Origin of the sequence: Leclercia sp. LTM14 (genome assembly GCF_023736175.1) — a bacterium.
Taxonomy (GTDB): Bacteria; Pseudomonadota; Gammaproteobacteria; order Enterobacterales; family Enterobacteriaceae; genus Enterobacter; species Enterobacter barmai.
In genome coordinates this window covers 1-56788 of record NZ_JAIKTT010000011.1, presented here as the reverse complement: position 1 = coordinate 56788, position 56788 = coordinate 1, and the positions used below count along the sequence as shown (strand labels likewise).

The following is a 56788-nucleotide window of genomic DNA, read 5'->3' as shown; positions in this document are numbered from 1 at the left end:
GCAGCGACAGCCCGGCTACGGCCATCGCCAGCAGGTAGAGACGGTCCATCCACTTTAGATAAAGTTCGGACATAGAGACTCCGGCTTACTGAACGTCAGCGATCGCTTTCATCAGATCCTGATGCTTCTCGCCATACTGGGCGCGCACCGGCTCTGTCGCTTTGATAAAGACGGCCTTGTCGATGTCATGGAACTGCACGCCGCCGGCCTTCATTTTTTCCAGCGCCTGGGCGTTGTATTCCTGCCACAGTTTGCGTTGCTCCATCTGGGCTTCACGGGCCAGAGTCTTAATCTTCTCCTGCTCGTCGGCGCTCAGCTTGTCCCACTTCACTTTGGAGTAGAGCAGCATTTCCGGGGTGATAAAGTGGCCGCTGAGGGTGTAGTTTTTGGCAACCGGCATGTAGTTGTGGGCGATAAAGGTCGGTGGGTTATTCTCTGCGCCGTCGATAACGCCGGTCTGCATGCCGCTGTACACTTCACTGACCCCCATCGCGACCGAGTTGGCGCCCATATCTTTCAGCGTGGCCAGCGCCACCGGGCTACCCTGAACGCGGATCTTCATCCCTTTCAGATCTTCAGGTTTCACCACCGGGTTCTTGGTGATCAGGTTACGGGTGCCGGAGTCCATCCAGCCGAGGAAGACGAGACGGGATTTCGGGTTATTCGTGAGCTTCTCGCCGATGGATTTGCCGATATCGCCGTCGATCACTTTGTGCATATGGTCTTCATCGCGGAAAACGTAGGGCAGGGTAAAGACTTCGATATCCGGCAGAATCGCCGCAACCGGCGCCATAGAGACGCGGATCATGTCGATGGCGCCCATCTGCGCCTGCTCGATCATCTGCTTTTCATCACCCAGCACGCCGCCCGGGAAGACTTTGATATCCAGCTTGCCGTCGGTTTGTTGTTTGAGTTTTTCACCCATATGCTGTACCGCCACCACGTTGGGGTAGCCTTCGGGATGCACATCAGCGGCTTTAATGGTTTGCGCAGAGACGGAGGCAGCAAAAGCTGACAGGCACAGAGCAGCCAGCAACGGCTTGAGGGTCGTTTTCATTGAGTCAACTCCAGGGTAGTGAGGGTGAGTATCGGAACGTTGTTTTAATTATTAACGCTTCAAAACTAGCCTACTGCCTGGAAAACGTGGGTGAAGCACTTCACAAAAAGCGCTAAAAAATGAATGGTGGTTTAAATTTGTGGCGGCGGTCATGCCGGGTGGCGGCTGCGCCTTACCCGGCCTACGCGTAGGCCCGTGCAAGCGAAGCGCCGCCGGGCAAAATGGCATTAGCCTTTGCGGATAAGATACCGATACGGCAGCGACGCGGTCTCCTGCGCCAGCAGCTCATGTTCCATAAAGGTACAGAAGCCGGGAATATCGCGGGTGGTAGCCGGATCGTCGGCAATAATTAACAGCGTTTCGCCGGTTTGCATCGTGCGCACGGTTTTGCGCACCATCATGACGGGTTCCGGGCAGCGCAGGCCCTGTGCATCAAGGGTGTGGTCCGGGTGGGTAAACAGATCGGTCATCGTCGTCTCGTCCAGATAAAAACGGCAGTAGTTTACGCCCCGGACAGGGCAATGCAAACCAGGTTAACGATTGCGTAAAAATTAGCCGTTGCAAAGCATAGTGAAAGCAGTATGATGCGGCGGTTTTATTGGGTTCCCTCACCCCAAATTTTTAATCAAAAAGGTCACAATATGACGCAGTTCTCTCAATCGCAGCGCGTAAAAGCGTTGTTCTGGCTTTCGCTTTTTCATCTGCTGGTGATCACCTCCAGTAACTACCTTGTGCAGCTCCCGATCTCCATTTTTGGTTTTCATACCACCTGGGGCGCGTTCAGTTTCCCGTTTATCTTCCTCGCGACCGACCTCACCGTCCGTATCTTTGGCGCACCGCTGGCCCGACGCATTATTTTTGCCGTCATGCTGCCGGCGCTGTTTGTCTCGTACGTGATCTCCTCGCTGTTCTACATGGGAAGCTGGCAGGGCTTCGGGGCGCTGGCGCACTTCAACCTGTTTGTCGCCCGTATCGCCGCCGCCAGCTTTATGGCCTACGCGCTGGGGCAGATCCTCGACGTGCATGTGTTTAACCGCCTGCGCCAGAACCATCGCTGGTGGATGGCACCGACCGCCTCCACGCTGTTTGGCAACGTCAGCGATACGCTGGCCTTCTTCTTTATTGCTTTCTGGCGCAGCCCGGATGCCTTTATGGCCGAACACTGGATGGAAATCGCGCTGGTGGATTACGCCTTTAAGGTGCTTATCAGCCTGGTCTTCTTCCTGCCGATGTACGGCGTGCTGCTGAATATGTTGCTGAAAAGATTCGCGGATAAATCTGAAATCTCAGCATTGCGGGCAGGTTAAGGGTTCCCCTGAACAGTTGTGTTAAGATGAGCAGATGCGCCGTTATGGCCGTTTATCGAAAGGAAGAATTCAATGCGCAATCTGGTTAAATATGTCGGGATTGGCCTGCTGGTGATGGGGCTTGCTGCTTGTGACAACAGCGACACCAAAACGCCTGCTCAGGGTGCGTCTGCTGAAAGCAATGCTACGGGTCAGCCGGTCAGCCTGATGGATGGCAAACTTAGCTTCTCGCTGCCTGCGGATATGACCGATCAGAGCGGCAAGCTGGGCACCCAGTCGAATAACATGCACGTCTACTCCGATGCCACCGGGCAAAAAGCGGTGATTGTGATTGTCGGCGACGACACCAGCGAAGACCTGGGCGTGCTGGCGAAACGTCTGGAAGATCAGCAGCGCAGCCGCGACCCGCAGCTGCAGGTGGTCACCAACAAAACCATCGAGCTGAAAGGCCACAACCTGCAGCAGCTGGACAGCATCATCTCTGCCAAAGGCCAGACCGCCTACTCTTCCGTGGTGCTGGGAAAAGTGGACAACAAGCTGCTGACCCTGCAGATCACGCTGCCTGCTGACGATCAGCAGAAAGCGCAGACCGCCGCAGAGAACATCATCAATACCCTCGTGATTCAGTAAGTTATCACGATGCAATGGCCTCCTCCGGAGGCCATTTTTTTAGCCGCCACGTCAGCAGTAACGCCACCGCCACCAGCCCCGCCGCTGCCAGATAGATAACCGGCACGCCGGCCCACGCCATTACCAGCCCGGCCAGCGGCCCGGTGATCCCCAGCGACATATCCATAAACACCGTATAGGTCGCCAGCGCCGCGCCCTGATTCTGCTGCGGCACGGCCTTTACTGCCACCACGCCCAGCGCCGGGAAGACCAGCGAGAAACCCGCCCCGGCGAGGAACACCCCGATCCGCGCCACCCACGGCTCCCCGGCGATGCCGGTCAGCAGCAGGCCGATAATCTCGACGCCAAAGCAGATCATCGCCACATTCAGCCCGCCCAGCCGGTTGATGCCGTTCGGGAACAGCAGACGCGTACCGACGAAGGCGCAGCTAAACAGCGTCAGCGCAAAGGCCGCCCCGTCCCAGCCTTTATCGGCGTAGAACAGCGTAATGAAGGTGGCGATCACCCCAAAGCCCGCCGAGCCGAGGGCCAGCGCCATGCCGTAGGGCCAGACGCGCCCCAGCACCGCGCGAAACGGCATCGGCTTGCCCTTGCTGGCTTTGACTTTCGGGCGCGGCAGGGCGAACAAAATCGCCAGCAGCGCCACCAGCATGATGGTCAGCGCCAGCCCGTTCAGGCCGGTGTAGCGATAGCAAAGTACGCCCAGTGGGGCCCCCATCGCCATCGCCCCGTAGGTGACAATCCCGTTCCAGGAGATCACCCGCCCGATGTGCGAGGCTCCCACCACGCCCACGCCCCACAGGGTGGAGCCGGTGCCGGCAAGGCTCTGCCCGACGCCTAAAATCACCCGACCAAAACAGAGCAGCGCGAGGCTGACCACCGGCCAGCCGCTGGTGAGTCCGGCGAGAAAATAGCTCACCCCGCTCAGGAAGCAGCCGCACAGCCCCAGCACCACAATGCTTTTTGGCCCGAACAGGTCGGCATAGCGCCCGGCATAGGGGCGGCTTAGCAGGGTCGCGAAGTATTGCAGGCTGATTACCAGGCCCGCCCAGAAGGCGCTAAAGCCCATGATGTCATGCACATAGCCCGGCAGGACGGCCAGCGGCAGGCCGATGGTCAGGTAGCTGGCAAAGTTGAAAATAACGACGGAAACAATACGCAGGTTGAGGCGTAATCCACTCAGTGCCGGTTCGGCGGCAGGTTCGGGCATCAGGTTCACCAGAATTTTTACAACAGTGTTTCACTATTACCATGCCAGGGGCAGAAATGCAGCAGCGACTTTAAGAATAACAGCGTCAGCCGAAGCGCCGCGCGCGCACTACACTTATGAGCATCTTATAAGAGGAAAACCATGATCATCACACCACCCGATAAAACGGGTCTTCCGCCCACTGATAAAGCGGGTCTCCATATTTTGATGAAGCTGGCCTGTCTGGTCATTATCCTGGCAGGCATTCACGCCGCAGCAGATATTCTCGTACAGCTCTTGCTGGCGCTCTTTTTCGCCATCGTCCTTAACCCTCTCGTCACCTGGTTTTTGCGCCGGGGGGTGAGCCGCCCTGTCGCCATCACCATTGTGGTGCTGGTGATGCTGATTGGCCTGACGGCGCTGTTTGGGGTGCTGGCGGCCTCGCTCAATGAATTTGCCGCCATGCTGCCGAAATACAACAAAGAGCTGACGCGCAAGATTGTCGATCTGCAGCAGATGTTCCCGTTCCTCAACCTGCATATCTCCCCGGAGCGCATGCTGAGACGGATGGACTCGGAAAAGGTGATGACCTTTGCCACGGCGCTGATGACCCAGCTGTCCGGGGCGATGGCCAGCATCCTGCTGCTGGTGATGACCGTGGTGTTTATGCTGTTTGAAGTGCGCCACGTGCCGTACAAAATGCGTTTCGCCCTCAATAATCCGCAGATCCATATCGCCGGTTTACACCGCGCGCTGAAGGGCGTTTCCCACTATCTGGCGCTGAAAACGCTGTTAAGCCTGTGGACCGGGGCCATCGTCTGGCTGGGGCTGGCGCTGCTGGGGGTACAGTTTGCCCTGATGTGGGGCGTGCTGGCCTTCCTGCTTAACTATGTTCCCAACATCGGGGCGGTGATTTCCGCCGTGCCGCCGATGATTCAGGCGTTTCTGTTTAACGGTTTTTACGAATGCATGATGGTGGGCGCGCTGTTCCTGGTGGTCCACATGGTACTGGGCAATATCGTCGAGCCGCGCATGATGGGCCACCGGCTGGGGATGTCCACTCTGGTAGTATTTCTGTCGTTATTGATCTGGGGCTGGTTACTCGGCCCGGTAGGAATGTTACTGTCCGTGCCGCTCACCAGCGTCTGTAAGATCTGGATGGAGACCACCAAGGGCGGGAGCAAACTGGCGATCCTGCTCGGGCCAGGCAGACCGAAAAGCAGGCTACCGGGATAACATTCATGTACGAAAAAGACAGCCTCAGCGCGCTTGAGGCTATCACTGAAGCGCAACGTATCGCCTTTGCCCCGATGCTGTTCCAGACCGCGCTCTGCTTGCGTAATTCCGGGGTACTCGCCTGGCTGGACCAACAGGGCCAGCGCGGCGCGACGCTTGAGGAGATCGTGGCCAACAGCACCCTCGGCGACTATGGCGTCGGGGTTCTGCTGGATATGGGGTTAAGCGGGCGGATAGTGACCCACAGCGACGGCCGCTACTATCTGGCGAAAATCGGCCACTATCTGCTGCACGACAGCATGACCCGCGTAAACATGGATTTCACCCAGGACGTTTGCTACCAGGGGCTGTTTCACCTTGCCGACTCCCTGAAAGCGGAGAGACCGGCGGGGCTTGCGGTCTTTGGCGACTGGCCGACCATTTATCCGGCGCTCTCTGCCCTGCCCGACCAGGCGCGGCGGAGCTGGTTTGCGTTCGATCACTTCTATTCCGACGGCGCATTCGACGCCGCGTTGCCCCTTATATTCGCAAGCAAGCCGACAAAATTGTACGATGTCGGCGGCAATACGGGTAAATGGGCGCTACGCTGCTGTAGATACGATGAAAATGTCGCCGTTACGCTGCTCGATCTGCCGCAGCAAATTGCACTGGCCCAGGAAAATATCGCAAAAGCAGGATTATCTCATCGTATTGGGTTCCATCCTGTCGATATGCTTAGCGACGCTGCTCTGCCGGATGACGCTGATGTCTGGTGGATGAGCCAGTTTCTGGACTGCTTCTCTCCCGATCGGATTGTGACCCTGCTGAGCAACGTGGCGAAGGTGATGAAGCCGGGTGCCCGCCTGTGCATTCTGGAACTGTTCTGGGATGTGCAGCGATTCGAAGCGGCCGCCTTCAGCCTGAACGCCACCTCGCTCTATTTCACCTGTATGGCGAACGGCAACAGCCGTTTTTACAGCGCAGAGAAATTTTATCACTATCTGGAACAAGCAGGATTCCGGGTAGAAGAGCGGCATGACAATCTCGGGGTGGGCCACACCCTGTTGATTTGCCAGAAAAATGACTAATAACGCCGCCTGATCCTGGCGGCGCTACCGGATGACGGGTTTTCGCGGACGCGCGCAGATGAAATTTGCACTTAACATTCTCGACTGGCAAGCCAGAGCGCCAGGCCTTTGTGATGCCAGTCAGTGGCAGGCATGGTCACAGGGTCTGCACGCCATCGATCCTGCTGCGCCGCAGGCCAAACTGTCCGAACTGCCGATGATGACCGCCCGCCGCCTGAGTTCAGGCAGCAAGCTGGCGGTGGAGTGCGGGATGGCGATGGTGCGAAAGCACGCTATCGACGCCGTGGTCTACACCAGCCGTCATGGCGAGCTGGAGCGTAACTATCGTCTCCTGCACGCCCTGGCGACCGGGCAGGATGTCTCCCCCACCGACTTCGCCATGTCAGTGCACAACTCCGCGGTGGGCAATCTCACCATTGCCGCGCATCAGCCGATTGTCTCCTCGTCGCTCTCCGCCGGAATGGACACCTTCCAGCAGGGGCTGTGCGAGGTGCTGAGCCTGCTGCATGCCGGGTATAAGCGAGTGCTGATGGTGGATTTCGACGGTGCCCTGCCCGACTTTTACCGCCCTTCGCTTCCAGAGCAAATGCCCGCCTGGCCCTATGCCCTGGCGCTGGTTATCGAGGCCGGTAACGACCTGAGCTGCGAAACCCGCCCTGCCCGCTGCGACGAAGAGCTCCCCCTGCCGCAGAGCCTGCTGTTCCTGCGCCACTACCTGGGTGACGATGCGCAGTTTGCGGTGCCCGGCGAGCGCCTGCGGTGGCAGTGGACGCGGGCATGAACGCCGTCCGGGCGGCGCTGAGCCGCGGCTGGCGGCTGGTGATGACCGGTCTGTGCTTCGTGCTGTTTGGCGTGGGCGGGCTGCTGCTGTCCCTGGTGTGGTTCAACCTGCTGAACCTGGTCCAGCGGGATCGCGCCCGTCGTCGTCGCCTCGCCCGACGCAGCATTGCCGCCAGCTTCCGGACGTTTTTAACCGTGGCGCGCGCGCTCGGCGTGCTGGATTACCGCTTCGACAATCTCGACGTGCTGCGCCAGGAGCGCGGCTGTCTGGTGGTGGCGAACCATCCGACGCTGATCGACTACGTGCTTATCGCCTCGGTGATGCCGGAAACCGACTGCCTGGTGAAAGGCGCCCTGCTGCGCAACCCCTTTCTCAGCGGGGCGATCCGGGCGTCGGATTACCTGATCAACAGCGAGGCCGACACGCTCTTAAGCGCCTGTCAGCAGCGGCTGAGCCAGGGCGACACCCTGCTGATCTTCCCGGAAGGGACGCGCACGCAGGCGGGAAAAGCCATTACCCTGCAGCGCGGCGCGGCGAACATTGCGGTGCGGTGCGCCAGCGACCTGCGGCTGGTACTGATCCACTGCAGCGAGCATCTGCTCGATAAACAGAGCCGGTGGTATGACATACCGCCGAACAAACCCTTTTTCACGGTCGATGTCCGTGAACGGGTGAATATTAATGATTTTTACGATGCAGCAGTTCAGGAGCCCGCTCTGGCGGCCAGACAGCTCAACCGGCACCTGCAGCATCGCTTAACAGCCGGTCTTCAATCTTTGTCAGGAATTAATGATGCAAGCGCTCTACCTGGAAATTAAAAATCTTATTATTACGACCCTGAATCTGGACGAATTGACCGCAGAGGATATCGATACGGATGCCCCGTTGTTTGGCGATGGGTTGGGGCTCGACTCGATCGATGCCCTTGAGCTGGGTCTGGCGGTAAAAAACCAGTACGGCGTGGTGTTATCTGCCGAAAGCGAAGAGATGCGTCAGCACTTCTATTCCGTTGCCACCCTGGCCTCTTTCATTACTGCCCAACGCGCCTGAGATTGAACTGAACATGACGACTGAACAAAAATCCGTTTATCAGGAAGTGACCTCCCTGCTGATCACCCTGTTTGAAGTTGCGCCCGATGACATCACCCCTGAGGCGCGCCTGTACGAAGATCTTGAGCTGGACAGCATCGACGCCGTCGACATGGTGGTGCACCTGCAGAAGCGCACCGGTGCCCGCATCAAACCGGAAACCTTCAAGTCGGTGCGTACCGTGCAGGACGTGGTGGATGCGGTAGAAAAACTGCTGCGCGAAGCCTGATACCTCATGCGTGGCGGCAAGTCATTTCCGGCGATCCCGCTGCTGACGGGGCTGATGCTGCTCGGCTGGCCCTTTCTGGTGGGCTTTGGGCTGACGCACAACAACCTGCACTGGCTGTTACCGCTGATGGCCATCCTGCTGCTGTGCCGTTTTTACCAGGCGCGGCGCAACGCCGGGCCGCTGCGCTATGTCATCCAGAGCGTGGCGCTGGTGGGCATCGCCCTGTGCGCGGCCAGCTACCTGCTGAAGGCGCACCACTGGCTGCTGCTCTATCCGGTGGTGGTGAACCTCGCGATGCTGGCGGTGTTTGGCGGCTCGCTGTGGACGGCGATGCCGCTGGTCGAGCGGCTGGCGCGCCTGCGTGAACCCAACTTACCCCCTGCCGGGGTGCGCTATACCCGCGTTGTGACCCGGGTATGGTGCGGCTTTTTCATCTTTAACGGCAGCGTGGCGCTGTTCACCGTATTGCACGGGGATATGCGGCTCTGGACGCTGTGGAACGGCATGATCGCCTACATCCTGATGGGAACCTTAATGGCATGCGAGTGGCTGGTACGTCAGCGGATCAAAAAAGATGCATAACCCTCTGCCTTTGAACCAGTGGCTGAACGCCCCCCGCCCGGACGACACCCCTGTCGCCTGGTCCGGCGAGCGTCGCTGGACGCTGGGGGAGCTGCGCTACGACGTCCACGCCCTGATGGCTCGTTTACAGCAGCAGGAAGGCGAGCGCTGGGCGCTCTGCTTTGACGACAGCTATCTGTTTATCGTCGCCCTGCTGGCGACCCTGCACGCGGGCAAAACCCCGGTGCTGCCCGGCCACAGCCGCGAATCGCAGCTCGACGAACAAAAGGCGCTGTTCAGCGGCGTGCTGAGCGACAGAACGCTTAACGTCAGTGGTCCCCTGCTGGTGGTCAGCTCTGCCTGTCGCCGTGCCACCACCTTCACGCCGCTGCCGCTTATTGATGACGCCCGCGTTATCGAACTGTTCACCTCTGGCTCGACCGGGGTGCCCGAGCGGATCGGCAAAACCATCGCCCAGCTTGACCAGGAAGCCCGCCTGCTGGCGGCCCGCTTCGGGGAGCGAATTCAGGGCTGCTCTGTTGTCTCCTCGGTGGTGCCGCAGCATCTTTACGGCCTGACGTTTCGTATCGTGCTGCCGATGGCGCTGGGGCTGGTACTACACACAGGGATGCTCGCCTACGCCGAGCAGCTGGCGGCGCTGGAGGGCGATAAGCGCTACCTGTTCATCAGCAGTCCGGCGTTTCTGAAGCGGCTTGATCCACAGCTTGCTCCGCCGCCGGTCGCGGTGCTGGTTTCGGCCGGGGGCGTGCTGGAATGGGCAGCAGCCTGCGAAACCCAGCGCTGGCTGGGGCTGTGGCCGGATGAAATTTACGGCAGCAGCGAAACCGGGGTTCTCGCCTGGCGCTATCGTCAGGCGGAGGCGGATCTCTGGCAGCCTTTTCCGGGTGTCATATTTACCCGCGATAATGACGCCCTGCGCATCACCTCCCCGCTGATTGATGCGGACGGCGTGCTGCTCGACGACAGGTTGCAGTTTGCCGATAATGGCCAGTTCAGCATTGTCGGCCGCCGGGGCCGGGTGGTGAAAATCGAAGAGAAGCGCATTTCGCTCAATGAGATCGAGCAGCGTCTGCTGGCGCTGGACGGCATCCGCGAGGCGGCGGCGCTGCCGGTGACCCGCGGCGGACGACAGGGGATTGGCGTGCTGCTGGTCCTGAGCGACGCCGCTCGCCAGCGCAGCAGTAAAGCACAGATCCTCGCCTGGCGACGCGCCCTGCGGCCGTGGCTTGAGCCGGTCGCCATCCCCCGCTACTGGCGCATTGTTGATGAGATGCCGGTGAACAGTATGAACAAGCGTGTCTATGCGCAGTTACAGGAGTTATTTCATGAAGATCCATGAAATCGGGCGCCATCAGGCACAACCTCAGCATCTTGAGATCGTCCTGCACCTCGACCCGGCGCTGTTCTGGTTCCAGGGCCATTTTGCCGTGCAGCCGCTGCTGCCGGGCGTGGCCCAGCTCGACTGGGTGATGCACTACGCCACCACCCTGCTGGCTCCGGAGTACCGTTTTCACAGCATTCAGAACGTGAAGTTCCAGGCACCGCTGCTGCCTGACGCCACCGTGACGCTGCTCCTCGACTGGAACGCGGAGCGCCAGATGCTCACCTTCAGCTATCAGCGCCATGACGGCGACGCGCGCCACACGGCCAGCAGCGGGAAGATTCGCCTGTGCCGTTAACCTTCCGCCCCTGCATCCTGATCCCCTGCTACAACCACGGGGCGACAATGGCGAGCGTGCTGGCCTGCCTGGCGCCCTATCAGCTGCCGGTGATTGTGGTGGATGACGGCAGCGACCTCAGCACCCGTCAGGAACTGGACAGGCTGGCCGCCGAAGATCCGCAGATGACGCTGGTGCGACTGACGCACAACAGCGGCAAAGGCGCGGCGGTGATCCGCGGCCTGAAGGTCTGCGCCGGGGCCGGTTTTACCCATGCGGTGCAGGTGGATGCCGACGGACAGCACGCGCTGGAGGATATTCCCCGGCTGCTGGCGCTGGCCGAACGCCACCCGACGGCGCTGATCTCCGGCCAGCCAATCTTTGATGACTCGATCCCCCGCTCGCGCCTGTATGGCCGCTGGGTCACCCACGTCTGGGTGTGGATCGAAACCCTGTCATTGCAGCTTAAGGACAGCATGTGCGGCTTTCGGGTCTACCCGGTGGCCCCCACGCTACAGCTGGTAAACAGCGTGCCCCTTGGCAAGCGGATGGATTTTGACACCGAAGTGATGGTCCGCCTCTACTGGCAGGGCAATACCAGCTACTTCCTGCCCACCCGGGTGACCTACCCCGAGAATGGCGTCTCCCATTTCGATGCCCTGCACGACAACCTGCGTATCTCGTGGATGCACACCCGGCTGTTCTGCGGCATGCTGCCGCGCATCCCTTCTCTGCTGTTCCGCCGCCGCACTCAGCACTGGGCGAAGCAGCAGGAGGTGAAAGGGCTGTACGGCATGCGCCTGATGCTGCGGGTCTGGCAGCTGCTGGGCCGCCGGGCCTTTACCCTTCTGCTGTGGCCGGTGATTGCCGTCTACTGGCTTACCGCCCGTCCGGCGCGCGAGGCCTCGCAGCAGTGGATCGCCCGGGTGAGCGAGACGCTGGCCCAGCGCCAGCAGCCAAAGCCCGCACGCCTGAACAGCTTTTTCCACTTCATGCGCTTTGGCAATGCGATGCTGGACAAAGTCGCCAGCTGGCAGGGCGAACTCAAACTGGACCGGGACATACTTTTTGCGCCGGGCGCCCGGGAAAAGCTCGATTTGACCGTGCCGCAGGGCAAGCTGCTGCTGGCCTCCCATCTCGGGGATGTCGAGGCGTGCCGCGCCCTGGCCCAGATCAAAGGGGGCAAAACCGTCAATGCGCTGGTGTTCAGCGATAACGCCCAGCGTTTCAAACAGATCATGCAGGAGATGGCCCCCCAGGCCGGACTGAACCTGATCCCGGTGACCGACATCGGCCCGGAAACCGCCATCCTGCTGAAAGAGAAGATCGATCGCGGGGAGTGGGTAACGATCGTCGGGGATCGGATCGCCGTCGATCCGCAGCGCGGCGGCAACTGGCGCGTGGTGTGGAGCGAATTCATGGGCCAGCCCGCGCCGTTCCCCGAGGGGCCGTTTATCCTCGCCTCGCTGATGCGCTGCCCGGTGGTGCTGATCTTCGCCCTGCGCCAGCAGCAGAAGCTGCATATCCACTGCGAAGACTTTGCCGATCCGCTGCTGTTACCGCGCGGCGAGCGCCAGCAGGCGCTACAGCAGACCGTCGACCGCTATGCTAAGCGGCTGGAGCACTATGCCCTGCAGGCCCCGCTCGACTGGTTTAATTTTTTCGATTTCTGGCGTCTGCCGGATGCCAAAGAGAAGGAGTAAAGGGTGCTGACCGATCCCCGCTTTACCACTGAAGTAGAGCTGACCATACCGTTTCACGACGTCGATATGATGGGCGTGGTGTGGCACGGCAACTATTTCCGCTATTTTGAGGTCGCCCGCGAGGCCCTGCTCAACCAGTTCGATTATGGCTATCGCCAGATGAAAGCGTCCGGCTATCTCTGGCCGGTGGTGGATACCCGGGTGAAATACCGCGATGTCCTGACCTTTGAGCAACGTATTCGCGTCCGGGCCCATATCGACGAGTTCGAGAACCGCCTGCGCATTGTCTATCAGATTTTTGACGCCGCCAGTGGCAAGCGAACCACCACCGGCTACACCATTCAGGTGGCGGTGGAGGAGAAGAGCCGCGAGCTCTGCTTTGTCAGCCCGGCCGTGCTGTTCGAGCGCATGGGAGTGACGCCATGAAGTGGTTACCCCTGCTTGCCCTGCTGGTCAGCCCGTGGGTCAGCGCCGTGACGCTGGATGAGCTGCAGCAACGCTTTACCGAACAGCCGGTGGTCCGCGCCCACTTTGAGCAGACCCGCACCATCAAGGACCTGCCCCAGCCGCTGCGCTCCAGCGGCGAGCTGCTGATCGCCCGGGATAACGGCCTGCTGTGGGATCAAAAAGCGCCCTTTCCGATGACGCTGCTGCTGGACGATAAACGGATGGTGCAGACCATCAATGGACAGCCGCCGCAGACCATCACCGCCGACAATAACCCGCAGATGTTCCAGTTCAACCACCTGCTGCGCGCCCTGTTCCAGGCCGATCGCAAGGTGCTGGAGGAGAACTTCCGCATCGACTTTAAAGACGCTGGCAACGGTCGCTGGTCGCTAGTGCTGACCCCCACCACCACGCCGCTGGACAAGATTTTCGCCTCGATGGATCTGGGTGGCGCGACCTACCTCGAGTCCATTGTGCTGAACGACAAGCAGGGCGACCGCACCGATATCACCCTATCCCGCCACCAGCTCACGCCCGCCAGCCTGACCGATGCCGAACGCCAACGCTTTGCCGCACCGTAATTCCCGTCGCCCGGCGCTGGCGTGGGCGCTGATCTGCCTGGCGCTGCTGGGGGTGCTGCTCACGCTGTTGCCCGGGGCGCGGCTCAACAGCAGCGTGCTGGCGATGCTGCCCAAACAGAGCCTCGGGGCGATCCCCCCGGCCCTGAACGACGGCTTTATCGAACGCCTCGACAGGCAGCTGGTGTGGCTGGTCAGCCCCGGCAAACGGCCCGACCCGCAGGTGGCCCAGCAGTGGCTGAGCCTGTTGCAGCAGTCAGGTTCCCTGCGCGAGGTGAAAGGGCCGATGGACGCCGCCGGGCAGAAGGCCTGGGGCGAGTTCTTCTGGCAGCACCGTAACGGCCTGATCGACCCCGCCACCCGCGCGCGGCTGCAAAACGGCGGCGAAGCGCAGGCCCAGTGGATTTTGTCCCAGCTGTATTCGGCTTTCTCCGGGGTGAGCGGCAAAGAGCTGCAAAACGACCCGCTGATGCTGATGCGCGGCTCGCAGCTTTCGCTTTCACAAAACAGCCAGAAGCTGCGGCTGATGGACGGCTGGCTGGTGACCAAAGACGAGGCCGGAAATTACTGGTATCTGCTGCACGGCGAGCTGGCCGGTTCGTCGTTCGATATGCAGCAAACCCACCAGCTGGTGACCACTCTCCACGACCTCGAAGGCCAGCTCAAAACGCACTACCCGCAGGCGCAGCTGCTGTCGCGCGGGACGGCGTTTTACAGCGACTACGCCAGCCAGCAGGCGAAACGGGACATCTCCACGCTCGGCGTAGCCACTATCCTCGGGGTGATCCTGCTGATTGTGGCGGTGTTCCGCTCCCTGCGCCCGCTCCTGCTGTGCCTGCTCTCCATCGCGATTGGCGCGCTGGCGGGGACGGTGGCGACCCTGCTGCTCTCTGGCGAGCTGCATCTGATGACCCTGGTGATGAGCATGAGCATCATCGGCATCTCGGCGGATTACACCCTTTATTACCTGACCGAGCGGATGGTTCACGGAGATCAACATTCACCCTGGCAGAGCCTGGTAAAGGTGCGCAACGCCCTGCTGCTGGCGCTGCTTACCACCGTGGCGGCCTATCTCATTATGATGCTGGCGCCGTTCCCGGGCATTCGCCAGATGGCGGTGTTTGCCGCCGCGGGGCTGAGTGCCTCATGCCTGACGGCGATCTTCTGGCATCCGTGGCTCTGTCGCGGCTTACCGGTGCGCCCGGTGCCGCTGGAAACCCCGATGCGGCGCTGGCTGGCGGCATGGCGCGACCGACGTCTGTCGGTAGGGTTGCCGGTGGCGCTTACGCTTGTCGCGGTAGCAGGGATCGCTACGCTGCACATCGATGATGATATCGCCCAGCTTCAGGCCCTGCCGCAGGATATCCTCGCCCAGGAGAAAGCCATCACGGCGCTTACCGGCCAGGGCGTCGATCAAAAATGGTTCGTGGTGCATGGCGACTCGGCCCAGCAGACGCTGGAGCGGCTGGAGGCCTTTACCCCGGCGCTGGCCCGGGCGCAGCAGGCGGGTGAGCTTAAATCCTGGCGCAGCCTGCCGCTGAACTCGCGGGCGCAGCAGGCGCGCGATCTGGCCCTGCTGCGTCAGGCGGCCCCGGCGGTCATCAAGGTACTGCAAAGCGCCGGGCTGACCGCCGTATCGCCAGATCTGCGCCCGATGCCGGTGGACGTCAAAACCTGGCTTGCCAGCCCCGCCAGTGAAGGCTGGCGTCTGCTGTGGCTCACCCTGCCCAACGGCGAAAGCGGCGTGCTGGTGCCGGTGGATGGGGTGAAAAACAGCCCGGCGCTGGGCAAGCTGGCAGAGCAGCATCCGGGGGTGGTGTGGGTGGATCGCAAGGCGAGTTTCGACAGCCTGTTTGCCCTCTACCGCAACGTGCTGACCGGCCTGCTGGCCGTCGCGCTGGGAGTGATTGCCTGTGGCGCGATGCTGCGACTCGGCTGGCGCAAGGGGCTAATCACCCTGGTGCCCTCCCTGCTGTCGCTGGGCTGCGGCCTGGCCGCGCTGGCGCTAACGGGCCATCCGGTTAACCTGTTTTCGCTTCTGGCGCTGGTGCTGGTCCTCGGCATCGGCATCAACTACACGCTATTCTTCAACAACCCGCGCGGCACGCCGTTGACCTCGATGCTGGCCATCACCCTGGCGATGATGACCACCCTGTTGACCCTCGGCATGCTGGTCTTCAGCGCCACGCAGGCCATCAGCAGTTTCGGGATCGTGCTGGTCAGCGGGATTTTCACCGCCTTTCTGCTGGCCCCGCTGGCGATGCCAGACAAAAAAGAGAGAACATGATGATCACCCCTTTTTACCGCGCCGCCCTCCTGATCGGCGCGCTGCTGCTGGCCGGTTGCAGCCATAATTCGCAAGAGCGTGACGATACCCGCCCGCAGGCCTGGCTCCAGCCGGGCACCCGGGTCACGCTGCCGCCGCCGGGCATTACCCCGGCGCTAAGCTCCCAGCAGCTGCTGACCGCCAGCGTTAATGGCAAAACCCAGTCGCTGCTGGTGATGCTGAATGCCGACGCGCAGAAGGTCACGCTGGCCGGGCTGTCGTCGGTGGGTATCCGTCTGTTCCTCGCCACCTATAATGAAACGGGCATCCATACTGAACAGTCGATTGTTGCGCCAGAACTGCCTCCGGCCAGCCAGGTGCTTGCGGACGTGATGCTGAGCCACTGGCCGGTCAGCGCCTGGCTGCCGCAGTTGCCACAAGGCTGGACGTTAAAGGATCAAGGCGACCGGCGTGAGCTGCGCAATGCCGACGGCAGGCTGGTGACGGAGATTGTCTACCTGCAGCGCAAAGGCAAGCGCGAGCCGATCAGCATCGAACAGCATGTGTTCCATTACCACATCACCATTCAATATCTGGATGACTGAGATGATCTACATTTCTGCCGTTGGCCTGATCAACGCCCTGGGCAACTCTCCCGACGAGATTGCCGCTAACCTGACGCGCGGCGTCGCCCCCGGCATGCGCCCGCGCAGCGGCTGGCTGCAGGGGCAGGATGCGGTGCTGGGGGGCGTCGACGGCGAGCTGTCCGCGATCCCGGACAGCTTTGCCACCCATCGCTCGCGTAACAATCAGCTGCTGCTGGCGGCGCTGGCGCAGATCCAGCCTGCCGTTGACGAGGCCATTGCCCGCTACGGTCGCGACCGGGTGGCGGTGGTGATGGGCACCAGCACCTCCGGGCTCGACGAGGGCGACGCGCACGTGCGCATGTCGCACAGCGGCGAAGAGAGTAGCCACTGGCGGTACGCGCAGCAGGAGCTGGGCGATCCGTCGCGCTTTCTGGCGAACTGGCTCGGTCTGGACGGCCCGGCCTTTACCCTGTCCACCGCCTGCTCCTCCAGCGCGCGGGCCATCATCAGCGGGCGTCGGCTGATTGACGCCGGGCTGGTGGATGTCGCTATCGTTGGCGGCGCAGATACGCTGAGCAGGATGCCGGTGAATGGTTTTAACAGCCTCGAATCGCTCTCCACCACGCTGTGCGAGCCCTTTGGCCTTGAGCGCCGGGGGATCACCATTGGCGAAGCGGCGGCCCTGATGCTGCTCACCCGGGAGCCGCAGCCCGTGGCGCTGCTGGGCAGCGGCGAGTCGAGCGATGCGTACCATATCTCTGCCCCGCATCCCCAGGGCGAAGGGGCCATCAGCGCCATCCGCCAGGCGCTGAACGAAGCCGGGCTGAAGCCGGATGACGTGGGCTATATCAATCTGCACGGCACGGCAACGCCGCTCAATGACCAGATTGAATCTCAGGTGATCCACGACCTGTTTGGCGAGGCGGTGCCCTGCAGTTCCACCAAGCATTTAACCGGGCATACCCTGGGGGCGGCGGGGATCACCGAGGCGGCGCTAAGCTGGCTCATCCTGACCCGCGATCTCCCCCTGCCCGCCCAGGATTTCAGCCGCTATGCGCCGGACCCGACCCTCGCCGCGTGCGGCGTACTGCATCAGCCCACCGCGCTGAAAAAAGGGGTGATTTTGTCTAATTCGTTCGCCTTTGGCGGCAATAACGCCAGCATCCTGCTGGGGAGAGTGTGATGAGTTATTTAGCCCCGGCAGCGTACCTGCCCCACGATGCCCCCATGCTGCTGCTGGAGTCGGTGGAGAGCGTCACCGCTGAATCCGCCGTCTGCCGCGTTACCGTCAGCCCGCAGGGGGTACTGGCGCCGTTTTTAAATACCGCAGGCGATCTGCCCGGCTGGTACGCCCTTGAGCTGATGGCCCAGACGGTGGGCATCTGGTCTGGCTGGCACCGTGAGCAGAAGGGCCTGCAGAGCAGCACGCTGGGCATGGTGCTGGGGGCGCGGGAACTGGTCTGCGCCGCCGGGCTTTTTCCGGCCAGCAGCGCGTTAACCGTCACCGCCACCCTGCTGATGGAGGATGAGCGCTTCAGCAGCTTCGAGTGCGCCATCACCCTTGATGATTCCACCCTGGCCACCGGGCGGGTGAACACCTTCCAGCCCAGCCAGCAGGAGTTAGCTTCACTGTTTAAGACGGGAGTGAGTCAATGAGTCGTTCCGTTCTGGTTACCGGCGCCAGCAAAGGCATTGGCCGGGCTATCGCCCTGAAACTTGCCGCGGACGGGTTTACCCTCGGCGTGCACTACCACCGCGACGCTGAAGGCGCAGAGGCCACCCTTGAAGCTATCAAGCAGGCTGGCGGCAGCGGGCGTCTGCTGGCGTTTGACGTGGGCAACCGGGCGCAGTGTCGCGAGGTGCTGGAGCAGGATATGGCGGCCAACGGCCCCTGGTATGGCGTGGTGAGCAACGCCGGGATCGCCCGGGACGGTGCTTTCCCGGCGCTCAGCGAAGATGACTGGGACAGCGTGATCCACACCAACCTCGACAGCTTTTACAACGTCATTCACCCCTGCATGATGCCGATGATTGGCGCGCGTCAGGGCGGGCGGATCATCACCCTGTCGTCGGTGTCCGGGGTGATGGGCAATCGCGGCCAGGTGAACTACAGCGCGGCAAAAGCGGGCATTATCGGGGCCACCAAAGCCCTGGCGGTTGAGCTGGCGAAGCGAAAAATCACCGTAAACTGCATCGCGCCCGGTCTGATTGATACCGGGATGATCGAGATGGAAGAGGCCGCGCTGAAAGAGGCGATGGCCAGCATCCCCATGAAACGGATGGGTCAGGCGGACGAGGTGGCCGGCCTTGCCAGCTACCTGATGTCGGATATCGCGGGCTATGTGACCCGCCAGGTTATCTCCATTAACGGGGGAATGTTATGACGCGTCGGGTGGTGATCACGGGCATGGGCGGCGTCACCGCCTTCGGGGAGTCGTGGGGGTCGGTGGCGGCCCGCTTACGGGAGTATAAAAACGCGGTACGCAGGATGCCGGAGTGGACGATCTATGAGGGTCTGCACACCCTGCTGGCCGCACCGATCGATGATTTTACCCTGCCGGAGCACTACACCCGCAAGCGCATCCGCGCCATGGGCCGCGTCTCTTTGCTGTCGACCCGCGCCACCGAACTGGCCCTGGAGCAGGCGGGGCTGATTGACGATCCGATCCTCACCCAGGGTGAAACCGGCATTGCCTACGGTTCGTCCACCGGCAGCACCGGCCCGGTCAGCGAATTTGCCACCATGCTCACCGAGAAGCACACCAACAACATCACCGGCACCACCTACGTGCAGATGATGCCGCACACCACGGCGGTGAATACCGGCCTGTTCTTCGGCCTGCGCGGGCGGGTGATCCCCACCTCCAGCGCCTGTACCTCCGGTAGCCAGGCGATTGGCTATGCGTGGGAGGCCATCCGCCACGGCTATCAGACGGTGATGGTGGCAGGCGGGGCCGAAGAGCTCTGCCCGTCGGAAGCGGCGGTATTCGATACCCTGTTCGCCACCAGCCAGCGTAACGATGCCCCGCAATCCACGCCGTCGCCCTTCGATATCCAGCGCGACGGGCTGGTGATTGGCGAGGGGGCGGGCACCCTGATCCTGGAGGAGCTGGAGCATGCGAAGGCGCGTGGTGCCACCATCTACGGCGAGATAGTGGGCTTCGCCACCAACTGCGACGCGGCGCATATCACCCAGCCGCAGCGGGAAACCATGCAGATCTGCATGGAGAAGTCGCTGACGTCAGCCGGGCTAAGCCCGCAGGATATCGGCTATATTTCGGCGCACGGCACCGCCACCGACCGGGGGGATATCGCCGAAAGCCAGGCCACCGCCGCGGTGTTTGGCAACAGCGTGCCGATCTCGTCATTAAAGAGCTATTTCGGCCATACCCTGGGGGCCTGCGGCGCGCTGGAGGCGTGGATGAGTCTGCAGATGATGCGCGAGGGCTGGTTCGCGCCCACCGTCAATTTAAGACAACCGGATGAGCAATGCGGCGCGTTAGATTATATTATGGGGGAAGTCCGTCACCTTGACTGCGAATACCTTCAAAGCAATAACTTCGCGTTCGGCGGCATTAATACCTCCATCATCATTAAACGCTGGGCGTGACTATGTACCAGTTCCTTCTGGGAAAGATTTCTACCCTCAGCGCTGACCCTCTGGCGTCAGCGCTTTCTGAGCAGGCGCCGAAGGCGCGCGCCGCATCCCCTGGCTGGCCGGGCGGACGCTGCTCGCCCGGGCCTTATCCCCCGCCCCGGTACCGGAAATTGTCTTTGGTGAACAGGGCAAACCGGCGTTTGTCGATGCCAGGCCATACTGGTTCAACCTGAGCCACAGCGGGGATGATATTGCCCTGCTGCTAAGCGACGAGGGCGAAGTGGGCTGCGATATCGAAGTGATCCGCCCGCGGGATAACTGGCAGGCGCTGGCCAATGCCGTCTTTAGCGTCGCCGAACATGACGAGCTGGAGCGGGAGTTGCCTGAGGCAAAACTGTCGGCCTTCTGGCGCATCTGGACGCGCAAAGAGGCTATCGTCAAACAGCGCGGCGGCAGCGCCTGGCAGATTGTCAGTATCGACAGCACCTTTCCTTCAGCGCTCAGCGTCAGCCATTTTCAGTACGGCGAACTGAGTCTCGCGGTCTGTACCCCGACCCCCTTCACCCTGCATAACGACGCGCTGCGGGTTCTGTAACCTGCTTATTTCAAATTATTCGGAAAGTCTGCCGGCAGCTCGCTGGCAGCACAGTCAATGACAGCATCGTTATTGGCACCGCAGTCGCGCACAAAAGTAATGGTGGCGAACTCATCAATGACCTCGGTTGGGTAGGCCGGGCCCGCCTCGCGATAAGAGACCATCAGCGGAATATGATCGTTCTGGAAGCAGACGGTTTTTTCCGGGTTATTCATCACCCAGCGCGGGAAGAAGATAGTGCCGTGGAACAGCCTGTCGCCGAGGTTCACAATCAGGCTCACATCGGTACCGGTCGGTTCAGTCCACGAAATTTTATAAATACTCTCGCCCACGCGAACGATATAAGCCTGCTGATCTTTTACCCAACGGTTTGCCACGATCCCGCTGTGGATACGGTAGTCGAGGGTCTGCTCGTTTTTGACATAAATCTCGTAGTTCCAGCCGTTGTCGTAGGTGTAGACCAGATGTTTGCCGACGAAACCGCTCAAATCATGTTTATCAAAATGGCTCATAGTTTTTCTCCTCTATTTCAATGAGCCCATCTTACGCCTGCAAAAAATGGATGAATAACGCTATGATTTAATCAAATTCATTCAAAAATCAGATGAGTTATGCACAAAACTACCCTTGAGCAGTGGTCACTGCTTGAACGCGTCGTTGAGTTGGGCAGCTTTGCCCGCGCCGCAGAGGAGACGCATCGCAGCCAGTCCTCCGTCAGTTATAACCTGGCGTTGTTACAGGAGCGGCTGGGCGTGTCGCTGCTGGTTCAGGTGGGGCGTAAGGCGGTGCTGACCCCGGAAGGGGAGCTGCTGTTAAATCAGGTTAAACCGCTGCTGAACGCTTTTACCCTGCTGGAGACTCGCGCCGCGACGCTGCGCAACGGGATGCGTACCCGACTGGATGTGGTGGTGGACAGCATTTTCCCTCGCCGTCATCTGTTTGCCATTCTGCGCCAGTTTCAACAGCGCTATCCGCAAACCGAGGTGCATCTGACTGAAATACTTGAGAACACCGGTGAGGCGCTGAACCAGAGCGAAGCCGACGTGATGGTGCTAACCCGCCGCCAGGATGTGACCGGGCGCGGCGAATGGCTGATGAATATCGATTTTGTCGCCGTGGCGCATCGGGAGCATCCACTGTTTGAACACGGCACGCCGCTCACTGATGAAATGCTACGCCCCTGGCCACTCATCCAGATCGCCGGGCAGGATTACGCCGCGCCTCCCGGCGGCGAAGCCTGGACCTTCTCCACCATTGATGCCGCTATCGATGCGGTGATGTATCAGGTGGGGTATGGCTGGCTACCGGAAGAGCGAATTCAGCAGCAGCTGGAAAGCGGTGTGCTGAAAACAGTGCCCCTGACCCATGGCACGCGCCGTGCGACACCGCTGCATCTGATTGTAAAACGCACGCTCGCCCCGCTCGACGAACAGGTTGAAACCTTACTGCACCTCTTCAGACAGCCGTCGTAGAGGTGAACTGCTACGCTTAACGGTCTGAACTTCAAATATGACAAGGAGCAGACCGTGAAAATCGATCTTACGGGGAAAGTGGCGTTAGTGACCGCCTCCACCGGCGGCATTGGCTTCGCCATCGCCAGAGGGCTGGCGGAAAGTGGCGCAGAGGTGATTGTTAACGGACGCAGCATCGACTCGGTCAACCGGGGCATCCAGCAGCTACAACAGCAGATCCCCGGCGTTCAGGTGCGGGCGGCGATTGCCGATCTCAGTACGGCTGAGGGGGTGGACGCGCTGCTGAAGGTGGCTTCGGGGGTTGATATCCTCGTCAATAATGCCGGGATCTACGGACCCCAGGATTTCTACGCCACCGACGATGAGACCTGGAATAACTACTGGCAAACCAACGTGATGTCCGGCGTGCGCCTCTCACGCGCCCTGCTGCCCGGCATGGTGCAAAAAGGCTGGGGCCGGGTGGTGTTTATCTCCTCAGAGTCGGCCTGCAATATTCCCGCAGACATGATCCACTACGGCGTGACCAAAACCGCGCAGCTGTCGCTGGCGCGCGGGCTGGCAAAATTTGTCGCCGGCAGCGGCGTCACCGTCAACAGTGTCCTGCCTGGCCCGACGATGTCGGACGGCTTTGCGGAGATGATGAAAGAAGAGATAGAGAAAACCGGCAAGTCGCTGGAGACGCTGGCGAAAGAGTTCGTGATGGCCAACCGCCCAAGCTCGGTGATCCAGCGGGCCGCCACGGTGGACGAAGTGGCGAACATGGTGGTTTACGTCTGTTCCCAGCAGGCATCCGCCACCTCCGGCGCGGCGCTGCGCGTGGATGGCGGCGTGGTGGACGACATCATCTAGCCCGCCAGAGGCCGCCCGTCCGCTGGCGGGTGGCATCTGCCGCTAAAGCAGGTAAACTGAGGGCAGAATGTCTCTTTACGCTAAGACCCTGTTATGACCAATATGATTGCCGATGAGGCCGTGGCGAAATCCCGCGTCCTCTCCGTGTTCGACTTTGATGGTACGCTGACCCATCACGACAGCTTTATTCCGTTTTTACGCTTTGCGTTCGGTAAACGCTATTTTGCCGGTCGCCTGGTGCGGATGGCCCTGCCTACCATTCACTGCGTGCGCCGCAAGCTGACCCGCGACGAGCTGAAAGAGGTGCTGATCAAAACCTTCCTGACCGGCGTGGATGAGCACTGGCTGCGCGAGCAGGCCGAGCGGTTCTGCGAAAAGTACTGGGACAGACTGATGCGCCCGCAGGGCGTGCTGGCGGTCGCGGCGGAGGTGAACTCCGGTGCGGAAGTGACGATCTGTTCCGCTTCCCCGGCGCTGGTGCTGCAGCCGTGGGCCGACAAGCTCGGCATTAAACTGATTGGCACCCAGCTGGAAGTGAAAAACGGCAAGCTGACCGGGCGGATCACCGGCCATAACTGCCGCTGTGCGCAGAAGGTGGCGCGGCTTGAGCACGTCTACGGCAGCCTGACCAACTATCACGTGCGCGCCTGGGGCGACACCCGTGGCGATCACGAGCTGCTGGCAGCGGCGCAGGATCCGCACTGGCGTCATTTCCATCCGCCGCGCGCGCGTCGTAATTCACCTATCAAGCCGTAAACCATGCCGGGTGGCGGCTTCGCCTTACCCGGCCTACAACTGCATATCCCGTCGTAGGCCCGGCAAGCGCAGCGCCGCCGGGCAAAACCACCCTCCGTAGGCCCGGCAAGCGCAGCGCCGCCGGGCAAAAAACTCAGGCTTCCCGTTTCCCCGGGAACAGCAGGCTCGCCACGATCCCCGCTGCCAGTACGCCCAACACCACCAGCAGACTCGCCGTGGCACCGATGCCGTAGCCGTGATGCCAGAAGTGATCCGTCGCGTTCAGGCCGAGCTTAAAGGCCACGAAGAACAGCAGCGCGATCACCGCTTTCTCCAGATGCACCAGATACTGCTTCAGCGCTTCCAGCACGAAATAGAGGGTACGCAGGCCGAGGATGGCGAACATCATGGCGCTGTAGATAATCAGCGGCTCGCGGCTGACGGCGATGATCGCCGGTACGGAGTCAAAGGCGAACATCACGTCTGAAAGCTCAACCACCGCCACACAAAGCAGCAGCGGCGTGGCGTAGCGCTTCGCCTTCTTCACCCGTCCAACCATCACGTCCTGGTTCTCGGGTTTTTCCAGCTCGGCGTCCACCTCTTTCTGGCTCAGCAGGAAGGCATTACCGGTGATTTTTGGCCAGATCGGATAGAAGCGTTTTACCGCGCGATAGGCCAGATGCTGGGAGTAATCCTCGATCTCGTCCTGCTCTTCGCCGCGCTTGAGCATCATCACCGCCGTCCAGGCCACAATCAGGGCAAAGACCACTTCGACGTAAGGCCCGAGACTCAGCAGGCTGGTACCGATGGCAACGAAAATACCGCGGAAGACGATAGCGCCGATCACCCCCCAGTAAAGCACCCGGTGACGATACTGATCCGGCACGCCAAACCAGGCGAAGATCGCCATCATCACGAACAGGTTATCAACGGAGAGCACCTCTTCCAGCGCATAACCGGTGAGGAACAGGCTCGCCACTTCGGCACCGTGATGAACGTAGAGGAACCCGGCGAACGCCATCGCCATCATCACCCAGAACAGGGACCACAACGAGGCACTTTTTAGTGAAATTGGTTTGTCATGGCGATGCATGAAGAGGTCGATAAACATCGCCCCGACAGCCATCACCACAAAAACAACAACGGTTTCCGTCGGGAAACGAGATGAGCAGATGACATAGACAACCCTTTTTGAAGACAAAATACACACCATGCAGACTGGCGAGGCCAGTGAAGAAAAAGGGGGACCGTTTACCGGCTTCTCCCTTAAAACGCATAACCCTGCGTGAGGGAGTGTACTTTACCTCACAATGCGGAGGTTCTGCCATCGGCGCTTTACTGGCTCATGCCGCGCAGCCGCTGCAGGACGGCCACCAGCACCGCCACCGACCAGCCAACCATCAGCGCGCCAGTCAGTCCTTCTATCCCGCCGATCAGCCGCCAGTGCTCCGGCAAGGTGACGTCGCCGTACCCCACCGTAGCGTAGCTGACCAGCGAGAAATAGAGGCTGGTATTCCAGTCAGAAAACGCCTCCACATAGCGATAAAAGGCGGCAAACAGGCCGGCTTCAAGCAGATGGGCGAATAGCGCGGTCATGATGATGGCGATATTGCGAAACACAATGCGGATAACCGATTCCACATTCAGGTTGATGACTTTCAGGACAAAAAACATCCATATGGAATGAATGATTACCGTCAGGTTAATCAGGATAATGATGCTGACAAGCTGCATATCACACTCTCTGCTGGCAACGAAATACGCCCTGTTCAGCAGAACAGGGCGCAGGATAAAGGCACGTTTGAGATGCAGTGTAGCGGATGTGGATGAAACAAAAGGGGCAATAGTTGCGCCGGGGGACTACTTCTCCGCCAGCGCTTCTGCGCAGGCCCAGGCGCTGGCCCACGCCCACTGGAAGTTATAGCCGCCCAGCCAGCCTGTCACGTCCATCACTTCGCCGATAAAGTAGAGTCCCGGCACGTTGCGCGCTTCCATGGTGCGCGAGGAGAGCTCGTTGGTGTCCACCCCGCCCAGCGTCACTTCCGCGGTGCGGTAGCCTTCGGTGCCGTTCGGCTGTACGCGCCAGGCGGTTAAGGTGTCGACCAGCGCCTGCTGCTCGCGGGTGTTGAGCTGCTTCAGGGATACGTCAGGGATCTGCCCCAGCAGTTGCAGACACTCCACCAGCCGCTTCGGCAGCTGCATCGCCAGGGTGTTTTTGAGGCTCTGATTAGGGTGTGCCGCGCGCTGCTCGTCGAGGAAACTCTCCAGATCGCAATCCGGTACTAAATTGATGGTGACGAACTCGCCCGGCTGCCAGTAGCTGGAGATTTGCAGCACCGCCGGACCAGAGAGGCCGCGATGGGTGAACAGCAGATTCTCACGGAACACCGTCCCGTCTTCGGCAGTGATAACCGAAGGTACAGAGACCCCGGACAGCGTCTGCAGCTGTTCCAGCAGCGGTTTGTGCAGGGTGAAGGGCACCAGCCCGGCGCGGGTGGGCAAAACCTTCAGGCCAAACTGTTCGGCAATTTTATAGCCAAACGGCGTCGCACCCAGTCCCGGCATCGAGAGCCCGCCGCTGGCGATCACCAGCTTTTCGGCGCTCACGGTTTCACCGTTCAGTTGCAGGGTATATCCCGCATCGTCTCGCGCCACTTCCAGCACTTCGCTGCGCAGTCGTAGGGTAACCTCGCCTTTTTCACACTCCGCCACCAGCATATCGACGATTTGTTGCGCAGAATCGTCGCAAAAAGTTGCCCCAGCGTTTTCTCATGCCAGGCGATGCCGTGTTTCCCTACGAGGTCAATGAAGTCCCACTGGGTATAACGTGCCAGCGCAGATTTGCAAAAATGACGGTTCTGGCTCAGATAAGCCGCAGGCTCGATATAAAGGTTAGTAAAGTTGCAGCGCCCGCCGCCCGACATCAGGATTTTTCGGCCTGGTTTTTTGCCGTTATCGAGCAGCAGAACCCGGCGCCCTGCCTGTCCGGCCATCGCCGCACAGAATAAACCTGCCGCACCGGCGCCAATAATGATGGCATCATACTTTTCCACGTCTCGATCCTCCTGTTTTGGGGGCGCGAATTGTAAAGTTTCCTCAAGAAACGCACCAGCGCAAAGATCTGCAATTTCATTCATTTAATTGAAATCTAAAAAATAATTCTTTTACTGCTACGCTTATGTCAGTAGGCAAATCAAAAAAAAGCTATATTTCACTTTGCCCGTTGCGCATTTGTCCTGGATAATGCGCCGCGTTCATGTCCTCAAGATGGCGTAACGTCCTATGCTACATTTGTTTGCCGGCCTGGATTTACATACCGGGCTTTTACTCTTGCTTGCTCTGGCCTTTGTATTGTTCTACGAAGCGATTAACGGCTTCCATGACACTGCGAACGCAGTCGCAACGGTTATCTACACTCGGGCATTACGATCGCAGGTTGCGGTAGTGATGGCTGCGGTGTTTAACTTCTTTGGCGTTCTTCTGGGGGGTCTGAGCGTAGCCTACGCGATTGTGCATATGCTGCCAACGGATCTGCTGTTGAATGTCAGCTCCGGCCATGGCCTTGCTATGGTGTTCTCTCTGCTGTTTGCTGCAATTATCTGGAACCTCGGTACCTGGTATTTCGGCCTGCCAGCATCCAGTTCTCACACGCTGATCGGCGCTATCATCGGGATTGGTTTAACCAATGCGCTGATGACCGGTACGTCTGTGGTGGACGCGCTGAACATCCCTAAAGTTCTGGGTATTTTCGGTTCACTGATTATCTCCCCGATTGTCGGTCTGGTTGTGGCGGGTGGTTTAATCTTCCTGCTGCGTCGTTACTGGAGCGGCACCAAAAAACGTGCCCGTATCCACCTGACGCCAGCCGAGCGTGAAAAGAAAGACGGTAAGAAAAAGCCGCCATTCTGGACGCGTATCGCCCTGATCATCTCTGCTATCGGCGTGGCCTTCTCTCACGGCGCTAACGACGGTCAGAAAGGCATCGGTCTGGTGATGCTGGTGCTGATTGGCGTGGCACCTGCTGGCTTCGTGGTGAATATGAATGCTACCGGTTACGAAATTACCCGTACCCGTGACGCCATTAACAACGTTGAAACCTATTTCCAGCAGCGTCCTGATCTGTTGAAAAAAGCGACCGGCGTTGATCAGCTGATCCCTTCTCCGGAAGCAGGTGCAACCACCGCCCCAGGCGAGTTCCACTGCCACCCGGCCAATGCGATCAATGCCCTGGAGCGCGCTAAAGGCATGCTGACGGACGTCGAAAGCTACGACAAGCTCACTCCAGAGCAGCGTGGCCAGATGCGTCGCATCATGCTGTGCATCTCCGACGTGACTGATAAAGTGTCTAAGCTGCCTGAAGTCTCTTCTGACGACCAACGTCTGCTGAAGAAACTGAAAGTGGACATGCTGAACACCATCGAGTACGCACCTATCTGGATCATCATGGCGGTCGCACTGGCGCTGGGTCTGGGTACGATGGTTGGCTGGCGTCGCGTGGCGACAACCATTGGCGAGAAGATCGGTAAGAAAGGCATGACCTATGCCCAGGGGATGTCCGCTCAGATGACGGCGGCAGTCTCTATCGGTCTGGCCAGCTACACCGGTATGCCGGTATCCACAACCCACGTTCTCTCTTCATCCGTGGCGGGTACCATGCTGGTTGATGGCGGCGGTCTGCAACGCAAAACCGTAACCAGCATTCTGATGGCCTGGGTATTTACCCTGCCGGCATCGATTCTGCTGTCTGGCGGTCTGTACTGGATCTCCCTGCAATTCATCTAATCGCAGGCAGATAACGATAAGAGCGGGTCAGGTAACTGGCCCGCTTTTTTTTGCGCTCAATGCCAGATGAGGAGAGCAATCATGCTCACCACCACCAGGCCGCACAGCGCGCTGGTCAGAATGAACTGACGACGCAGGCGTTCACAGCGACGGATAAACTCATCATCATGATGATCGCGATAGCGCTGGGCGTAGATATACCACACCAGGCGCATCTGTTTGCTGGGCTGCCCGTGCGAGGTGAAGAAGCCCCCGCCGTCCACATATTGATAAAGCAACGGATCGCAGCCACGCAGTACCACTAACAGCGCGCGCAAGGATGAGAAATAACGCGCCATATTCACAATGCAAACCACACATAACGCCCAAAACAATGCGACGGTGCTAATCATACTTCCTCCCCGGCGTCCGCCCACGAAGCAACGCTTCGGGACTACCGCACCCATGCCCTGACAGACGGTTCAGTGAAAGAGAGACTCAAAAGCGGATCGGCTTCACATTTTATTATCCGAACGGCTTATTCAATAGTGTAGGAGATCCGTTAATTTTTTTGCCACAAGGTTAATCGTTATCAACACCAATGCTTGATAATTTTGTTTAACTGGGCCGTAATGAAAGCAGGTAGACGACTGCTACACGCATTGGTCATCGATAACTTAAGGAAGGAGTAACACTATGGCTTATAAACATATTCTGATCGCTGTTGACCTCTCCCCGGAGAGCAAAGTGCTGGTTGATAAAGCGGTATCCATGGCGCGTCCGTACAATGCGAAAGTTTCCTTGATTCACGTGGACGTGAATTACTCCGATCTCTATACCGGCCTGATTGACGTGAATCTGGGGGATATGCAGAAGCGTATCTCCGAAGAGACCCACCAGGCGCTGACCGAACTCTCCACCAATGCCGGCTATCCGATCACCGAAACCCTGAGCGGCAGCGGCGATCTGGGCCAGGTGCTGGTTGATGCCATCAAGAAATACGATATGGATCTGGTGGTCTGCGGCCACCATCAGGACTTCTGGAGCAAGCTGATGTCGTCAGCCCGCCAGCTGATTAACACCGTGCACGTTGATATGTTGATTGTGCCGCTGCGCGACGAAGACGACGAGTAAGTGGGAAATACCCCTCACCCTGGCCCTCTCCCCATAGGGGAGAGGGAACGATCGAGCCCCTCGCCCCTATGGGGAGAGGGGTTGGGGTGAGGGGCATCAGGCCGCACCCTCCTCCGGCGTGCCGGAGTAAATATCAAACCGGTGGCCTTTGGTCACCACCGCATTGGTCGTCGCAACATCCGCCAGCGGCGGTGCGTAATCCGGGCGCTTCACCACCACGCGCTTCGTTGCCAGCAGACGGGCAGGCTCCAGCAAGCCGTCCGCATCCAGATCCGGCCCCACCAGCGACTGAAATACCCGCATCTCCTTTTTCACCAGCGCGCTTTTCTGCTTGTGCGGGAACATCGGGTCGAGATAGACCACCTGCGGACGCGGAGTGATGTCGGTCAGCGCCGTCAGGCTTGAGGCGTGGATCAGCTGCAGCCGCTCCTGGAGCCAGCCGCCGATTTCCGGGTCCGCATAGCCGCGCGCCAGGCCATCATCCAGTAACGCAGCCACAACCGGGTTACGCTCCAGCATCCGCACCCGACAGCCCACCGAGGCCAGCACAAAGGCATCGCGCCCGAGTCCCGCCGTGGCATCCACCACATCCGGCAGATAGCTGCCCTTAATCCCCACGGCTTTTGCCACCGCTTCACCGCGGCCGCCGCCGAACTTACGCCGGTGCGCCATCGCCCCGCCGACGAAATCGACAAAAATGCCGCCGAGTTTGGGCTCGTCGCGTTTGCGTAATTCCAGATGCGCTGTAGTCATCACCAGCGCCATCAGGTTCTCTTCATCGTGTTCCAGCCCCCAGCGGGCCGCCAGAACAGATAAGGCGCCGTCTCCGGCGCCTGTTTCATCTACTAAATGAATCTTCACGAATCAATTAACCCTTGATGCCGTAATGCTCCAGCATCGCATCCAGCTGCGGTTCGCGGCCACGGAAGCGTTTGAACAGCTCCATTGGCTCTTCGGAACCGCCGCGGGTCAGGATGTTATCCAGGAACGACTGACCGGTTTCGCGGTTGAAAATCCCCTCTTCTTCGAAGCGGGAGTAAGCGTCTGCCGCCAGCACGTCCGCCCACAGGTAGCTGTAGTACCCTGCCGCATAACCGCCAGCAAAGATGTGGCTGAACGCGTGTGGGAAGCGACCCCAGGCCGGGCCTGGAATAAGGGCAACCTGCTTTTTGATCTCCGCGAGGGTTTCGAGCACCTTCGCGCCCTGCTCCGGGCTGAACTCGGCATGCAGGCGGAAATCGAACAGGCCGAACTCCAGCTGGCGCAGGATAAACATCGCCGCCTGGTAGTTTTTCGCTTCCAGCATCTTATCCAGCAGCGCTTTTGGCAGCGGCTCGCCGGTCTCATAGTGGCCGGAGATAAACGCCAGCGCGTCCGGCTCCCAGCACCAGTTTTCCATAAACTGGCTCGGCAGCTCGACGGCATCCCACGGCACACCGCTGATACCGGCAACGCCTGCCGCTTCAATGCGGGTCAGCATATGGTGCAGGCCGTGACCAAACTCGTGGAACAGGGTGATCACTTCGTCATGGGTGAACAGCGCAGGCTTGCCGTTTACCGGACGGTTGAAGTTACAGGTCAGGTAGGCCACCGGCTTCTGCAGCGAGCCGTCGGCTTTACGCATCTGGCCCACGCAGTCGTCCATCCACGCGCCGCCGCGTTTATTTTCGCGGGCGTACAGGTCGAGATAGAAGCTGCCGCGCAGTTCGTTTTTGTCGTCATACAGCTCGAAGAAACGCACGTCGTCGTGCCATACGTCCACATCGTTACGCTCTTTCGCGGTGATGCCGTAAATGCGTTTGACCACTTCGAACAGGCCGTTAACGGCTTTGTTTTCCGGGAAGTACGGACGCAGCTGCTCATCGCTGATGCTGTAGAGGTGCTGTTTCTGCTTCTCGCTGTAGTACGCGATATCCCACGGCTGCAGCTCATCCACGCCGAACTCCGCTTTCGCGAAGGCGCGCAGCTGGGCCAGCTCTTTCTCACCCTGTGGACGGGCGCGTTTTGCAAGATCGGTTAAGAATTCGAGCACCTGCTGTGGGTTCTCGGCCATTTTGGTGGCGAGGGATTTATCCGCGTAGCTGTCAAAGCCCAGCAGCTGCGCCAGCTCGTGACGCAGGGCGAGGATTTCGGCCATTACCGGGCTGTTGTCCCATTTACCGGCGTTCGGGCCCTGATCGGAGGCACGGGTGCTGTAGGCGCGGTACATCTCTTCACGCAGAGCCTGGTTGTCGCAGTAGGTCATCACCGGCAGATAGCTCGGGATATCCAGGGTCAACAGGTAGCCTTCCTGCTCTTTTGCTTCGGCCTGGGCTTTTGCCGCCGCCAACGCGCTCTCCGGCATGCCCGCCAGCTCCGCTTCGTCGGTAATCAGCTTCGTCCAGCCCATGGTGGCATCCAGGACATTATTGCTGTACTGGTTGCCAAGCTCAGACAGGCGGGTGGCGATTTCGCCGTAGCGCTGCTGTTTCTCTTTCGCGAGGCCGATGCCCGACAGTTCAAAGTCACGCAGGGCGTTATCGACAGACTTTTTCTGGGCGATGTTCAGCGTCGCATAGTGATCGCCATCGCGCAGGTCGCGGTACGCTTTGTACAGCCCCTCGTGCTGCCCGACCCAGGTGCTGTATTCCGACAGCAGCGGCAGGGTTTGTTCGTAGGCTTCACGCAGTTCCGGGCTGTTTTTCACCGAGTTCAGGTGGCTGACCGGGGAGAAGATGCGGCCAAGCACATCATCCACTTCCGCCAGCGGCTGACACAGGTTTTCCCAGCTATAGGGCGCGCCTTGCGCAACCACGCTCTCGACTGCGGTACGGCAATCGTCCAGTGCTTTAGTGACCGCGGGGACAACATGTTCAGGCAGAATGGAGGAGAACGGTGGCAACGAAAAAGGCGTCAGTAATGGGTTGGTCATAAACACTGTCCTGTTAAATGAGTGAATGAAGCGCGCATCCTGCGCGAGCATATTGTTCCAGGATGGGGTTAAGTGTAGTGAATTTCAATGGCTGCGGTGACAGAAAAGCAGCCGCTGCGACGCCGCGTGCCGGGCCTGCGGGTAATCTGTGCCGTTCTGCTGTAAACTGTGGCCAATCGACATTATCTGGAATTTATCTACCCATGCTCAGTTATCGCCACAGCTTTCACGCGGGCAACCACGCCGACGTCCTTAAACATACCGTTCAGAGCCTGATTATCGAAGCGCTGAAAGAGAAAGATAAGCCGTTTCTCTATCTGGACACCCATGCTGGCGCGGGCCGCTATCAGCTGAGCGGCGAACACGCCGAGCGCACCGGGGAGTATCTGGAAGGTATCGCCCGTATCTGGCAGCAGGACGACCTGCCGGCAGAGCTTGAGCCCTACATCAGCGTGATCAACCACTTCAACCGCAGCGGCCAGTTACGCTACTACCCGGGCTCGCCGCTGATTGCCCGCCAGCTGCTGCGCGAGCAGGACAGCATTCAGCTCACCGAACTGCACCCGAGCGATTATCCGCTGCTGCGATCCGAATTCCAGAAAGACAGCCGCGCGCGCGTGGAGAAATCGGACGGCTACCAGCAGCTGAAAGCGAAGCTGCCGCCGGTTTCCCGTCGCGGCCTGGTGCTGATCGACCCGCCATACGAGATCAAAAGCGACTATCAGGCGGTGGTTGCGGGCATCAACGAGGGTTATAAACGCTTTGCCACCGGCACCTATGCCCTGTGGTATCCGGTGGTGCTGCGTTCGCAGATCAAGCGCATGATCAAAGACCTGGAAGCCACCGGCATCCGTAAGATCCTGCAAATTGAACTGGCGGTTCTTCCGGATAGCGATCGACGCGGCATGACTGCCTCCGGCATGATCGTGGTTAACCCGCCGTGGAAGCTCGAAGCGCAGATGAATAACGTTCTGCCGTGGCTGCACAAAAAGCTGGTTCCGGCCGGAACGGGCCACACGACCGTCAGCTGGATCGTGCCAGAGTAATCGCAGCCATCGATGGAAACTATTGATTTCAGGTATACAATCGCGGCAATTAACGATTAAGGATAAGACCATGACTAAGCATTATGACTACATCGCTATCGGTGGCGGCAGCGGCGGCATCGCCTCGATTAACCGTGCGGCCATGTATGGCCAGAAGTGCGCGCTGATTGAAGCGAAAGACCTCGGCGGCACCTGCGTCAACGTCGGTTGTGTACCGAAAAAGGTGATGTGGCATGCGGCGCAGATCCGCGAGGCTATCCATCTTTATGGCCCGGATTACGGTTTTGACACCACCATCAACAACTTCGACTGGGATCGCCTGATCGCCAGCCGTACCGCCTACATCGATCGTATTCACACCTCCTACGATAACGTGCTGGGCAAGAACAACGTCGACGTGATCCGTGGTTTTGCCCGCTTTGTGGATGCGAAGACGATCGAAGTCAACGGCGAGACGATCACCGCCGATCATATCCTGATCGCTACCGGTGGCCGTCCGAGCCACCCGGCTATTCCGGGTGCGGAATACGGCATCGACTCTGACGGTTTCTTCGAACTGCCTGCCCTGCCGAAACGCGTCGCTATCGTGGGCGCGGGTTATATCGCCGTAGAGCTGGCGGGCGTGATTAACGGCCTGGGCGCTGAAGCGCACCTGTTTGTGCGTAAACATGCCCCGCTGCGCAACTTCGACCCGCTGATTGTAGATACCCTGGTAGAAGTGATGAATGCCGAAGGCCCGCATCTGCACACCGAAGCGATTCCGAAGGCGGTAGTGAAAAACGCCGACGGCAGCCTGACCCTGGAGCTGGAAGATGGCCGCAGCCAGACCGTGGATTGCCTGATCTGGGCCATTGGTCGTGAACCGGCAAACGACAACTTCAACCTGGCCGTCACGGGCGTTGAAACCAACGAGAAAGGCTATATCGTTGTCGATAAGTTCCAGAACACCAGCGTATCAGGCATCTACGCCGTGGGCGATAACACCGGCGCAGTCGAACTGACCCCGGTGGCCGTGGCCGCGGGTCGTCGTCTTTCCGAGCGTCTGTTTAACAACAAACCGGAAGAGCACCTGGATTACAGCAACATCCCGACCGTGGTCTTCAGCCACCCGCCAATCGGCACCGTCGGTTTAACCGAACCGCAGGCGCGCGCGCACTATGGCGACGACCAGGTGAAAGTGTATAAATCCGCCTTCACCGCCATGTATACCGCAGTGACCTCTCACCGCCAGCCTTGCCGCATGAAATTAGTCTGCGTCGGCCCGGACGAGAAGATCGTCGGCATTCATGGTATCGGCTTTGGTATGGATGAGATCCTGCAGGGCTTTGCGGTGGCGCTGAAAATGGGTGCGACTAAGAAAGACTTTGATAATACCGTGGCTATTCACCCGACGGCGGCAGAAGAGTTTGTGACCATGCGTTAATCACGCATAGCGACCGGTGTCAGGCAATCACAATCTGCCCGACGCCGGTACACTCCTCAAAAATAAACATCCTTAACGGCATATTCAACAGACGCATCCCCGCAACATCACAGTGACGTAAATGAATGGGCTGCGTCACGGTACTATTTGAGAAAAAGACATTGCGCAAATCACAATTCTCAAAACAGAGTCCGTCGATATAACAGCGGTTAATTATTAAACTACCAAACTGAATATTGCGGAATACACTTTTCTTCAGATTGCTGCGAAAAATAATCGCTTTGTTCTCTCCTTCACAAATATCCAGCCACGCAAAATGGCGGCTTTCCAGCAGCCCTACCAGTTCTGTTATAGTGGATTTATATTCTTCAGGTTTTTCAAAAGAAAAAGGCGTAACGCCCTGACGCTTCGCGTTAAGGTTCATAAGGATCCCTGGTTTGAAGTTGTCATCTGAAACGATGACGACGGAGTGGAATCTCTTAATTACTTATTTCAGCGTGGCGAAACAATATCGATTTTGGACAATTATTTGCAGAGTTGGCCGATGAGATAAAAGTTCAAATACATAGCGTTATTAATCCAATAAATAATTAATTTCACTTAGGTGTCTATTTTATGCCAATTAACAGCAATAAGAATGCCATTCTGGTTCTGGAATCTCCGTGGAAGCTCGACGATCACGATGCCCATCGCTCGTCGGTATTGCCGTTTGTGCAAGGGATCGCGAAGATGCATGGCAATACCGAGGTCTATTGCCTGAACTTCTACAACAAAAGCAGCTTTGATGTTGCGCTGGAGTGCCTGTGTCGTCAGAAGTTCGACAACACCATCGTTTATGTGGCGGCGCATGGCAGTAGAACTCATATTGGAGATGTTTCCCTGGACCATCTCCTCTATGCCATTAATGAAAAATCGAAGAAATTTAATATCAAAGGCCTGATGCTTGGCTCATGCTTTGCGGGCAGTAAAATCGAACACCTGGAAGCTTTTATCGAAGGCAGTAAACTGACCTGGTGCGCAGGCTATTCATCTTCATGTTACTGGCTTCAGGGAACGATGCTTGACTGCGCCATCATTCATAGCGCGCTCAATATTGAAGACGAACAATATAAAACGCGTGAAGAGATGGAAGAGACTTTTGCCGCTGCGGTCGCGCCATTCGCCCCAAATGCGGTCATCGGCTCAAACGCGAAAGATGAAGATGTGGCGCTGTCTGACTCCCTACAGTTTGTTATACAGCCGGAAGGCAGAGGCTTTCGCGCGCAGTGCTCATCAAACAACGTGTTTGAACGGGCGCTAGGGTATCGCTTGAATGAAGAGACGGAAACGGCCTCCTCATAAGCGCGCTAATGCATAGCGAAAGATCCGAATTTTATCTGCCCTTTTTACTGCTGGATGCCCTGTTTACTGCCCTAAAAACATCAACATGGCTCCAGCAACCTCTTATTTCCCTCAATTACAAAACGTGATCTACCGCACATTTCCCTCACCACAGACCGAAGCGAATGTCTAAGATTAGTAGGCAACCGGATAAAACCAGACCTGAGACAACGTAAACCGGAGGTCCTGACCACCATGTTCAACCAGAATATACGCACTGTAGAGACCGTAGAGTTCGACATAGAACAAGAACTTCTCTACGAAATCGATCCCTGCGAGTTAAAACTGGATGAAATGCTCGAGGCGGAACCGGAACCCGAAATGATTGAAGGGCTGCCCGCATCCGATGCGCTCACCCCTGCCGATCGCTACCTTGAGCTCTTCGAGCATGTGCAGTCGTCGCGACTCTTTGCCGACAGCAAAACTTTCCCCGACTGCGCGCCGAAGATGGATCCGCTGGATATTCTCATCCGTTACCGGAAGGTGAGACGCCACCGGGACTTTGACCTGCGCCAGTTCGTGGAAAACCACTTCTGGCTGCCGGAAGTCATGTCGAGCGAATATGTTTCGGATCCTTCGTTCTCGCTCAAAGACCATATCGACACCCTGTGGCCGGTGCTGACCCGCGAGCCGCAGGATCACATCCCCTGGTCATCGCTGCTGGCGCTGCCGCAGGCCTACATTGTGCCCGGCGGGCGATTCAGCGAAACCTATTACTGGGACTCTTACTTCACCATGCTGGGGCTGGCCGAGAGCGGCCGCCACGACATGCTTAAATGCATGGCGGATAACTTTGCGTGGATGATCGAAAGGTACGGCCATATTCCTAACGGGAACCGCACCTACTACCTGAGCCGCTCCCAGCCGCCGGTGTTTGCCCTGATGGTGGAGCTGTTTGAAGAGGATGGCGTGCGCGGCGCCAAGCGCTATCTGGATCACCTGAAAATGGAGTACGCCTTCTGGATGGACGGCGCGGAGTCGCTGCTGCTCAACCAGGCCTACCGTAGCGCGGTACGTATGCCGGACGGCTCTCTGCTCAACCGCTACTGGGATGACCGTGACACGCCGCGTGACGAATCCTGGATAGAGGACGTCGAAACCGCCCGCCACTCCGGTCGTCCGCCTAACGAGGTCTACCGCGACCTGCGCGCCGGGGCCGCTTCCGGCTGGGACTACTCCTCCCGCTGGCTGCGGGATCCGAGCCGGCTGGCAAGTATTCGCACCACCCAGTTTATCCCTATCGATCTCAACGCCTTCCTGTTCAAGCTGGAGAGCGCCATCGCCAATATTTCGGCATCGAAAGGGGATAAAGAGACCGCAGAACTCTTCCGCCAGAAGGCTAGCGATCGCCGCGCGGCGGTTAACCGCTATCTGTGGGATGACGAGAACGGCTGCTATCGCGATTACGACTGGCGTCGTGAGCAGCTGGCGCTGTTCTCCGCGGCCAGCATCGTGCCGCTGTACGTCGGCATGTGCACCCATGAACAGGCTGAACGCCTGTCCGATGCGGTAAAAGCGCGGCTCCTGACGCCGGGCGGTATTCTTGCCACCGAGTACGAAACCGGCGAACAGTGGGATAAACCCAACGGCTGGGCACCGCTGCAGTGGATGGCGATCCAGGGGTTCAAGCAATACGGTAACGACTCCCTGGGGGATGAAATTGCCTGGAGCTGGCTGCACACGGTAAACCACTTCTACAAAACGCATCACAAGCTGATTGAGAAGTATCACATCGCCAGCAGCCAGCCCCGGGAAGGCGGCGGGGGTGAGTATCCCCTGCAGGATGGGTTTGGCTGGACTAACGGCGTGGTGCGCAGACTGATTGGCCTGTACGGGGAGCCGTAACTCCCCGCCGTGTCAGCGGATGACCTCATAAATGGCCGTCTGAATGGTCTGCCATTTTTTGGTGCTGGCGTCCGGCTGGGCCTGCGCCCGCCGCTTCGCCTGGTCCATATCGTGCCGCTGGCGCTCAACCACCGCCGGAACGGTGCAGAAGGCCTGGAGATACTCTTTACGCAGATCCGTCAGCGGCTCTCCGCCTGCCATAGCGTGCCCGAGGGTATTGATAAATTGCCGGCAGGGCTTCTCCTGCCCCATTTGCAGACGGTAGCGCATCAGCAGATCCAGCACCTCGCGATGGTTCATGGAGAGCGCATGCTCGGTCCAGGAGAGTTTCCACTCCATTCCCGCCTTCAGGAACAGCTTCGCCACGCGGGTGTCGTTTCTGTCGATTGCCGCGCGGAAGTTATTCTCATCCCAGGTGACGCCCATACGCGTCAGCGTTTCGCGGGAGGAAGGCGTCTCGCGCATCTCTTCCGTTGCCACCGTCTTCACAGGGGGTGCCACGGTGCTGGCCGCCTGGGTCGGGCCGCTGCTCTCTATTAACAGCCAGGTGCCCATCATCAGCATGCCCATCACCATCACCCCGACCGCGCCCCACAGCACAACCGAGATCAGATAATCGCGCTGCTCCGGGGTACGCGCAGGCCGACGGTTCGGTTTATCGATGGTGTCGCGCACCTCAAAGATGTCGTCGCCTGTGAGCTGATTTTTTTCCTCGCGTTCTCCCAAAAGAGATCCAGCTCGTGGGTGCCCTCTGCCATCAGCCCCGTCGGGTTCACGGTGGTGCGGCCCTCGTTAAAGGCGCGCTGAACAGGGCTGGCGATCTGGGCGTAATAGTTATCCAGCAGAAGGAGTTGCGCGGAGGTCAGCGGCTGCCGGGCAATAATGTTATTGCGGATCAGGCGGATATCATCAAGAAAGGACTGGAGCGTTTTACGCGGCTCCACCATTAACGTCAGCAGGGCCGGATCGCTGAACAGCGCCGAATAAGAGCGGGAGTACTCTTTTTTGTCCACCAGCATCAGCGCCAGCTCGCTAAACATCATGCCGCCGAGGGCGTCGTTGCGTTCGCCCTGCTGCAGCCAGCGACGAACCCGATCGGCACCAAACAAGGTTTTCAGATGATTGTTCAGGCGCGTCGGGTCCGGCCAGGCCTGCACGATCAGCCCTTTCATCATCAGCTCCAGCACCCGCACCTGTTTCTGGGCGTGCTGCTGGCGAAGCTCATCGCCGGGACTCAATTCCGTACTGTAGGTCAGCAGCGGCTGCTGCAAACGCAGATGTTCCAGCGCCGTGACGAAGCGCATCGCGGCAATCAGCTGGTTATCGCTCACCTCCTGCCCGCTCTCATACTGCGGAACCCGCTGCTGTAAAAGCCGCAGCTGCAGGGTGAACTGCGACAGCTCGGCATCGTTGAGGTTCAGCCGTTTCGCCACGCTCGCCCAGCCGCCCAACGCCAGCCTGGCGGAATCCAGCTGCTCAAGGAACCAACGGGGATCTTTGCCTTCGGCAACATGCACCTTTAACAGGAGCAGGATCTCCACGGAGGCCTGACGAATAATTCCCAGACAGCGTTCAAACTGCTCGCGGATCACGTGCGAATTACTGAGGGTCATCATTTTCCTTTAAATGCCGCGCAAAGATTCAGGCGCAGCTAACGGAGAGCGTTTATTTTTTAAGTGGTTATACCAGATTAAACATAACCGATAACCGCTACTATTTCAGTGATAATGTTAAAATCATTTACAAAAGCTCCCGGAGATCTGGCATGCCTGTGTTGCACACCCCGCGTTTAACTTGCTCCCCGTTACAGGAAGAAGACTGGCCCTTTTTTCTCTCGCTGCAGCAACACCCCGATGTGATGCGCTACGTCGCCGAAGCCCGCCCGGAAGAGGCCATCCGCCAAGCCTTTACGGCGCGTCTGCCCGCGTGGACGCCGGGCAGCGCCCACTGGTTGTGCCTGGTAGTGCGCGATAACGCCAGCCAGACGCCGCTCGGGGTCACGGGCTATATCCATCATGATGATGACTGCGCCGAAGTGGGCTTTCTGTTTGCTCCGCAGGCACAGGGAAAAGGCTACGGCTTTGAGTCTTTACAGGGAGTGTGCGATTACGCCTTTACTCAGGGGGGCATCCGCCGCTTAACCGCCACGGTAACGGCGGGCAACGTGGCCTCGAAACGCCTGCTGGAAAAAGTGGGGTTTGTGCTGGAAGGTGAACTGCGCGAAAGCTACTGGCTGGCAGGCGAGTGGCATAACGACTGGCTGTTTGGGCTGTTAAGAAAAGAGTACGACTAAACGTGCCGCGGGGATCCCTCCCCGGCACCTGCTTACAGGAACATCCCTCCGGAAACTTCAATGCGCTGGGCATTCATCCAGCCGAGTTCGTCGCTGAGCAGCGCTGCAATCGCATCGCCGATATCGTCCGGCAGCCCGACGCGTCCCAGCGCCGTCTGGGAGGCAATCTGCTGATTGATCTCTTTATTATCACGCACGCGACCGCCACCAAAATCGGTTTCGATGGCCCCGGGGGCGATAATATTGGCGGTGATGCCACGCGCGCCCAGCTCTTTGGCCTGATAGCGGGTGAGCACTTCCATCGCCCCTTTCATCGCCGCATAGGTGCTGGAGCCCGGCAGGGCAAAACGGGCCAGACCGGATGAGACGTTGAGGATCCGCCCGCCGTTTTTCATCAGCGGTAACAGGCCCTGGGTCAGAAAGAAGGGTCCTTTGAAATGGATGTTCATCACTTCATCAAACTGGGCTTCCGTGGTCTCCACATAAGGGGCGTATAAACCCACGCCGGCGTTGTTCAACAAATAATCGAAGGTGTTACGCTGCCATACCGAATGCAGTTTTTCGGTCACCTGAGTAACGAAACGCTCAAAGCTGGGGACATCGCCGACGTTCAGCTGCAATGCTGCCGCTTTCACCCCTTTTTGCTCAATTTCGCGTACAACATCAAGCGCTTCCTGCTCGCTGCGGTTGAAGGTGAGCAGGATCCCGACACCTTTCGCTGCCAGCTTCAATGCCGCGTTTTTACCGAGCCCGCGGCTGCCGCCAGTCACTATTGCAATACGTTCAGTCATAAGAAACCTCGTTTCGGCTGTTGTGGTGATTGAGAAAGAGCTTATTAGGTGATAGAAAATCAATAAATACGCTCTGCAACGCTTCACTGTTTCAAACTCAACAACAATGAGCGCTCCCTATGGATAAAATTCACGCAATGCAGCTGTTCATTCGCGTCGCTGAACTGGAGAGTTTTTCCCGCGCAGCGGACTCAATGGGCCTTCCTAAAGGTAGCGTATCGCGCCAGATTCAGGCGCTGGAGAACGGGCTTGGCACGCAGTTGCTGCACCGGACCACGCGGCGCGTCAGCCTGACGCAGGACGGCATGGTCTATTACGAGCGGGCCAAAGATCTGCTGGCAAACATGGATGAACTGGATGGTCTTTTTTTGCACGACCCTGCCAGCGTCAGCGGAAGGATCCGAGTGGATATGCCGGCAGGCGTTGCGCGAAATTTAGTCATCCCCAAACTGCCGCTTTTTTTACAGCAGTATCCCGGGATTGAACTGGAGCTGAGCAGCAGCGACCGGCTGGTGGATGTGATCCGCGAAGGATTTGACTGCGTGGTGCGCGTCGGCACCCTGAAGGACTCCGGCTTAATCGCCCGCCCGCTCGGCAGGCTGTCGGTGATTAACTGCGCCAGCCCCGATTATCTGTCGCGTTTTGGCTATCCGGACGGGCTGGATGATTTAGCCTCCCATGCAGTGGTGCACTACGCGACGCATCTCGGCACCCGGCCTCAGGGGTTCGAATATTTTGATGGCGACATTAGCCACTGGATCAAGACCGGCGGCGTCCTGACGGTCAACAGCACCGAAACCTACCACGCCTCGGCCCTCGCTGGACTCGGGATTATTCAGGTTCCAAGGGTCGGCGTGCGTGACGCGCTGCGCGCCAAAAAGCTGCTGGAGATCCTGCCGCAGTACCGCGCCAGACCGATGCCGGTGTCGCTCATTTATCCCCATCGCCGCAATCTCTCCCGCCGGGTGCATCTGTTTATGGCCTGGCTCACGGAAATCATGAAAACCTACGTTGACTGAGCGCAGGCTATAATTGCAGGGACTACTCGCTAAACGATAAGGAAAACGTGACTGATGCCGGATAGCAACCCGCAACGTCCCACCCAGGATCTGGATTACGAGCCGATTAAGAAACTGGAAAACAGCCCGCCCCCGAAGCCAGCTGAAGCCAAAATTACCGCCGTGCGTAAAACGGGCAGTCTGCTCGACAAGGCGAAAGACGTCATTCAGCTGATTCAGCAAAGGCCGATGATTGCCCACCTGCTGCGCGCGACCGAGCGGTTTAACGATCGGCTGGGCAATCAGTTTGGCGCGGCGATCACCTACTTCTCATTTCTGTCGATGATCCCCATCCTGATGCTCTCCTTTGCCGCAGCAGGTTTTGTGCTGGTGTCGCATCCGACGCTGCTGCAGGACATCTTCACTAAAATCCTGCAGAACGTCAGCGATCCGACGCTGGCCACCACCCTGAAAAGCACCATCAGTACCGCCGTCCAGCAGCGTACTACCGTGGGGATTGTCGGGCTGTTTGTGGCGCTCTACTCCGGCGTTAACTGGATGGGTAACCTGCGGGAGGCGATCCGCGCCCAGTCGCGCGACGTCTGGGAACGTAAGCCGCAGGATGAGGAGAAGATCTGGACCAAATATTTCCGCGACTTCGTCTCGCTGATTGGGCTGCTGGTGGCGCTGGTTATCACCCTCACCATCACCTCCGTGGCGGGCTCGGCGCAGCAGATGATCATCTCCGCGCTCTATCTCGACACCATTGAGTGGCTGAAACCCGTCTGGCATCTGGTGGGGTTAGGTATCTCGATGCTGGCGAACTATCTGCTGTTCTTCTGGATCTTCTGGCGTCTGCCGCGTCACCGGCCTCGCCGCAAGGCGCTGATCCGCGGGACGTTCATTGCCGCTATCGGCTTTGAGGTGATCAAAATCGTGATGACGTACACCCTGCCATCGCTGATGACCTCCCCGTCCGGGGCGGCGTTTGGCTCCGTGCTGGGGCTGATGGCCTTCTTCTACTTCTTCGCCAGACTGACCCTGTTCTGCGCGGCCTGGATCGCCACCGCCGAGTACCCGGATGACCGGCGAATGCCCGGCAAAACGCACCGTTAAATACCCCATCGGGCTGAATAAGAATGAAATATATCAGCCCGATTCATCATTTCAGCATATAAATCCAGCCTGTAACTTTTATTTAACCGAAAACCAGTTTTATCCTCTAACTTTTAATTTCTGTGAAGCATTTCATAGATGTTATTTTCCTGGTCTGAAAATTATCCGCTTTTTGCTGCCTTTTTCACCGCCCGCTGCGTTTGTTACAGATTGAAATGTCGCTTTTGCTGTGCGTAATATGGCCTTTCGTTCGCCAAAAATAAGAAAAGTTTATGCAAGCCACAGCCACAACACTCAATTCAGAGCAGGAAAACGTCCCGGTTAACTCGCGCAATAAAGTCGTCGTCGCGTCACTGATTGGCACCGCCATCGAATTCTTCGACTTCTATATTTACGCTACCGCTGCGGTTATCGTTTTCCCGCATATCTTCTTCCCGCAGGGCGACCCGACGGCGGCAACGCTGCAGTCGCTGGCGACCTTCGCCATCGCCTTCGTCGCGCGTCCTATCGGCTCTGCGCTGTTCGGTCACTTCGGCGATCGCGTCGGACGTAAGGTGACCCTTGTCGCCTCGCTGCTGACCATGGGGATCTCCACCGTTGCCATCGGCCTGCTGCCGACCTATGAAACCATCGGTATTCTGGCACCGCTGCTGCTGGCGCTGGCCCGTTTTGGTCAGGGTCTGGGGCTGGGTGGTGAATGGGGTGGCGCGGCGCTGCTGGCCACCGAAAACGCGCCGCCGCGCAAGCGTGCGCTGTATGGCTCCTTCCCGCAGCTGGGCGCGCCGATTGGCTTCTTCTTTGCCAACGGCACCTTCCTGCTGCTCTCCTGGCTGCTGACCGACGAGCAGTTCATGACCTGGGGCTGGCGTATTCCGTTTATCTTCTCGGCGGTGCTGGTGCTGATCGGCCTGTATGTGCGCGTCTCCCTGCACGAAACGCCGGTGTTTGCCAAAGTGGCCGCTGCGAAGAAACAGGTAAAAGTTCCGCTGGGCACGCTGCTGACCAAACACGTTCGCGTGACCGTGCTGGGCACCTTCATCATGCTGGCGACCTATACGCTGTTCTACATCATGACCGTCTACTCCATGACCTTCAGCACCACGGCAGCGCCGGTGGGTCTGGGTCTGCCGCGTAACGAAGTGCTGTGGATGCTGATGATGGCGGTAATCGGTTTTGGTGTGATGGTGCCGATCGCGGGCCTGCTGGCCGACCGCTTTGGCCGTCGCCCGAGCATGATCGTCATCACCTCGCTGATTATCGTGTTTGCGCTGTTCGTTTTCCCGCCGCTGCTCGGTTCCGGTAACCCGGCCCTGGTGATGGCGTATCTGCTGATTGGTCTGAGCCTGATGGGGCTGACGTTCGGCCCGATGGGCGCGCTGCTGCCAGAGCTGTTCCCGACCGAAGTGCGTTATACCGGAGCATCCTTCTCCTATAACGTCTCCTCGATTCTGGGCGCGTCCGTGGCGCCGTATATCGCCACCTGGTTACAGGCGAATTATGGTCTGCAGTATGTGGGATTCTACCTGGCAGCGATGGCGGCACTGACGCTGATTGCGCTGCTGCTGACCCACGAAACCCGTCACCAGTCGCTGTAATATGACAAGGCCGGGTGGCGGCTACGCCTTACCCGGCCTGTAAAACTCAAGGCCCGGCAAGCATCGCGCCGCCGGGCAACAACTCCCGCACTATTTCTTCATCTGCGACAGAATGGTCTGACACTGGTTAGCCTGCCCTTCTGACGGCGAGATCAGCGCCAGCAGTGCCGCCGCCGGCGTCACCAGCGTCGCCAGCGCCGCAGCCACCGCGCCGCGAGCAATCAACGGCCCTGCTTTCACCCCCGCATCCGGATCTTTAAAGCTACCGCGCACGTACAGCGGCGAGCGCAGCGTCACGATGCGAATCCCTTTGCTTTCCGGGTTGATGGTGAGATCCAGCTGCTCCGAGGCCATACTGGCCGTGCCGGTAATGTTGATCACCGCATTTTCGGTATCAAAGGCAAAGATTTGCGGACGCGCCACGCCGTTCACCAGGTCGATATTGGCGGCGGCACAGTTCACCCGCACTTCATCATCGCCAAAGATCTGCCCGATAATAAAGTTGCCGACGTTCAGACCGAGGATCTCCATCAGGTTACGGCTCACCAGCCCGTCATTCATCAGCAGCTTCAGATTGCCGTTGCCGTTGCCCAGCAGGGCCGCCACCGAGTTGCCGGTGCCGCGAATTTTGGCATCGCCGTTCATTTCGCCGAGGGTTTTCTGCATCAGTTCCACATCCGGCATCAGCTCTTTCAGCTTCAGCCGTCGCGCCTGAATATCCGCCTGACCCCGCATCGGGTTTTTATCCCCTTCCAGATGAATATTTGACGAGATGGTCCCCCCGGCCAGGCCGAACTTCAGCGGCTCCAGGCGCAGATCGGCATTTTTCAGAATGATATGGGTAGAGAGGTTGCTGATGGGCAGGCTGCTGCCATGCTCGATTCGACGCCCCTTGAAGCGCACGTCGGCATCCATCACGTCCCACTTATCGGTTTCGAAGCGGTCATTCGGCAGCACTTTGCCCGACGGCGGTGCCTCCTTTCTGACCTTCTGCGCTTTCGTGCCTTTACCGGAATCGACGCCAATCAGCGGCCCTAAATCGGCAAGGCGCAGCTGACGTGATTCCACGTCGCCTTCCAGCTTCGGTCGCGGTTTACCGGTGCTGTAGGTCAGCGAGCCGTGAATATCGCTGTCACCGATCCGGCCATTAAAGTCGCGGTAATCGTAGACCGAGGATTTTTCCGTATCGATTTTCGCCACCAGATGGCCGTCCGTTTCAAACGGCGGGGTATCCGGCAGCAGAACGCCGGTCAGCTTATAGAGTTCACCCAGTGAATCCCCGGCGAATTTAAGCCGCAGGTCAACGCCCCCCATTTTCATCGGGTCGTTCACCGTGCCGACAAAGGCCACCCGGGTATTACCGGAGCGGAAGTCGGCCTGCACCGGGAACGGCGTGCCTTCGCTGCGCAGCGCCAGCATGCCGCCAATTTTACCGGTGCCACGTAACGGCTGATCGTTATAGCGCCCTTCGGCCTTCAGGCCAAAGACGTAATCCCCCACCTTGCCCTTCTCATCTTTCCCCTTCGCGCCGGTCACTTCGCTGAACGGCAGCGGTTTACCGAGCGGATCGACAAAGATCTCGAGGTCGGCTTTGCTCACCGCATCATCAATGGCGACGCGGCCGCGATCGAAAATAATGTTGTCGAGCCGGAACGACCAGGCCGAAGGCTGCGCGTTTTCCTCTTTGTCTTTGCTATCAGCGAGATCAAAGGTCCAGTTGTTGGTTTTTTCCGACAGGCGGATCAGCCGGGCATCGGGCTGTTGCAGTTTGATCCACGGCAGATAGACCGTTTTGGTGAGCAGCGCCAGCGGCGCCAGCGTGGCTTCAACGCGCGGCAGATGGACCATCGTGATATCGGGTATCTCCGGCGGATTGCCAAGGAGGACATCGTTAGCATGAACGTGCGGCCAGGGGATCCAGCTGCGCCAGCCCGTTTCGCCCTTCTGGCGCTCCCACACGACGCCCAGATCGCCGCGAATGGCGAAAGGTCGGTTAAGTTCGGTTGAGACTTTCTGGTTGATGGTCGGTTTGAGGCGGTTCCAGTCAAACGTCGCAATGATGACGATTGCCACCACAATCAACAACAAGAAGACCCCCAGGATCCAGGTGATAATCTTTGTTGTTTTTGTCATTCCATTCTCCCTTTCAGTAATCACTTGCCTTTCATGAATATAGTCCAGACAAGGGGAAAGGGGCGGCAGCGTCCGGTAATAACGCGTTAAGCACGCGCTATTATGGGAAGCTGCCGGAATTCAGAGGGTGATGATAACGTTGTCGAGCGTCTCCATCGACACCGGACGGGAGAGGAAATAGCCCTGCGCGGCGGCGGCTGGTGAGTTCTGAACATCGCGCCACTCTTCCAGCGTCTCGACGCCTTCGACGATCACGCCCTGGCAGTAGCGGTTCATCAGCTGCAGCAGGAGCGTGAACAGATTACGGCCTTCCGGGGTCTGGCGCAGCATGATGAACAGGTCACGCGCCACTTTGATGTAGTCGTAACGCACTTCACTCAGGGCGGAGAAGTTAGCCATGCCGGTGCCGAAATCGTCCAGCCACAGTGGGCCAAACTCGCACATGGTGGCAAACGAGGAGTCCTGCGGCAGACGAACATGTTCCACCAGCTCAAAGCGCAGCCACGGCAGCCGCTGGATCAGCTTCTGCAGACTCTCATCCTGACGCACCGCCAGCAGGGTTGGACCATCGACGTTAACCGAAGCCAGAATGTTATTGTCGGCGAAAAACGCCTGCCTGGCCGCCAGCATGGTGAGCTGCTCTTCCAGAATATCCAGACGATGGCGCACGGGTACTTCCGCGAAGTAGCGATCCGGGGCGATCCGCTGAGCCGGATTTGAAGGATGAGTCACGACGGTCAGGATCTCAATCGCCATCAGCTTACCGTCGGTGCGGTAGATCGGCTGATAAGTGTAAGCGCGCTCACATTGCAGCCAGTAGCGATGTTCCTGTAAGTTCTCAATACTCGCTTCAGGGATGCTCAGCAGCTGGATGTCCTGCCTTAACTTCATTTCACATATCCTGTTGAATGGGGAATAGCCTGTCGGGACTGGTCAAAGGATTATCGGCCCCAGGCAAGAGAACTTTATGTCCGGTTGCGGACGAAAATGAAAATCTGGGATCTCTTACCCGCCAGGAACTTGTCCGAGTTCAAAAAAATAATGGAACGTCGTTTTAATACAGTTGACCGCTCCCGGCCTCCAGCGCAAACTAACCGCAGTTTAATTATCCAGGTTCACGACTATGTCCAAGAAAATTGCCGTGATCGGCGAATGTATGATCGAACTGTCCCAGAAAGGGGCGGAAGTCAGCCGCGGTTTCGGCGGCGATACCTTAAACACCTCGGTGTATATTGCCCGTCAGGTCGATGCTGACGCGCTGGCGGTAAACTATGTTACTGCCCTGGGCACAGATAACTTCAGCCAGCAGATGCTGGACGCATGGCAGAGTGAGAACGTCGATACCTCGCTGACCCAGCGGATGGAGAACCGCCTGCCGGGTCTCTATTACATCGAAACCGACAGCACCGGCGAGCGTACCTTCTACTACTGGCGTAACGAGGCTGCCGCCAAATTCTGGCTGGAGAGCGACAGCGCGGCGCAGATCTGCGAAACGCTGGCCCACTTCGACTATATCTACCTGAGCGGCATCAGCCTGGCGATCCTCAGCCAGAGCAGCCGCGAAAAACTGCTCTCCCTGCTGCGCGAATGTCGCGCCAACGGCGGGAAGGTGATTTTTGACAATAACTACCGTCCACGCCTGTGGGCCAGCCGCGAAGAGACGCAGCAGGTCTATAGCCAGATGCTGGAGTGCACCGATATCGCCTTCCTGACCCTCGACGACGAAGATGCGCTGTGGGGCGAGAAGCCGGTTGATGAGGTGATTGCCCGCACGCAGGCCGCCGGTGTCAGCGAAGTGGTGATTAAGCGCGGCGCGGATTCCTGCCTGGTGGCGATTATCGGTGAAGCGGTTATCGAAGTGCCTGCAGTGAAGCTGGCGAAAGAGAAAGTGATTGATACCACCGCGGCGGGTGACTCCTTCAGCGCCGGATATCTGGCAGTGCGTCTGACGGGCGGTACGCCACAGGCAGCAGCCCAGCGCGGCCACCTCACCGCCAGCACGGTGATCCAGTATCGCGGGGCCATTATTCCGCGCGAAGCAATGCCGGAGTAAAAGCAAAACGGCAACCCTGAGGTTGCCGTTTTTAGTGTTTGTTCCCTCTCCCTGTGGGAGAGGGTCAGGGTGAGGGCATCAGTACGCACTCCCCTTATCTTACTGCGCCGCTGTAGCCGACTGCACTGGCGCCATAATTCCGTCCCACGTCGCCTGCAGATCCTTCATGTCGTATTCCGGCTCACCTTTCGGCTGCATTAGAATCAGCGACATATCCTGAGAAAGCTGCTGACGCAGATCCTGGCTCAGCATATCCGCGGTCAGGCTGTTAAGGAAATCCTGGCGCAGCTTCTGATACTGCTCCGGCGCGATATCCACCACCTGATTTTGCAGGGAGCGAATACGCTGGCTGATCAGGATATCGGTATCGGTGCGGGCGTAGGTGGCGAACAGTTTTTGCAACTCGAGGTTTTTCTGCGCCACCAGCGCGTTGAACTCCTCTTCGCTCAGGCCGTTGTCGCGCACTTTCGCCAGCTCTTTCGCCACCACCGCCATATTGGCGTTCAGCTTGTCGCCCGGCGACTCAACGTTAATGGCGCACTGGGCACGCTGGAACAGCACCCGGCAATCAAAGCCCAGACCAATGTCTTTGGCGTTGTTCTTACTCAGGGTTTGCTGAACATGCCAGAACAGCGCTTCACGGGCCAGATCGGCGCGCCAGTAGCGCAGCAGCGCGGCGGACTCACGAATCGGCTGCCACGGGCTGTCCCACATAATAGAGAGACGATCCTGACGCACGGCATCGGTCATGATGCTCACCGGCTCTGCGCGCAGAGGCGAAAGCGTTGGCACCGGTGCAGGCGTGCTGCGTTTGCCCTTCAGCTCGCCAAAGGTTTTGCTGATTTGCTCAATCACCGCGCGGCTATCTACGTTGCCGACCACAATCAGGGTCATGGCATCCGGGGTGTACCAGGTCTGGTAGAAGGACTTCACCTGCTCAATATCAACCGGCTGCTTTAGCGGCTCTGCCGGGTCGTGGCCGAGCAGCGCCGACCCTTTCAGGCGATAACGCCACCAGCCCTCTTTGGTATCCGCCGGCCAGGTCGCCACCATATCGCTGTTGCTCAGGGCGTAATTCACCGTTTCAGGGGTAATGGAGACACTACCGGCGGTATCGGAAAGCCAGGTCAGCGCCTCTTTAAGCAGATCGTTGCGGTTGTTTGGCAGGCTGAGGTTAAACATGGTGTAGTCGTAGGAGACGACTGCAGGCGGCAGCGGGCGCTTTGGATCGATGCCCTGTTGCCATAATGAACGGGCCTGCACGGCCTGCAGGCTGCCGCTTTGCGTCAGCGCCAGGCGGGGCAGAAAGTGGCTGAAACCGCTCTGTTGCGTGCTCTCGGTCAGGGAGCCGGTATTGACGGAAAGGCGGATTTCAATGCGGTCGCTGGGGCGTTGTGGGGTGGCTAATACCTGCCACTGAAACCCATTCGCCAGCGTTCCCTGTTGCCAGGCCGGGTCCGGCTGGAGCGCGTCAGCCTGCACGTAACTGGCTGCTGCCATCATGAGCAAACCGCCGGTTAAGAGTCGAATTTTTGTGCCCTGCATGTGAACCCCTGATCAACATTCCTGGTTACAAAGAGTGCCACACGCCCTGTCGCACTCTAAAGATGATGTTCAAAACACTCCGATTAGACCGCGCATGAAGCGAAACGTCACGGCATGAAGTGAAATTTACCCGAAATAAATCTTATCGAATTATGACAAGTAATCAGGGCCATTATGCGCAGGAGCCCGCACCCCGACAAGGGAATGCGGGCCAGAGGGAAGATTTTAGGAGGACAAACCGTGTGTTTTGCCGTCTGGCGCACGATTATTCAGCGTATCGTCGAGCTTTTTGTGGTCCAGCTCTTTCACCCACTTCGCCACAACCACCGTCGCCACACCGTTGCCGACCAGGTTAGTCAGGGCACGGGCTTCAGACATAAAGCGGTCGATACCGAGGATCAGCGCCAGTCCGGCTACCGGCAGATGCCCCACGGCGGAGATCGTTGCCGCCAGCACGATAAAGCCGCTTCCCGTCACCCCTGCCGCCCCTTTCGAGGAGAGCAACAGCACCACCAGCAGCGTGATTTGATGGAAGATATCCATATGGCTGTTGGTGGCCTGGGCAATAAAGACCGCCGCCATCGTCAGGTAGATGGACGTCCCGTCGAGGTTAAAAGAGTACCCGGTCGGAATAACCAGTCCCACCACCGATTTACGGCAGCCCAGCTTCTCCATCTTGTCGAGCATGCGCGGCAGCGCCGACTCGGACGAGGAGGTGCCCAGCACAATCAGCAGCTCTTCACGGATGTAGCGGATGAACTTGAAGATGCTGAAGCCGGTCGCGCGCGCAATGCTTCCCAGTACCACCACCACAAACAGAATACAGGTGATGTAGAAACAGATAATCAGCTGGCCCAGCTGCACCAGGGTACCAACGCCATATTTACCGATAGTAAATGCCATCGCCCCGAAGGCGCCAATAGGTGCCAGACGCATGATCATATTGATGATGCCGAAGATCACCTGCGAGAAGCTCTCAATGACGTTGAAAATCAGCTGGCCTTTGCTGCCGAGACGATGCAGGGCAAAACCAAACATCACGGCAAACAGCAGCACCTGCAGGATATTCCCGCTGGCGAAGGCACCAATCACGCTGCCGGGGATCACATCCAGCAGGAAGGCGACCACGCCCTGATCTTTTGCCTGATCGGCGTAGACCGCGACTGCTTTTGCATCCAGCGTCGAGGGGTCAACGTTCATGCCCGCGCCGGGCTGCACGACGTTAACAATCACCAGACCAATGATAAGCGCCAGAGTACTGACCACTTCGAAATAGAGCAGCGCTACCGCACCGGTGCGGCCAACGGCTTTCATGCTTTCCATGCCTGCGATGCCGGTCACAACGGTACAGAAAATAACCGGCGCGATAACCATCTTAATCAGCTTAACGAAGGCATCACCAAGCGGTTTCATCTGGGCGCCTAATTCAGGGTAGTAATGACCAAGCAGAATACCGATGGCAATCGCGGTTAAGACCTGAAAATAAAGACTTTTGAAGAGAGAGGTTTTCATAAGGTGTCCTTGGGAAGAAAAGCCACAGGTTTTGTAGGGTTGCTGCTCACCTGCGGCCTTAAAATACCACCCATAAATCAGGACAGATAGGAGTTCAGGCTGAATTTGAAACGAAAATGTTAAGAATTTTGAGCTGGCTCGCACAAGCCAGCAACATTTCAGTCATCAGCGCTATTGTCATCCTGTTTCAGATAACGACTTTCAAAAATATCGCCCGGCACGGCTTTGTCGAACAGGTATCCTTGTCCGCATTCAACCCCGGCATCGGCCAGCCAGCGACGCTGGGCTTCGGTTTCGATACCTTCCGCGATAATCCTCAGCTTCAGGCTACGCGCCAGCTGGATAATCGCCTCGACCATACTACTGTCGTCCGGCAGCCCCTCCACGAAGGCCTTATCAATCTTCAGCACGTCTACCGGCAGGGTTTTCATATGCTGCAGCTGACGCAGCCCGGCGTATCCCATGCCAAAGTCATCCAGTGCGATACGTACCCCGGCATTGCGCAGCGGGCGGAGAATGGCCACGGCTTCGTTAGGATCGTCAATCCGGCGGCTCTCGGTGACCTCAAGAATCAGGGTATCGGGCTTGATCTGGTAGCGGTGAATCAGCGCCAGCAGGTCCGGGACCATGTTCGGATGCATCAGCTGCAGTGCCGACAGGTTGACCGACAGCGGCATCATCACCCCCCGCGACTGCCAGGCTGACAGCAATCGGCAGGATTCTTCCAGCACCCAGTGACCCACGGTCACAATCAGGCCACAGTTCTCAATACGGTCGATCAGCCCTTCCGGAAGCGCCCAGCTGCCATCGGCCTGCCGCACCCGCAGCAGCGCTTCGGCGCTATGAACCTTGCCGGTACGCAGATCAACCTGCGGCTGTAGCCAGATGGCGAAATGGTTGCTGTCCAGCGCGGTGAGGATGTCGTTCTCTTCTGACAGCCGCTGCTGAGCCTTCTCCATCTGCTCAGGCTCGAAGAACTGAATCTGATTTTTACCCTTCTGGCGAGCGGTAAACGCGGCGGAAAACGCCCGGCGGTAAAGTTGTTCTGCGGTCAGGTTGCCGTAAAACATCGCGATACCAATACTGGCGCTCGGACGCAGCTGGATCCCCTGCACCGGCAACCGCTCATTAATAACAGTGAGCACTTGCTGACCTAATGTGATGGCGTGCCACGGCTCCTTAACGCCATTGGCAATAATGACGAAGTCATAGCCGCTTACCTGGGTCAGCACCATGCGGGGCGCCAGCACAGTTTTCAGCTTTTCGACCAGCGTCAGTAACACCATTTCCCGCTGGCTCTCTTTCAGCACGCCGGCGGTATCCTGCAGGGTTTCGCAGGCCACCACCATCAGCGCCATGGTGTGCTGACGCTTCACCGCCTGCTCCAGCAGCACCATCAGAAACGCCTTGTTGGGCAGCTCCGACACCGGGAAGCGGGTGGCATTGTGGTTGAGCTCATCATTCTGGCGCATCATGCGCTGCTGATTGAGGTTGTAGCTGCGTACCAGCATGCCGATTTCGTCATCATGGTGCAGGCGCTGCAGGGGCAGCTGGTGCCCCATCTGTTGCTGCGGCGAGAGGGAGTCGAGCTCGCGGGCAATTCGACGTAACGGGTGGACAATCAACCGGTTAATGCACCAGGTCAGCGCCACGGTCAGCATCAGCGTCAATAATAAGTAAGTGGTTACCAACGTGGAGACCCAACTGATAACGAATTTGTACATCCGCCAGGAGTCAGACTGCAGCACCAGATAGGCCAGCGGCTGCGGGTTGGCCGGCCGTTGCAGCGAATAGACCGGCAAAGAGATTTGCACCGGCATTTCAAACAGGCGTTTCATCATCACCGGTACCGGACGCTCCGGGATAAAGTTCATGCGCAGCGCCTGAAACTGGTTCGGCAGTACGACATCCGCCTGGCTGACGACGCCTGCCGGCTTGATGCTTTTAATAATGGACTCCGCCTGGGGGATATCACCCTTCAGAATGGCGGCAGAAAGGGGCTCACGGATTGAGCGGGCGATGCTCTCGAGTTGTGTAGCCGTGTTGTAGCGATTCTGCTGAATGGCATGAAACAGCAAAATGACGCAAAAGACGAAAACAAACACCATGGTGACGGCGGTGACCATCGCCATTTGTTTGATAGTTAAAGAGCGGCTGACACGCAAAATGTATCTCCAGAAACGCGAAAGGCAGGTTAATCTACGAGTGCCCTGCTGCTTTGAGAGTATACCTTATCGGGAACTGATTAAGAGAGTGTAACCAGGTGTTTAGGGATTATTCTGGTTGCCGCTTCGCACAGAGGCTGGCGGCGGTATAGCTTCAGAACGCGGGAGCCAGCGGCTCCCGGTAATTTATTCGGCGCTGCGCAGCGAAATCTCGCCGCCGACCCAGGGTTTAATCACCCCATCCTGCTCAAGTAACAACGCGCCCTGCTCGTTGATACCGCGCGATGTACCGTAAATCTCTTTGTCGCCGATGATCAGTTTTACCGCACGGTGGGCAAAGTTATCCAGCTTTTCCCAGCGAGGCAGGAACGGCGTTAACCCCTCCTGTTCGAAGATTTTCAGCGAGTGGCGCAGCTCATTGATCACTCGCACGGCGAGGACATTACGATCGATAGCGATCCCCGCTTCCTGCAGGTTGATCCAGCCCTGATTGATGTCTTCGGCCTGCACGTTGCGCATTACCAGGTTGATCCCGGCTCCCATGACGATCTGCGCAGCATCACCGGTTTTCCCCGTCAGTTCTACGAGGATACCGGCCAGTTTACGATCGTTCAGATAGAGATCGTTTGGCCACTTCACGCGCACTTTATCGGCGCCCAGCGACTGCAGAACTTCTGCCAGCACAATGCCAATCACCAGACTCAGGCCGATCGCCGCGGCAGGCCCTTGTTCCAGACGCCAGTACATAGAGAGATAAAGGTTAGCGCCAAACGGCGAAAACCATTTACGTCCCCGACGGCCACGACCCGCCTGCTGGTACTCTGCTACGCAGCAGTCACCGGACTTTAGCTCGTTGAGCCTGTTGAGCAGATACTGGTTGGTAGAGTCAATCACCGGCAGAACGGCGACGCTGTTGTCGGTAATTTGACTGTGGATAAAGCCTTCATCCAACAGCTGGATTGGCTCCGGCAGGCTGTAGCCCTTGCCCGGTACGGTAAAGACATCCACTCCCCAGTCACGCAGGGTCTGGATGTGTTTATTGATGGCGGCGCGGCTCATGCCGAGCTGTTCACCCAGCTGCTCACCGGAATGAAAATCGCCGTCGGCCAGAATAGAGATCAGCTTCAGGGGGACGGTATGATCTTTCATGCAATGGCCTCCACCGCATTCACTTCGCCATGATGGCCGATAAAGCGCACCTCTGGCTCCAGCCAGACATCAAATTTATCACCTACGCGCTGACGCACCTGATGAGCCAGCTGTACGACATCGTCGCTGGTCGCATTGTTTTCATTGATCAGTACCAGTGCCTGCTGGCGATGTACCGCCGCGCCGCCACAGGTTGTGCCTTTAAGCTGACACTGATCGATCAGCCAGCCCGCAGCCAGCTTGACGCTGCCGTCGGCCTGGGGATAGTGCGGTGCATTCGGCCACTGTGCGATTAAGGCATCAGCTTTTTCGCCGGAGATCACCGGGTTTTTAAAGAAACTCCCGGCATTGCCGTTCACTTTCGGGTCGGGCAGTTTACTCATGCGCATGTGGCAAACCGAATCGAAAATGTCTTTCGCAGTGACGGTTGCAGGGTCCAGCCGGGTGAGATCGCCGTAGGTGAGAACAGGCTGCCAGTTTTTTGTCAGGCGCAGGCCAACCGCGACGATGACATATTTATCCTGATACTCATGTTTGAAAATGCTGTCACGATAGCCAAAACGGCACTGTTCTGCGCTTAAACGCAGCGCGTTGCCCGTTGCAAGCTCGATGCAATCGACATAGTCGCAGACGTGTTTGAGTTCGATGCCATAGGCACCTATGTTCTGAATAGGAGATGAACCCGCGCAACCGGGGATCAGGGCGAGGTTTTCCAGCCCCGGCATGTTGTTTTCAAGGGTAAACTGCACCAGGTTATGCCAGTTCTCTCCGGCGCCCACGTGCAGACGCCAGCAATCCTGCGTCTCTTCAACCTCGATCCCGCTGATGCGGTTAACGATCACTGTGCCAGAAAAGTCTTCCAGAAAAAGAACGTTGCTGCCTTCGCCCAGAATAAGAACAGGCTGTTGGTGTTGCGTCGCGTGATTCCATGCGGCCAGCAGTTGCTGCGCATCGTCGGCCCGCACGATCTGTCGGGCATTTCGGTCAATACCGAAGGTATTCCAGGGCTTAAGGGAGTGATTCATAGAGGCTATCCAGATGCAAAAACCGGGATAGTTTACCCCATCGGGGGATCTTTGTCGGCTGGAATCGGGACATGTAGGCCGGGTAAGGCGGAGCCGCCACCCGGCTTTTCCGCGCATATGGCAAAAAACCCCGCACCTTGCGGTACGGGGTTTCTTTAATTGATGCCTGGCAGTTCCCTACTCTCGCATGGGGAGACCCCACACTACCATCGGCGCTACGGCGTTTCACTTCTGAGTTCGGCATGGGGTCAGGTGGGA

52 protein-coding genes, 1 rRNA gene and 4 pseudogenes (1 of these 57 cut by a window edge) are annotated in these 56788 nt (G+C 58.5%); 35 read left to right on the top strand and 22 right to left on the bottom strand.

Annotated elements, in window-relative coordinates:
• The 3 genes from K5I40_RS19390 to tusA form a co-directional block, all read right to left on the bottom strand.
• A protein-coding gene (locus tag K5I40_RS19390) for a TRAP transporter small permease (protein WP_223075696.1) crosses the window boundary here: on the bottom strand, positions 1 to 73 show its start. It extends 437 nt beyond the left edge of the window; 73 of the gene's 510 nt are visible here — the first part of the coding sequence; it begins with the start codon at positions 71 to 73; its stop codon lies beyond the left edge, outside the window.
• Positions 74 to 85: 12 nt separating this feature from the next.
• Entirely contained in the window at positions 86 to 1057 is a 972-nt protein-coding gene (locus tag K5I40_RS19385) for a TRAP transporter substrate-binding protein (protein WP_039032497.1), read from the bottom strand.
• A gap of 227 nt (positions 1058 to 1284) precedes the next feature.
• Positions 1285 to 1527: a sulfurtransferase TusA gene (gene tusA / locus K5I40_RS19380; protein ID WP_039032496.1), complete on the bottom strand. Its 243-nt coding sequence runs from the start codon at positions 1525 to 1527 to the stop codon at positions 1285 to 1287.
• Between the two features lie 171 nt (positions 1528 to 1698).
• Here tusA and K5I40_RS19375 point away from each other — a divergent pair, with 171 nt between their 5' ends.
• Both K5I40_RS19375 and K5I40_RS19370 read left to right on the top strand, forming a co-directional pair.
• On the top strand, positions 1699 to 2364 hold the full coding sequence (locus K5I40_RS19375; protein ID WP_139563773.1) for a 7-cyano-7-deazaguanine/7-aminomethyl-7-deazaguanine transporter: 666 nt from the start codon (positions 1699 to 1701) through the stop codon (positions 2362 to 2364).
• 72 nt (positions 2365 to 2436) lie between these two features.
• Entirely contained in the window at positions 2437 to 2994 is a 558-nt protein-coding gene (locus K5I40_RS19370; protein ID WP_039032494.1) for a DcrB family lipoprotein, read from the top strand.
• Positions 2995 to 2998: 4 nt separating this feature from the next.
• On the opposite strand, the pseudogene K5I40_RS19365 reads toward K5I40_RS19370, so the two are convergent.
• Positions 2999 to 4238: pseudogene (locus K5I40_RS19365) on the bottom strand (MFS transporter).
• Between the two features lie 107 nt (positions 4239 to 4345).
• Between K5I40_RS19365 and K5I40_RS19360 the strand changes: the two are divergent.
• The 19 genes and pseudogenes from K5I40_RS19360 to acpT all read left to right on the top strand — a co-directional run bounded on the left by K5I40_RS19360 (position 4346) and on the right by acpT (position 20599).
• Positions 4346 to 5419, top strand: coding sequence for an AI-2E family transporter (locus tag K5I40_RS19360; protein ID WP_139563775.1), 1074 nt, complete (start codon positions 4346 to 4348; stop codon positions 5417 to 5419).
• A 5-nt stretch (positions 5420 to 5424) separates the two neighbouring features.
• Positions 5425 to 6486, top strand: coding sequence for a methyltransferase (locus K5I40_RS19355; protein WP_138370727.1), 1062 nt, complete (start codon positions 5425 to 5427; stop codon positions 6484 to 6486).
• Positions 6487 to 6544: 58 nt separating this feature from the next.
• Entirely contained in the window at positions 6545 to 7267 is a 723-nt protein-coding gene (locus K5I40_RS19350; protein WP_223075698.1) for a beta-ketoacyl synthase chain length factor, read from the top strand.
• Positions 7264 to 8085: a 1-acyl-sn-glycerol-3-phosphate acyltransferase gene (locus tag K5I40_RS19345; RefSeq protein WP_223075699.1), complete on the top strand. Its 822-nt coding sequence runs from the start codon at positions 7264 to 7266 to the stop codon at positions 8083 to 8085. Before K5I40_RS19350 ends, K5I40_RS19345 begins: the two co-directional genes overlap by 4 nt.
• Positions 8060 to 8317, top strand: coding sequence for a phosphopantetheine-binding protein (locus K5I40_RS19340; protein ID WP_039032490.1), 258 nt, complete (start codon positions 8060 to 8062; stop codon positions 8315 to 8317). The genes K5I40_RS19345 and K5I40_RS19340 overlap by 26 nt, the downstream gene beginning before the upstream one ends.
• A gap of 13 nt (positions 8318 to 8330) precedes the next feature.
• Positions 8331 to 8585: an acyl carrier protein gene (locus K5I40_RS19335; protein ID WP_039032489.1), complete on the top strand. Its 255-nt coding sequence runs from the start codon at positions 8331 to 8333 to the stop codon at positions 8583 to 8585.
• Positions 8586 to 8591: 6 nt separating this feature from the next.
• Positions 8592 to 9167 carry a hypothetical protein gene (locus K5I40_RS19330; protein WP_139563778.1) on the top strand — a complete coding sequence of 192 codons (576 nt, stop codon included), beginning with the start codon at positions 8592 to 8594 and terminating at the stop codon, positions 9165 to 9167.
• A complete protein-coding gene (locus K5I40_RS19325) occupies positions 9160 to 10506 on the top strand; it encodes an AMP-dependent synthetase (protein ID WP_223075700.1) in 1347 nt (448 codons plus the stop codon). Before K5I40_RS19330 ends, K5I40_RS19325 begins: the two co-directional genes overlap by 8 nt.
• Entirely contained in the window at positions 10493 to 10846 is a 354-nt protein-coding gene (locus K5I40_RS19320; protein WP_039032486.1) for a hydroxymyristoyl-ACP dehydratase, read from the top strand. The genes K5I40_RS19325 and K5I40_RS19320 overlap by 14 nt, the downstream gene beginning before the upstream one ends.
• Positions 10837 to 12528 (top strand): glycosyltransferase family 2 protein, encoded by a 1692-nt coding sequence (locus K5I40_RS19315; protein WP_223075701.1) that lies wholly within the window; start codon positions 10837 to 10839, stop codon positions 12526 to 12528. Before K5I40_RS19320 ends, K5I40_RS19315 begins: the two co-directional genes overlap by 10 nt.
• Before the next feature lie 3 nt (positions 12529 to 12531).
• Complete coding sequence (locus tag K5I40_RS19310; RefSeq protein ID WP_039032484.1) at positions 12532 to 12954, top strand: thioesterase family protein; 423 nt, start codon at positions 12532 to 12534, stop codon at positions 12952 to 12954.
• Complete coding sequence (locus K5I40_RS19305) at positions 12951 to 13556, top strand: outer membrane lipoprotein carrier protein LolA (protein WP_223075702.1); 606 nt, start codon at positions 12951 to 12953, stop codon at positions 13554 to 13556. The genes K5I40_RS19310 and K5I40_RS19305 overlap by 4 nt, the downstream gene beginning before the upstream one ends.
• A complete protein-coding gene (locus tag K5I40_RS19300; RefSeq protein ID WP_223075703.1) occupies positions 13525 to 15840 on the top strand; it encodes an MMPL family transporter in 2316 nt (771 codons plus the stop codon). The genes K5I40_RS19305 and K5I40_RS19300 overlap by 32 nt, the downstream gene beginning before the upstream one ends.
• Positions 15840 to 16424, top strand: a complete 585-nt coding sequence (locus K5I40_RS19295; RefSeq protein WP_375540657.1) for a DUF3261 domain-containing protein — start codon at positions 15840 to 15842, stop codon at positions 16422 to 16424. The genes K5I40_RS19300 and K5I40_RS19295 overlap by 1 nt, the downstream gene beginning before the upstream one ends.
• A gap of 1 nt (position 16425) precedes the next feature.
• A complete protein-coding gene (locus tag K5I40_RS19290) occupies positions 16426 to 17589 on the top strand; it encodes a beta-ketoacyl-[acyl-carrier-protein] synthase family protein (protein ID WP_223075705.1) in 1164 nt (387 codons plus the stop codon).
• On the top strand, positions 17589 to 18062 hold the full coding sequence (locus K5I40_RS19285) for a 3-hydroxy-fatty acyl-ACP dehydratase (RefSeq protein ID WP_139563784.1): 474 nt from the start codon (positions 17589 to 17591) through the stop codon (positions 18060 to 18062). Before K5I40_RS19290 ends, K5I40_RS19285 begins: the two co-directional genes overlap by 1 nt.
• Positions 18059 to 18790 carry a 3-ketoacyl-ACP reductase FabG2 gene (locus K5I40_RS19280; RefSeq protein ID WP_223075706.1) on the top strand — a complete coding sequence of 244 codons (732 nt, stop codon included), beginning with the start codon at positions 18059 to 18061 and terminating at the stop codon, positions 18788 to 18790. Before K5I40_RS19285 ends, K5I40_RS19280 begins: the two co-directional genes overlap by 4 nt.
• A complete protein-coding gene (locus K5I40_RS19275; RefSeq protein WP_223075707.1) occupies positions 18787 to 20016 on the top strand; it encodes a beta-ketoacyl-ACP synthase in 1230 nt (409 codons plus the stop codon). The genes K5I40_RS19280 and K5I40_RS19275 overlap by 4 nt, the downstream gene beginning before the upstream one ends.
• Before the next feature lie 2 nt (positions 20017 to 20018).
• Positions 20019 to 20599 (top strand): annotated as a pseudogene (gene acpT, locus K5I40_RS19270) (4'-phosphopantetheinyl transferase AcpT).
• 5 nt (positions 20600 to 20604) lie between these two features.
• Here the strand turns inward: acpT and K5I40_RS19265 are convergent.
• Positions 20605 to 21111 carry a phenolic acid decarboxylase gene (locus K5I40_RS19265; RefSeq protein WP_039032475.1) on the bottom strand — a complete coding sequence of 169 codons (507 nt, stop codon included), beginning with the start codon at positions 21109 to 21111 and terminating at the stop codon, positions 20605 to 20607.
• Between the two features lie 99 nt (positions 21112 to 21210).
• Here K5I40_RS19265 and K5I40_RS19260 point away from each other — a divergent pair, with 99 nt between their 5' ends.
• From K5I40_RS19260 to K5I40_RS19250, 3 genes are all read left to right on the top strand, one after another.
• Entirely contained in the window at positions 21211 to 22071 is an 861-nt protein-coding gene (locus K5I40_RS19260) for a LysR family transcriptional regulator (protein ID WP_139563788.1), read from the top strand.
• Between the two features lie 54 nt (positions 22072 to 22125).
• A complete protein-coding gene (locus K5I40_RS19255; RefSeq protein WP_223075708.1) occupies positions 22126 to 22920 on the top strand; it encodes an SDR family NAD(P)-dependent oxidoreductase in 795 nt (264 codons plus the stop codon).
• A gap of 93 nt (positions 22921 to 23013) precedes the next feature.
• Positions 23014 to 23676 (top strand): HAD family hydrolase, encoded by a 663-nt coding sequence (locus tag K5I40_RS19250; protein ID WP_082019625.1) that lies wholly within the window; start codon positions 23014 to 23016, stop codon positions 23674 to 23676.
• Positions 23677 to 23809: 133 nt separating this feature from the next.
• Here the strand turns inward: K5I40_RS19250 and K5I40_RS19245 are convergent, their stop codons facing one another.
• From K5I40_RS19245 to K5I40_RS19235, 3 genes and pseudogenes are all read right to left on the bottom strand, one after another.
• On the bottom strand, positions 23810 to 24781 hold the full coding sequence (locus tag K5I40_RS19245) for a TerC/Alx family metal homeostasis membrane protein (RefSeq protein ID WP_251929816.1): 972 nt from the start codon (positions 24779 to 24781) through the stop codon (positions 23810 to 23812).
• A gap of 209 nt (positions 24782 to 24990) precedes the next feature.
• Positions 24991 to 25389, bottom strand: a complete 399-nt coding sequence (locus tag K5I40_RS19240; RefSeq protein ID WP_139563790.1) for a potassium channel family protein — start codon at positions 25387 to 25389, stop codon at positions 24991 to 24993.
• Positions 25390 to 25515: 126 nt separating this feature from the next.
• Positions 25516 to 26708: pseudogene (locus K5I40_RS19235) on the bottom strand (NAD(P)/FAD-dependent oxidoreductase).
• Between the two features lie 229 nt (positions 26709 to 26937).
• On the opposite strand from K5I40_RS19235, the gene pitA reads away from it, so the two are divergent.
• A complete protein-coding gene (gene pitA, locus K5I40_RS19230; RefSeq protein ID WP_039032469.1) occupies positions 26938 to 28437 on the top strand; it encodes an inorganic phosphate transporter PitA in 1500 nt (499 codons plus the stop codon).
• Positions 28438 to 28493: 56 nt separating this feature from the next.
• Here the strand turns inward: pitA and uspB are convergent, their stop codons facing one another.
• Positions 28494 to 28829 carry a universal stress protein UspB gene (gene uspB, locus K5I40_RS19225; protein ID WP_032615027.1) on the bottom strand — a complete coding sequence of 112 codons (336 nt, stop codon included), beginning with the start codon at positions 28827 to 28829 and terminating at the stop codon, positions 28494 to 28496.
• A gap of 283 nt (positions 28830 to 29112) precedes the next feature.
• Between uspB and uspA the strand changes: the two genes are divergently transcribed.
• Positions 29113 to 29550 (top strand): universal stress protein UspA, encoded by a 438-nt coding sequence (uspA, locus tag K5I40_RS19220; RefSeq protein ID WP_032615029.1) that lies wholly within the window; start codon positions 29113 to 29115, stop codon positions 29548 to 29550.
• A gap of 96 nt (positions 29551 to 29646) precedes the next feature.
• Here the strand turns inward: uspA and rsmJ are convergent, their stop codons facing one another.
• Positions 29647 to 30411 carry a 16S rRNA (guanine(1516)-N(2))-methyltransferase RsmJ gene (rsmJ, locus tag K5I40_RS19215; protein ID WP_039032468.1) on the bottom strand — a complete coding sequence of 255 codons (765 nt, stop codon included), beginning with the start codon at positions 30409 to 30411 and terminating at the stop codon, positions 29647 to 29649.
• 7 nt (positions 30412 to 30418) lie between these two features.
• Positions 30419 to 32461 (bottom strand): oligopeptidase A, encoded by a 2043-nt coding sequence (gene prlC, locus K5I40_RS19210; RefSeq protein WP_223075709.1) that lies wholly within the window; start codon positions 32459 to 32461, stop codon positions 30419 to 30421.
• A gap of 203 nt (positions 32462 to 32664) precedes the next feature.
• On the opposite strand from prlC, the gene K5I40_RS19205 reads away from it, so the two are divergent.
• Together K5I40_RS19205 and gorA are read left to right on the top strand one after the other, a co-directional pair.
• Positions 32665 to 33507: a 23S rRNA (adenine(2030)-N(6))-methyltransferase RlmJ gene (locus tag K5I40_RS19205; protein WP_039032467.1), complete on the top strand. Its 843-nt coding sequence runs from the start codon at positions 32665 to 32667 to the stop codon at positions 33505 to 33507.
• A gap of 70 nt (positions 33508 to 33577) precedes the next feature.
• Positions 33578 to 34930 (top strand): glutathione-disulfide reductase, encoded by a 1353-nt coding sequence (gene gorA, locus K5I40_RS19200; RefSeq protein ID WP_139563793.1) that lies wholly within the window; start codon positions 33578 to 33580, stop codon positions 34928 to 34930.
• Positions 34931 to 34949: 19 nt separating this feature from the next.
• Here the strand turns inward: gorA and K5I40_RS19195 are convergent, their stop codons facing one another.
• Positions 34950 to 35354: a hypothetical protein gene (locus K5I40_RS19195; protein ID WP_223075710.1), complete on the bottom strand. Its 405-nt coding sequence runs from the start codon at positions 35352 to 35354 to the stop codon at positions 34950 to 34952.
• A gap of 191 nt (positions 35355 to 35545) precedes the next feature.
• On the opposite strand from K5I40_RS19195, the gene K5I40_RS19190 reads away from it, so the two are divergent.
• A complete protein-coding gene (locus K5I40_RS19190) occupies positions 35546 to 36271 on the top strand; it encodes a hypothetical protein (RefSeq protein WP_039032464.1) in 726 nt (241 codons plus the stop codon).
• 234 nt (positions 36272 to 36505) lie between these two features.
• Entirely contained in the window at positions 36506 to 38155 is a 1650-nt protein-coding gene (locus tag K5I40_RS19185) for an alpha,alpha-trehalase (protein WP_039032463.1), read from the top strand.
• Between the two features lie 12 nt (positions 38156 to 38167).
• Here K5I40_RS19185 and K5I40_RS19180 read toward each other — a convergent pair.
• Positions 38168 to 39768 (bottom strand): annotated as a pseudogene (locus K5I40_RS19180) (STY4199 family HEPN domain-containing protein).
• Between the two features lie 152 nt (positions 39769 to 39920).
• Between K5I40_RS19180 and K5I40_RS19175 the strand changes: the two are divergent.
• Positions 39921 to 40448 carry a GNAT family N-acetyltransferase gene (locus K5I40_RS19175; protein WP_039032461.1) on the top strand — a complete coding sequence of 176 codons (528 nt, stop codon included), beginning with the start codon at positions 39921 to 39923 and terminating at the stop codon, positions 40446 to 40448.
• A gap of 32 nt (positions 40449 to 40480) precedes the next feature.
• Here the strand turns inward: K5I40_RS19175 and K5I40_RS19170 are convergent, their stop codons facing one another.
• Complete coding sequence (locus K5I40_RS19170; protein WP_223075712.1) at positions 40481 to 41239, bottom strand: SDR family NAD(P)-dependent oxidoreductase; 759 nt, start codon at positions 41237 to 41239, stop codon at positions 40481 to 40483.
• 119 nt (positions 41240 to 41358) lie between these two features.
• Between K5I40_RS19170 and K5I40_RS19165 the strand changes: the two genes are divergently transcribed.
• The 3 genes from K5I40_RS19165 to K5I40_RS19155 all read left to right on the top strand — a co-directional run bounded on the left by K5I40_RS19165 (position 41359) and on the right by K5I40_RS19155 (position 44948).
• On the top strand, positions 41359 to 42258 hold the full coding sequence (locus K5I40_RS19165) for a LysR family transcriptional regulator (RefSeq protein WP_039032459.1): 900 nt from the start codon (positions 41359 to 41361) through the stop codon (positions 42256 to 42258).
• A 54-nt stretch (positions 42259 to 42312) separates the two neighbouring features.
• Entirely contained in the window at positions 42313 to 43353 is a 1041-nt protein-coding gene (gene yhjD, locus K5I40_RS19160) for an inner membrane protein YhjD (RefSeq protein ID WP_375540656.1), read from the top strand.
• 272 nt (positions 43354 to 43625) lie between these two features.
• Positions 43626 to 44948 carry an MFS transporter gene (locus K5I40_RS19155; RefSeq protein ID WP_039032457.1) on the top strand — a complete coding sequence of 441 codons (1323 nt, stop codon included), beginning with the start codon at positions 43626 to 43628 and terminating at the stop codon, positions 44946 to 44948.
• A gap of 90 nt (positions 44949 to 45038) precedes the next feature.
• On the opposite strand, the gene K5I40_RS19150 is transcribed toward K5I40_RS19155, so the two are convergent.
• Positions 45039 to 47081 (bottom strand): AsmA family protein, encoded by a 2043-nt coding sequence (locus K5I40_RS19150; protein ID WP_039032456.1) that lies wholly within the window; start codon positions 47079 to 47081, stop codon positions 45039 to 45041.
• Between the two features lie 120 nt (positions 47082 to 47201).
• Complete coding sequence (gene pdeH, locus K5I40_RS19145; protein ID WP_039032455.1) at positions 47202 to 47972, bottom strand: cyclic-guanylate-specific phosphodiesterase; 771 nt, start codon at positions 47970 to 47972, stop codon at positions 47202 to 47204.
• A gap of 232 nt (positions 47973 to 48204) precedes the next feature.
• Here pdeH and K5I40_RS19140 point away from each other — a divergent pair, with 232 nt between their 5' ends.
• Positions 48205 to 49134, top strand: coding sequence for a sugar kinase (locus K5I40_RS19140; protein WP_223075713.1), 930 nt, complete (start codon positions 48205 to 48207; stop codon positions 49132 to 49134).
• A 99-nt stretch (positions 49135 to 49233) separates the two neighbouring features.
• Here the strand turns inward: K5I40_RS19140 and K5I40_RS19135 are convergent, their stop codons facing one another.
• The 6 genes from K5I40_RS19135 to rrf all read right to left on the bottom strand — a co-directional run.
• Positions 49234 to 50679, bottom strand: a complete 1446-nt coding sequence (locus K5I40_RS19135; RefSeq protein ID WP_223075714.1) for a pitrilysin family protein — start codon at positions 50677 to 50679, stop codon at positions 49234 to 49236.
• Between the two features lie 225 nt (positions 50680 to 50904).
• The gene (dctA, locus tag K5I40_RS19130) at positions 50905 to 52191 is read right to left on the bottom strand and encodes a C4-dicarboxylate transporter DctC (RefSeq protein WP_039032453.1); all 1287 of its coding nucleotides are present in this window, start codon (positions 52189 to 52191) and stop codon (positions 50905 to 50907) included.
• A 158-nt stretch (positions 52192 to 52349) separates the two neighbouring features.
• The gene (hmsP, locus tag K5I40_RS19125; protein WP_039032452.1) at positions 52350 to 54356 is read right to left on the bottom strand and encodes a biofilm formation regulator HmsP; all 2007 of its coding nucleotides are present in this window, start codon (positions 54354 to 54356) and stop codon (positions 52350 to 52352) included.
• Positions 54357 to 54542: 186 nt separating this feature from the next.
• Positions 54543 to 55505 carry a bifunctional biotin--[acetyl-CoA-carboxylase] ligase/biotin operon repressor BirA gene (gene birA / locus K5I40_RS19120; RefSeq protein WP_223075715.1) on the bottom strand — a complete coding sequence of 321 codons (963 nt, stop codon included), beginning with the start codon at positions 55503 to 55505 and terminating at the stop codon, positions 54543 to 54545.
• Entirely contained in the window at positions 55502 to 56530 is a 1029-nt protein-coding gene (murB, locus tag K5I40_RS19115; RefSeq protein WP_039032450.1) for a UDP-N-acetylmuramate dehydrogenase, read from the bottom strand. Before murB ends, birA begins: the two co-directional genes overlap by 4 nt.
• A 164-nt stretch (positions 56531 to 56694) precedes the next feature.
• Positions 56695 to 56788 (bottom strand): 5S ribosomal RNA (rrf, locus tag K5I40_RS19110); the annotation flags it as partial.

Excerpts from the sequence above, each read along its gene's own strand:
- K5I40_RS19385 (WP_039032497.1), bottom strand. The coding sequence starts at position 1,057 with ATGAAAACGACCCTCAAGCCGTTGCTGGCTGCTCTGTGCCTGTCAGCT.
- tusA (WP_039032496.1), bottom strand. The coding sequence starts at position 1,527 with ATGACCGATCTGTTTACCCACCCGGACCACACCCTTGATGCACAGGGC.
- K5I40_RS19375 (WP_139563773.1), top strand. The coding sequence starts at position 1,699 with ATGACGCAGTTCTCTCAATCGCAGCGCGTAAAAGCGTTGTTCTGGCTT.
- K5I40_RS19370 (WP_039032494.1), top strand. The coding sequence starts at position 2,437 with ATGCGCAATCTGGTTAAATATGTCGGGATTGGCCTGCTGGTGATGGGG.
- K5I40_RS19360 (WP_139563775.1), top strand. The coding sequence starts at position 4,346 with ATGATCATCACACCACCCGATAAAACGGGTCTTCCGCCCACTGATAAA.
- K5I40_RS19355 (WP_138370727.1), top strand. The coding sequence starts at position 5,425 with ATGTACGAAAAAGACAGCCTCAGCGCGCTTGAGGCTATCACTGAAGCG.
- K5I40_RS19350 (WP_223075698.1), top strand. The coding sequence starts at position 6,545 with ATGAAATTTGCACTTAACATTCTCGACTGGCAAGCCAGAGCGCCAGGC.
- K5I40_RS19345 (WP_223075699.1), top strand. The coding sequence starts at position 7,264 with ATGAACGCCGTCCGGGCGGCGCTGAGCCGCGGCTGGCGGCTGGTGATG.
- K5I40_RS19340 (WP_039032490.1), top strand. The coding sequence starts at position 8,060 with ATGCAAGCGCTCTACCTGGAAATTAAAAATCTTATTATTACGACCCTG.
- K5I40_RS19335 (WP_039032489.1), top strand. The coding sequence starts at position 8,331 with ATGACGACTGAACAAAAATCCGTTTATCAGGAAGTGACCTCCCTGCTG.
- K5I40_RS19330 (WP_139563778.1), top strand. The coding sequence starts at position 8,592 with ATGCGTGGCGGCAAGTCATTTCCGGCGATCCCGCTGCTGACGGGGCTG.
- K5I40_RS19325 (WP_223075700.1), top strand. The coding sequence starts at position 9,160 with ATGCATAACCCTCTGCCTTTGAACCAGTGGCTGAACGCCCCCCGCCCG.
- K5I40_RS19320 (WP_039032486.1), top strand. The coding sequence starts at position 10,493 with ATGAAGATCCATGAAATCGGGCGCCATCAGGCACAACCTCAGCATCTT.
- K5I40_RS19305 (WP_223075702.1), top strand. The coding sequence starts at position 12,951 with ATGAAGTGGTTACCCCTGCTTGCCCTGCTGGTCAGCCCGTGGGTCAGC.
- K5I40_RS19300 (WP_223075703.1), top strand. The coding sequence starts at position 13,525 with ATGCCGAACGCCAACGCTTTGCCGCACCGTAATTCCCGTCGCCCGGCG.
- K5I40_RS19295 (WP_375540657.1), top strand. The coding sequence starts at position 15,840 with ATGATCACCCCTTTTTACCGCGCCGCCCTCCTGATCGGCGCGCTGCTG.
- K5I40_RS19290 (WP_223075705.1), top strand. The coding sequence starts at position 16,426 with ATGATCTACATTTCTGCCGTTGGCCTGATCAACGCCCTGGGCAACTCT.
- K5I40_RS19285 (WP_139563784.1), top strand. The coding sequence starts at position 17,589 with ATGAGTTATTTAGCCCCGGCAGCGTACCTGCCCCACGATGCCCCCATG.
- K5I40_RS19280 (WP_223075706.1), top strand. The coding sequence starts at position 18,059 with ATGAGTCGTTCCGTTCTGGTTACCGGCGCCAGCAAAGGCATTGGCCGG.
- K5I40_RS19275 (WP_223075707.1), top strand. The coding sequence starts at position 18,787 with ATGACGCGTCGGGTGGTGATCACGGGCATGGGCGGCGTCACCGCCTTC.
- K5I40_RS19265 (WP_039032475.1), bottom strand. The coding sequence starts at position 21,111 with ATGAGCCATTTTGATAAACATGATTTGAGCGGTTTCGTCGGCAAACAT.
- K5I40_RS19260 (WP_139563788.1), top strand. The coding sequence starts at position 21,211 with ATGCACAAAACTACCCTTGAGCAGTGGTCACTGCTTGAACGCGTCGTT.
- K5I40_RS19250 (WP_082019625.1), top strand. The coding sequence starts at position 23,014 with ATGACCAATATGATTGCCGATGAGGCCGTGGCGAAATCCCGCGTCCTC.
- K5I40_RS19245 (WP_251929816.1), bottom strand. The coding sequence starts at position 24,781 with ATGGCTGTCGGGGCGATGTTTATCGACCTCTTCATGCATCGCCATGAC.
- K5I40_RS19240 (WP_139563790.1), bottom strand. The coding sequence starts at position 25,389 with ATGCAGCTTGTCAGCATCATTATCCTGATTAACCTGACGGTAATCATT.
- pitA (WP_039032469.1), top strand. The coding sequence starts at position 26,938 with ATGCTACATTTGTTTGCCGGCCTGGATTTACATACCGGGCTTTTACTC.
- uspB (WP_032615027.1), bottom strand. The coding sequence starts at position 28,829 with ATGATTAGCACCGTCGCATTGTTTTGGGCGTTATGTGTGGTTTGCATT.
- uspA (WP_032615029.1), top strand. The coding sequence starts at position 29,113 with ATGGCTTATAAACATATTCTGATCGCTGTTGACCTCTCCCCGGAGAGC.
- prlC (WP_223075709.1), bottom strand. The coding sequence starts at position 32,461 with ATGACCAACCCATTACTGACGCCTTTTTCGTTGCCACCGTTCTCCTCC.
- K5I40_RS19205 (WP_039032467.1), top strand. The coding sequence starts at position 32,665 with ATGCTCAGTTATCGCCACAGCTTTCACGCGGGCAACCACGCCGACGTC.
- gorA (WP_139563793.1), top strand. The coding sequence starts at position 33,578 with ATGACTAAGCATTATGACTACATCGCTATCGGTGGCGGCAGCGGCGGC.
- K5I40_RS19195 (WP_223075710.1), bottom strand. The coding sequence starts at position 35,354 with ATGAACCTTAACGCGAAGCGTCAGGGCGTTACGCCTTTTTCTTTTGAA.
- K5I40_RS19190 (WP_039032464.1), top strand. The coding sequence starts at position 35,546 with ATGCCAATTAACAGCAATAAGAATGCCATTCTGGTTCTGGAATCTCCG.
- K5I40_RS19185 (WP_039032463.1), top strand. The coding sequence starts at position 36,506 with ATGTTCAACCAGAATATACGCACTGTAGAGACCGTAGAGTTCGACATA.
- K5I40_RS19175 (WP_039032461.1), top strand. The coding sequence starts at position 39,921 with ATGCCTGTGTTGCACACCCCGCGTTTAACTTGCTCCCCGTTACAGGAA.
- K5I40_RS19170 (WP_223075712.1), bottom strand. The coding sequence starts at position 41,239 with ATGACTGAACGTATTGCAATAGTGACTGGCGGCAGCCGCGGGCTCGGT.
- K5I40_RS19165 (WP_039032459.1), top strand. The coding sequence starts at position 41,359 with ATGGATAAAATTCACGCAATGCAGCTGTTCATTCGCGTCGCTGAACTG.
- yhjD (WP_375540656.1), top strand. The coding sequence starts at position 42,313 with ATGCCGGATAGCAACCCGCAACGTCCCACCCAGGATCTGGATTACGAG.
- K5I40_RS19155 (WP_039032457.1), top strand. The coding sequence starts at position 43,626 with ATGCAAGCCACAGCCACAACACTCAATTCAGAGCAGGAAAACGTCCCG.
- K5I40_RS19150 (WP_039032456.1), bottom strand. The coding sequence starts at position 47,081 with ATGACAAAAACAACAAAGATTATCACCTGGATCCTGGGGGTCTTCTTG.
- pdeH (WP_039032455.1), bottom strand. The coding sequence starts at position 47,972 with ATGAAGTTAAGGCAGGACATCCAGCTGCTGAGCATCCCTGAAGCGAGT.
- K5I40_RS19140 (WP_223075713.1), top strand. The coding sequence starts at position 48,205 with ATGTCCAAGAAAATTGCCGTGATCGGCGAATGTATGATCGAACTGTCC.
- K5I40_RS19135 (WP_223075714.1), bottom strand. The coding sequence starts at position 50,679 with ATGCAGGGCACAAAAATTCGACTCTTAACCGGCGGTTTGCTCATGATG.
- dctA (WP_039032453.1), bottom strand. The coding sequence starts at position 52,191 with ATGAAAACCTCTCTCTTCAAAAGTCTTTATTTTCAGGTCTTAACCGCG.
- birA (WP_223075715.1), bottom strand. The coding sequence starts at position 55,505 with ATGAAAGATCATACCGTCCCCCTGAAGCTGATCTCTATTCTGGCCGAC.
- murB (WP_039032450.1), bottom strand. The coding sequence starts at position 56,530 with ATGAATCACTCCCTTAAGCCCTGGAATACCTTCGGTATTGACCGAAAT.